We start from the raw sequence: 56,649 nt of genomic DNA, 5'->3' as shown, positions 1-56,649 counted from the left end.
ATACAGGGGCTTGGGAGGATTACGATAAACATCGTACAAGGCATACGCCAGCAGGATAGTCAGCACCAGCAGGCCTGCGACAATTTTCTGGATAAAGCGGTAGCGATCGAGATAAAACTCGGCGCGCGCCATATTCAGTTCAGGCTGCCCTGTGGTTTCCCTGGTATTGCCGCCTGCATGCGGCGTGTCAGCAGCATGCACAGGCGGCTTGGTTTCCGCCTTGGCTGGCAATTTTTGTTGAGCTATAGAGCCAGACATCTTGATCCTCTTACACGTTATGGATACGCTTATTCAACATTTACTGCTGCGCCTGCTGGCGCATTCGCAGCCTTGGCGGCCTTGGCAGACTTTACCTGGCCGACACTGTCAAATTGCCTCAATTTCACCAATAAACCGTTGCGCGTGGTGGCATACAAATCACGCTGGGGAAAACTGCTATAAACCAGGAACATTCCCACCACCAGGACTATGTCCAGACCAACCAGACCGATCGCCAAGACAGTCATGCGGCGGAAGTTATCCCTATAAAACTCAAAGCCATAACGCCTGGTCTTTTTGACCACAGGCTTCGGCGTTGGCTGTATGGATGTTGCAGGGTCTTTTTTCATGGAAAAATTTAGAATTCTTCAATTATCTTATCATGGCAATTTATGAAAACAAAGGCCAGATAAGGTTTTTTCGACATTTATTCCAAATTCTACCAGCTTTACAATTAAATTATTAAGACAATGATGGTAAAAAACATCTTGTTTGTAAAATGGCAGTGAAATACTGTCTGCTGGCACCCTAAAAGGGCATTTACGGAGGGAAATATTTCAGAAAAATTACATGAAGCGTGCCGCATCAATTTCATACACTGAGGAAATAATAGAGAAATGCCAAAGGAGTCTTCGTCAGCCATCATGGCTGCAAGAAACTTACTGCACATCGCGCGGCGCTACCAGCCCATTGGGCCTATTGACACCTGCGCAGCCACTCCGGCAATTACTCTGGAACGAGTGCGGCAACCGTCAGCAGCTACTCCTGCAGCATTTCCCTGATCATCGCGAGGCGATTCAAATACACGGCCTCGCCATTGGAGTCATCAGATATCGCAGGGGCAAAGTATTCATCTTTCATCTTGTCGAACAGGGTCTCCTGCACTGCCCTGACCGCCTTGTCTTCTGCGACAAACGGCAGCAGCGGCAAAGCCCGCCCGAAAGGGAAATTGGTCGCGCAGCGGTTCAATACTTGTATGACGCCATACAGGGCTTCCAGCGCTGCCGCCAGCTTTGCACCGCCATCTGCAGGCAAATCTGCAGCCATGGCGGGGCTGTTCTGCTGCAAATGTTGAAAGTATTCAGCGGCCAGGCCTGCTGGTGGCTGTATGGACTGGTATAGCAGCAGGGCACGTTCCACATGAGGTCTGTGCAAGTTGTGCAGAGCTTCGACTAATTGATCTATCAATGGCATGGCATGTATTCCAGGTGAACTATTTTGCGGTAGCTGATTGGCGGTAGCTTATTTAAGATAAATTACTCAGTCAGATTCACATTGCAGGTTTTCTTTTTTCCGCCCTGCGCCTTGGCTGCCTGATAGCGGATGTTGGCGGCCTGCCTGGATACATCCATCAGTGACTCCTTCATTTTCTCCACATCAAATTCTCGTGCAGGTGCGGGCTGAGCGCTGCCAATAACCATCTTTCCATCCTTGTTTTGCAGCACATCACTACCCGTAGTTTTGCTACTGACAGGCGCGCCATCGCAACTCATGATTTGCGGTTTTACCGTTGCTGATTTAGATTTCCCCAGCAAATCCACATTGACCAGCTTGATTCCACGCTCGGCAGCCAGCTCTTCACTCAGGGAACTACCCGCAAAGCAAGATTGCGCGACAGTTGCGAAACAAACCAGGAGATATAAATTTTTCACAAGCCCTTCTCCAACATTTTGACTTCATACGAAGGATCAATGATTTCACTACATTGCTTGATCACTGCCAGATATACCGGCTCATTTTTTTGCGCTTGTGCCTCAGCGATCAGGAAAAAGTTTTTTGACTCGCTAATAGATGACTTGAATCTGATATTGCGACCAGACGGACTGATTTTCTGCCCGGACCCTAACAGGTGGTACTTGAACATGCCAAACACATCCACCTCCATTTTTCCTGCATCCAGCTGGATGGGCCTGACAACAAAACTGACGTCTTCAAATAAGACCTGCTCGGCTATAGCCCCACTCTTCTTGAAGGCTACGGAAAAATATTTTCCCAGTATGAATTCGTAATTCGCCGACACTGCATATTGCTGCAAACGATTGACATTCATTCTGGCAAAGTCATTGTCAAATTCATCAAATTGCGATGAAAACGCATAGAAAGAATAAGGACCACTGACTTTTTTCTCACACTTGTGAGCAGCACCGCAAACCTGCCGCGCCACCTCACTACCGGCAGGCAGGCGATAAATGGCCAGCTCATATTCGTTATGGTGCTGGGGTACCTGACCTGGCAAGCTGGTTCTTGGCTTAGGCTCGGACTTCGTCCCGGCAACCGGTGCTGCCAGCACTGGCCACATGAGTGCAAGTGCACAAATGCCCAGGGAAATAGGTAGGCGCAACAAAGCTTTTTCCGTTCGTATTTAGCGATTGCGCCGGAACAGGCGGACAATTCCCTGACGCACAGCCTGCCCTGCTGTTACAAAGGCAAGTAAAAACACCATCAGGCAAAAACCATAGAATAACCAGGCCAGATAAGCCTTCAGTTGTGGGAACAGGGTATTGGCCAGCAGCCCGGTCAAAAAATATATACTTACCAGTAGCAAATGCAGCCGCCCGGTCGTCATTGATGGCAGGCGCAAGGCAAAGCACAGGGGCAATAAAAGCAATGCGCAGAAAATAATCAGGCTGAATACACGCTGCTCAAAATAGATACTGAGCATGCGGGTAAGGCCAATACCAAATAACAGGCAAATCACGGCACTGACAGCAAACAAGATTTGCATGACACTGCCAGACATGGCAGTTGACTTACTCGCAGTGGGGTTGGCGCTGATTGCGCCAAGTGTGCTAACTGTGCTCATGGTACTCACTCTTTACTTTCATCATGTACTTGTTTCCAGGCCGCAAACCGGGCCAGTTGCTGCATGAAAAAACTACGGTAAAAAAAATAACGTCCCAACTCATAGAAAATGACGCAGACAAAAGCACCAGGTATTGCCATGGCACCCGCGCCGGTAGCATTCAAAGCTGTGACCAGCAAAGCAAAAACAGCGATGGCACTGAGCATGCACAAGACCAGGAAAAACAGGGTCGTTGCCAGCCTACGAAATTTCTTGCGCAAGAATGATTGATACATCATGGCTTATTTACTTTTATTTGCTGTGATTTACTTACAGTTGACAAAGAGCTGGCAGGAACTGGCCTGTATCATTTTTTCGGCAATGCATTCGGTGAGACAAATTCCGTTTTTTCTTTCAGCTTCGGTGCTACACCGTCGTCAATGCAGATGCTGCGGAATGTAAAGCCCTGCGGCCGGCTGTCTTCATACGACTTCAACTCAGCTGGCTGCATCAAATCCTTGCGCTGGAACTCCAGAAGGTTCTTCTTGGCATAGGCATAGATCGCCTTATAGTCAGATACCTCGTATTTGGACGCATTCAATTGATCATAGGCGGAGAAAAAATTGCCCTGGACTGTTGTTGCCTCTTTGACGCACTCTTCCATTTGCTTTTTACGGATGGAGAAAAGCTCTTTTTGCTTTTCATTAAATGGTTCCAGACTGACATTAATTTCCAGCTCCTTGAGCTTGATCTGCCTGTCACTGGCAAAATGTCTGACAAACATCAGGTCAGTCGCGAGTACAATCAAGCGTTGCGAGCGCTTGTCATCAAGCGGCTCCCTGATCTCTGGAATTGTAATTTTTTTCTTGTCTTGAGCGTAAGCAATATTAGAAGTACTTAAAAATACCAAAGTGGCTAACAAAGACAGAGCGAGTTTATTCATTGACTTAACCGAATTTAAAAAAATACATACCCAGCAATAGTTTTTCATCAGAACTGCATAATTTCAAGGTCTCTGTATATTGCATCAAAATTGACACTTCCAGAGACAATTGCTAGCATTCGATGAGAAAAGTTTTTTTACCTTCATTTTTATAAAGGTATTTTGATGAGCTTAACAAATATTGCGGAAAAATACGAGAATGAAACTGAAAATTCTGTATTACCCGCATGGAAAAAAGAGTTTTTCCAGACCCTGAGCAAGAATCCGGCCGTAAAAACCATCTTTTTGCGCCTGGAAACCCAATATGTGCAAAAAAAGCAAGCTCACCACAGTCTGGTTCCTACCATTGCCTGGAAAGTGGAATTACCGTGCTTTCAGAGTAATTCTCCAGCGCAACTTGCCGAATTGCGGCGGGAACTGGTGGCTACGTTGAAAGTGAATGGAGTTCAGGTTGTCCACAAGACAGACGAATGGATGCGTCACTTGAAAGCCCATCATGAGGTAGGCATGTCTTACGCAAGACTGTGTGGCGTCGCCTGATGAAGAAGTTAATATGTGCGCTGACGGCCACTGTCTTGCTGGCCTCCTGCGGGAAAGTCTCTGCGCCAGCAGCAAGTGAAGGCATAGCCTCGCCCAACATGAAAGTGCCCCTGAGTCTGTTGCAACTGGAAATGGCCTGTGAAGACGTGGCTTCCATCATCATGGTGTCCATGTCCAACCGGCTCAGAAACGTTGATGTTTACAAGACACGCAGTTTTGCCCGCTCTGTTGCCGACTCTTTCGATACCCGCTTCCCGGAATTGCCTGCCGATATACGCCTGCAAACCCGGCGCATTTACATGCAAACAGTCAGTGATCAATATCTGGCTGAACAGGCCGTCATACAACAGCAGGTAGAAACTTTCCGTCAATATGGTGAAAATCAATTCAGGGATGGCGCGATCAAGGCTTGCAAACACGGCCTGGCGAATATCCCTCAGGGCGAGGCTTTGCCAGTATTGCAGTTAAGGAAATAAGACACTTTTGTTATCTTTGTTGGTACAGCAAATGCCCGGGACAGCATGTATCATCTTTGTTTGCCTGCTGTACAGCAGGCCAGTTCGCTATACGCAATCAATACGCACTCCCTCAGAAAAACAAAAATGAATACCCCGAACACGGTTAAATCAAAAATAAACAACATCCTCAATGAATTACCCCGTTTTGGCAGTTATGCGTTTGCCGACCTTGCTGCTGAAAAAGAGAGAATACGTGCCATCCTCGCAAAGATCCTGGAAAAACGCGAAGAAGAGCCACAACTGAGCGGCTTTGAAGAAAAAATACTGGCAAAGGCACTTAATGTCTATGAGCCTTATGTTGATGCCGCCATACAGCGCAAGCAGACGGGTGAAATCATTATCCGCCCGCTTCACACCATCGCCTCGATACAGCCGGAACAGATAGAGACAGGAACAGGTGAGAGATTATGGATCAAGTCTGTGCTCAAGACACGCTATGCGCTGGGCATGCCAGACGATTTGATACTGAAGCTCGAAAGCGTACGCGACTGTAATTTCCGCATCCGCATGGAAGAAGGCTTTACCAATCCTGATCTGCCAGACCTGAACGGACTGGCACACTCAGAACAATTCAGCCTGCTGCCTGAAGGCTATCTGAGCCGCGATGAAGATGGTGTGCCTTTACTGTATGCGACCGCCAGAAGCACCGTGCCTTTGTCGCTGGATATGCAGAACGTCGTCAAGATCGAATTCGCCAACCGCAACCATGGCGGTGAATTATGGCGTCACCCACGCTACCAGTTAAATGATGGCTGCTTTACCAGCCTCGACAGGCAAGGATTTTTATTGCGCTCCAGGCTGATGGCACATATCTCGAAATCTCAACAGCGTTATGAACTCAAGTTATATGACCATGGAAAACTGATTGCCGAGTCACGTAATTTTCAGACCAGGCATGCAAGACATGCGCTTGCCGAAAACGAAAACCTGCTCAGTAACGCCGTGTTGAAAGAAGCCATACTGAAACTGACACCCGGACCAGGCGACTTGCCCGAGGAAGGTTTTCTCGAAAAATTTGATGCCACGCAAAAGGATTGGTTTGCGTCAGCGCGTGCAAAAGAACTGGCTCAGATAGGTATGGATTTAAGTGCCTGAAGCCTGGGGCCTGGCCTGCAACTGACAAAGCAGGCTGCTTCAATATCAAATCAGCCTGCCAGCGAGACAGATGCAACTTTATTTCTGAAGCCTGATCAATCTTTGACCTGCAGCATGCCGCAGGCCCCGTCTTTTTTCCTGGCAGTATTGAAGTCCAGCTCCGTGTTTTGCAAGTTCATCACCATTCTTGCTGACCTTGCCTGATATTGCCTGACGAGGCTATGTTCAGTAGGGAAGTTTGCAAAACTGATGCTTGCCATGTCCAGCAAAGTGGCAAAATTGGCGCTGGTCATACTTGCCTTTTCCTGGTTCTTCAAGAGATTTTGCCACTTCGCGGCATGCTGTTCACGGTATGCCTGATTGGTCCAGACAAAATAAGGCACGCGCAAATTCTCTTCATTCAGGACGCCATGGCCTATGAATTTGCAAGCCTTGGTGGGTAATGATTCGCCATGGTCCGAACCATAGATCATGGCGGCATTACCCGGCAACAAAGCCAGTGCCTGCATGATTTCACCGAGTACATGATCGGTATATCGTATGCTGTTGTCGTAGGCATTCGAAGTCGCCTGCATGTCATCGATTTGTTGTGCATCTGCCTTGCCTGCGCTGCTGACAGGATATTTCTCAAATGCCCTGGGGTACCTGGCAGAATAAACTGCATGGCTGCCCATGGTGTGCAAGACGATAAGTTTCTTTGCTGATTTTTCTTGCAGGATATTTTTGAGCGGTCCCAGCAAGGCATCGTCATACACCAGACCCAGAGTTTCGTCTGATTCAAAATACTGCTGCACATCCGCTTCTGCCGCGAACAGGGTCGTGACATTGTTCAAAAAACTTTTCTTCACCTGTGTCGATAAAAAATAAGTCTTGAAACCGGCTTCCCTAAAAGCTGAAATCAGGGATTTCTGCCGCGCACCTTCCTGCATGATGTCGCGCCCGCTCAAATAGATGGGTATTGATCCCATCGTGAATGTGCGTGGGGTAATCATGTCACGCATGCTGACCAGTTCGCCGTTTTGCCTGGCTTTGAGCAGATTGGGAGAGGTATCGCGTTCATAGCCATTTATAGTCCAGCGGTCAAACCTGGCTGTCTCACCCAATACCAATACATAGGTTTCTTGTGTACCTGTGCTTGCTGCTGCAGTTACCGGCGCGGCGACCGTCGCACCAAAGCGGAACTGACTCAGCTTCTGTTCCATGCCGCGCATGATTTTTTCTTCGCGCCAGAACATCCATAACCTGACAGGCAAACCGTAAGGATAGGTATCCTTCACGGTAGAAAGCAAAGGCGGCAGATTGCCAACACCAAACAGTTTTTCTTTACCATCTTCGCTGATGGTCGGATAGCGGTTGGCATTTTTCTCTTTGAGGTAAGTACTGGCACTCATGGCACCGATATACCAGCCATATCCAGCGATGCAGAGCAGGCAAAGAATCAGGAAGCCACCAGGTTGATAAGCGCTGCGCCGGGCAAAATAGATGGCCAGTACTGTGCTGATTGCGCATAGCAAAAGCCACAGCATGACGGCCTGTATATGTTCCAGCAAATAATGGAAGGATTCGCTGCTGTCGCTGGTCGTGAGTATGGAATACAGGCTGGAGCCGGATACACCGCCGAACGCATAGGCAACATAAGCTTCTGCGCCAGCAAGTATGGCCAGCAAGGCTGTCAGCAGCCTGAGCACCCATGACTTCTTCCATAACTGGAAAAAAAGAAAGGAAACCGGTAATACAGACAGGATGATCTTGCCACCATACAGGGGCAGTGCTGCTGCCTTGGCAATGACGATGCCATTGGGGATGGCAAATGGTATCAGCAAGAAAAAGAAAGACAGCAACTCATGAGACAGACCGGTTTTAAGCTGATGCTTATCTTGACGTTGTTGCTGGCTTTCTTGCTGGCTTTGTTGTTGATTTTGCTGCTGATGCTGTAACTGTTCCATGCTGGCAGAAGTATTCATTGATTCTTGCAAGCGGGTACGGTGCACCAGCTATGACTCTATGATTGTTGCTGGTTATTGTGGTTTGGCAGCCGCAGGAGCAAGCATGCGCAGACGCATGACTGAGTTTTCATTCTTGAATTCGATACCATCCTGCGTCCAGGCACTAATCACACTGCGTGCCTTGTCCGACATAAGGCCAGTGTGCCCCTGTAAATTCTCGAAATAAATCACATTGCCTTTGATTCTATAGACACCGGACAATTGCTTACTCACATCTGGTGTAGTTTTGGCCCAGTCTTTTTTTGCTGCATATGAAGAAACACTGAATTGAAAGCTGCGGTTCTCTGCCAGACTCATTTTATATTCCAGCACCTGCTGTTTAGCGTCAACTACATTGACGAAAGTGCCTGGAATTATTTTTGCATCCAGCAATTTTTCTGCATTTTCCACCATCACCGCATATTCCGGCGTCTCTTTCAGAGGAGTATTGCCAACCGCATCAAGCTGATTTTTATTGCCCAAAAATTCAACAAGCAAGGCAACGCCTGCGACCAATACTGCCACCAGCACAAACTTGTTGATCAGACGCATGAAATTCTCTTTCCATTTATTAGCTAATGAAAGTAAAATTTCATCAGCATTGACGATAAAGGTAATGTTATCATTAGCTGACAAAAACTGGTCGAAAAACCGTCGTTTCAGGTTTTTTTGTGAACTCCAGACTGTATTGCACCAGAGAATCCGGGATTATGAACACCATACTTGTCGCCTTGCTGGCCAATATGATAGGCAATGAAATGCTGGCACCCAATCAGCCGCGGCCCAATGGCCTGCCGATACTGTACCGCTGTGAAGTGTATCCGCAAGCGAAAATCAATCCAGAAAATTTTGACATGGTAGTCACCCAGGGTCTGCGCAATTGCGTGGCCATGCGTGAAATGACTTTTCCCGAATACCTGGACTGGCGTGACGAACAGGCAAAGAAAAAACCGGCTGCGCCAACTTAGGCTCAGCTTAGCCTCTGCATTGACTTGATTTAATTGTTAGCAAGCCCGGGTTGCGCATACAATGCAAGGAGTCTTTCTGCAAAACAACAAATTATCAATCATCAGACATTTCATTAAAAAGGTCACTATTCGTGCTTTCTGAACATCTGAATGCCAGCATCTTTTCTGAAACAGAAATTAAAAAGCACTGTGCACGAATTATTATCGATGGCTATGCCATAGAGGCCAATGACGGCGTGGTCCCTACTGTTGCTGAATGCCTGCAGGCAGAAAATGGCCTGCGTATCATTGAGACTTATCTGGCCAGGGGCTATCCTCGCCAGTACTTCAGCCGTTGCGCCCTGCCGCGCGATAGCAATGATTTCTTGCGGGCATTTGCAATTTCAGACCGTTCAAAAATCAGGCTGTATGGCGACATACTGGGCTTCTCTGTTTTCTTTGGCAATTTGCCTATCACTGCACTCTTGCTTGAAAGTATGCACGACAGCCTGGGCAAAACCCATTTTGTCATGACAGAAGACAGCAGCCTGATCTCGGATGAAGAACTGAAGGCGCATATCAGCTACGACAATATTGCTGAGTATGCAGCCAATGAAAATGAACGCTGGACCATGCTGGAAGTAGCATTGGCAGCGCCAAATGGCGCTGTACTTGAATTGATAGAGAACCGCCTGAATACCGATACGCAAAAGATCATTTTGCGACAGCAACTGCGGCTGGAGAAAAACAGCCTGCAATCACCATTGTCGAAGATGGTGCGCTATTTTATCGACACCCAACGCATTGATAAAATCGCCATCATAGACCGCTTGCTGAAGGAGATAGGCAGCCCGGTCAGCTTTGCTGAACACTTTAGCGATATCGTGTTTGATGCGATACGCAAACGCTCTTTGCCACCGTCCAAGCTGGCATTGATACCAGGCTTGAACAAGAACATGGCTGACCGTAACCAGAATTCATGGTCGCTGTATCTGGATGCATTTATTTCAGACCAGGATCGCCAGGAATACGAAAAGCTGTTCGCCTGACAGGCTACAAAAAACTGGCAGGGAAGCCTGCCAGTTTTTATTCCACCCATTATCCACCATTAAATAGTTGCCGCCAGACGCGTACCCTGGTTGATAGCACGTTTGGCATCCAGCTCTGCCGCCACATCGGCACCACCAATCAAATGCACAGGCTTGCCAGCTGCTTCCAGCATGGCTTGCAGGTCACGCCTTGGTTCCTGCCCTGCACACAGAATCACATTATCAACTGGCAGCAATTTTTGTTCGCCACCGATGGTGACATGCAAACCCGCATCATCTATTTTTTCATAGCTGACACCGGCGATCATTTGTACTTCACGGTTTTTGAGACCTGTGCGGTGTATCCAGCCTGTGGTTTTACCTAGCCCATCGCCTACCTTGGAAGTCTTGCGTTGCAACAGGAAAATCAGGCGTTCTGATTTTTCCAGATGCGCAGGGCGCAAGCCGCCGACGTTTTTATAGTCAGTATCGATACCCCATTCTGCATAGAATTTTTCTGGGTCCAGGCTAGGGCTGGTGCCGCTATGACTCAGGTACTCGGCCACGTCGAAACCTATGCCACCTGCTCCGATAATCGCAACAGATTTGCCGACGGTTTTCTTGTCACGCAGGACATCAAGATAGCTCAGGACTTTGGCATGTTCTATACCTTCAATAGGCGGGACACGTGGGGTGATGCCAGTTGCCAAGACCACTTCATCAAAGTCTGCCAGGTCAGCCGCATCAACCTTGGTATTGAGCTTGAGCGTGACGCCAGTCAATTCGATTTGCTTGCCGAAATAACGCAGGGTTTCATAAAACTCTTCCTTGCCCGGCACTTGCTTGGCGATGTTGAACTGGCCGCCGATTTCAGAACCGGCATCAAACAGAGTCACGGCATGGCCGCGATTGGCTGCGGTCGTGGCAAAGCTCAGACCAGCAGGGCCAGCGCCAACTACGGCGATACGTTTGGCTTTCTCCAGAGGGGCATCGACCAGCTCAGTCTCATGGCAGGCGCGTGGATTAACTAGGCAAGAGGTGACCTTGCCACCAAAAGTATGATCAAGACAGGCCTGGTTACAACCTATACAAGTATTGATTTCATCTGCCCTGCCCTGCTCTGCCTTGCGCATGAACAACGGGTCTGCCAGCAAGGGGCGCGCCATTGACACCATGTCGCAATAATCTTCTGCCAGCAATTGCTCGGCAATTTCTGGAGTATTGATACGGTTGGTGGCGATCAGAGGGATATTCACCTGGCCTTTGAGCTTCTTGGTGACCCAGGCAAAAGCAGCGCGTGGCACCTTGGTGGCAATGGTAGGGATACGTGCCTCATGCCAGCCTATGCCGGTATTGATGATCGTCGCACCAGCCGCTTCTATGGCTTTTGCCAGTTGCGTGACTTCTTCCAGCGTTGAACCACCATCGACCAAGTCCAGCATGGACAGGCGGTAAATAATGATGAAGTTGGTGCCTACCTTTTCGCGTATGCGGCGCACGATTTCTATAGGGAAGCGGATACGGTTTTCATAAGCCCCGCCCCATTCATCATCGCGCTGGTTAGTACAGGCAGCGATGAATTCATTGAGTAGATAACCTTCTGAACCCATGACTTCGACACCATCATAGCCTGCTGATTGCGCCAGCGCGGCACAACGGACGAAGTCAGAAATGGTTTCTTCCACTTCTTCTGTAGTCAGTGCGTGCGGCTTGAATGGGTTGATCGGTGCCTTGATCGCGCTTGGCGCAACCAGGGTAGGCTGGTAAGAATAACGGCCAAAATGCAAAATCTGCATGGCAATCTTGCCACCAGCATCATGAACGGCCTTGGTGACTATCTTGTGGTGTTCTGCTTCTGACTCAGTGGTCAACATGGCGCCGCCATGCATGGGCCGCGCTCTTTCATTCGGGGCAATGCCGCCAGTCACAATGAGGCCAACACCACCACGGGCGCGCTCTGCATAAAATGCCGCCATGCGTTCAAAGCCATGATCGACCTCTTCCAGCCCTACGTGCATGGAACCCATTAACAGGCGATTAGGTAAAGTAGTGAAACCCAGATCGAGTGGCTTTGTCAGGTGAGGATAAAAAGACATGGCGTATTCCTAAATATAAAGGGTTCAATCAAGCCGCAGATGCTGAAAATACATATTACACAACTGAGTATGCAACTAAGTGCATAAGAGAATACCGAAACTGCTTTATTTATGCAACCAGTTGCATATAAAATGTCTAAAAACCACACCGACTATTTACTCTAAAACATGTCCCTGCCCCACGCCTTGCTAACCTCGATTGCCGAAAAGCCATGTTCGGGCTATGACCTGGCGCGGCGTTTTGACAAGTCCATAGGCTATTTCTGGCATGCAACCCACCAGCAAATCTACCGGGAACTGGGGCGCATGGAAAGCCAGGGCTGGGTTATCTCTAGCGAGGTTGAAGGCGGGCGCGCAGGCAAAAAGCTCATCGCAATTCTCCCGGCAGGCCGGGATGAATTACGACGCTGGGCCAGCGAAAGCAGTGCACCGATGCGACTGCGGGATGACATGATGGTCAAACTGCGGGCTGATGCTGCCATAGGCCCCTTGGGTCTGGCAGAAGAGTTTGAGCGCCGCCTGCAATTACATGAGCAGGAACTGGCAACTTACCTGGAGATAGAAAAGCGTGACTTCAGTGCCGCAAAGCTGTCACATGAACAGCAATTGCGCTACCTGATTTTAAAAGCAGGCATCACCTTTGAAGAAAGCCGTGTGCAGTGGACTAAAGAGGCTTTGCGCATCTTGAAGGATGGTGTAGAAGCGAAGTGAGCGAACTCCACTTCCTTATTTAGGTCGTGGCCGCTTCACATCTGCCTGCACCGCCTGCAAACGACCCGCACGCAATTCTGCGACCGCCTTGGCGACTGCAATCGCCACGTTGCGCGATTCCTGCTGGATGGCGACATCGGCATCCAGGGTTTCGTGGCTATTCGCATAGGGTTCGTAATAACCTATGTACCGTCCCAATCGCGCCTGCGTACCAGCATCGATGAAGCCCATCCAGTCCAGCCAGTCTGACAATGCGCGGCGCGAGTCTTCAACACCAGTCACATCACCATGCACGATCAGGCCATAGGCACGGCCTGCCAGATGCTGGGGGTAATTCCAGCCCGCCATTTCCAATTCCTTGGCCTTGGCGGCTTTTTTACCTGAGGTGGAAGTCGGGTCAGGGTTACCGCCATCGGCGCAGACCAGGCGGTCTATCATGAGCTTCAAGGGGCTGGGACTTTGGTACCAATAGACTGGCGTGACGATGATGACTGCGTGAGCGGCAGTCCAACGTTCATAAATTTCTGCCATCCAGTCATTGGTCTGGTTCAAGGCATGATTGGGGTAACAGCTGCAGGGCCAGTGACACAAGGGCATGGCAGTGGAAGCGCAGCCCTTGCACGGGAAAATATTCTTGCCATACTCCGAGGTCAGCAAACTCAGGTCTAGTACATCGGGCTCAATATTGGCTTGTTCCAATTCCTTTTTGGCGATTTGCAGCAGACGAAAACTCTTGGACATTTCACCAGGACAAGTACCGTCATTGCGAGCAGAGGCGCAGATCAGCAAGACACGCGATGGTGTCGATGCCTGACTCCACTTTGCCTGCGCGGCTTCCAGGCGGTCTTTGGTCGCCTGCCATTCCACTGACAGATCATAATCAGGGTCTGCATAGCCAGCGCCAGCTTTTTGCGTGAAAGGGGCTTTGCGCCCTTCATCATATGCATGCCAGGCAATTTCTTCCAGCCTGGCGATGGCAGACTCTTCTGCATCAAAAGCCGGATCAATAAAACTGGCCCGATAACGTTGCCCAAATTCTTCGCGGCTGAGCTGGGGTTTTACCTGGCCTAAGCGTATCTGTATCATGATGATGGTTTCCTGATGAAGTAAACGTGGTCAAGCGAGTCTGCCACAATCGTTGCAACGACTATTGCATCAAGATAGCAAATCTCTTCGTTACCCCTCTGTGTGTTAGCGAACAGATACGTTTGAAGCAGAGGGATAGTCTCTGTTAAGTCAGGTCGGGAAACGCTGAGGCGAAAGCCATGCTTTTGCACAATATTGGTCCTGGTCCTGGTCCATGTGAAGCAATCACTTAAAAGGAATGACCATGAGCGAAAAAACTGCAAGCGTACATTGGGAAGGTTCAGGCAAAACTGCTGTCGGCAATATCAGCACTGAAACCGGCGCGTTGAAAGAGTATCCCTATGGCTTTGCCAGCCGCTTTGAAGATGACAGACGCGGCAGCAATCCTGAAGAATTGCTGGGTGCAGCCCATGCAGCCTGTTTCACCATGGCGTTTTCATTTGCCTGCGAAAAAGCCGGTTTGAAAACGACTGATGTAGATACCAAGGCCAGCGTCAGGCTCTACAAACAGGGCGAAGGCTTTGTGATAGACCGTATTGCGCTGACGATGGAAGCCACAGTCGCAGGCATAGACGATGCACAATTCCAGGAAATTGCGGCGGGTGCAAAACGTGATTGTCCTCTGTCAAAAGCATTGGCCAGCGTTCCAGAAATAACATTGCAAGCAACTCTGCGTGTGGATACCACGCCATAAGCACAGCATAAGCACACCATAATTGCGGCGGATAGTTATACAAACTATCGAACTATCCGTCGTTCCCTGGTTCAGTACACAGCTCATACTTTACAGGAAGATGATTCCCGTTTCAGTGCGGAGCTGGAAGTAAGGGCGACCAGCCTGGATGAAGGTGTATCAGCCACAAGCAGCAAACCTGCTACATCATCGCCGGGCTTTTTGTCGGCCTTGTTTTTTTGTTCCGCATGATCCAGATGCACCTTCCCCTCATTGATATTGAGCTGGTATTTTGGATCAATTGCGGTAGCAATGGACAGATTTACTTCGCCCTTGGCAAGGCTGGTGCCGCGGTAAGCACAGCCTTCAAACAAACTCTTTGAGCCGACTTTTTCAGCAATCTTTTTCTCGCTGCCATCGGCATTCACGTGGGTCGATGCCTTGACTTCCATATTGCGCATCAAGTCATGAGAAGAAGCAGCTACGGCTTTGAAAACCTCGGTTAATGAGCCGGTTTTTTCATAGATCGTCTCAAATACTGCCTTGGGTTTGCCATTGATATGGGTGACCTCAGGGTTTTTCAATATGGTCGGCAGTTCCACCAGACCGAGGGTACGGTCGGCGCCGGCATAGCCACTGAGCGTCATGACCTCGCCCTTGGTGGCCGCAGCAAAGCGTGCCGAGGCATCAGCCCAGCGGCCATCCGTTGCCGCAAACATGAACTGGTTGGCCGGATGATCGCGCTTGCTCAGGACTTCATCGACTGACTTGCAGTTATGCGCTTTCGCGACCGCCTCAAGATAGTCTTCCGATTGCAGAAAAGCCGCTACCGGTGTCTTGTTGATCGCCCGTATATCCTCTTTATTGGCGACCATGAGTTCTACCAGGTCATTACTGGAAATGTCTTTGTGCACCATGCCGCCATACAACAGGGTGACTTGTCCATCAGAATAGATGGATACCTGGTTGGCGAGATCTTTCAATGAATCCGGCGTGCGGTAATCTTCGGGATGATCCTGCAGCAGTGCCATGGCTTGCTGATGACTGAGACCTGACATAAGCCCTCCGTCTAAAAGTCGAATTCTGCAACGTGTGCAGCATAGACAGGCGACAAGGAACCGTCGCGATAGGCCCGCAAGGCATCTTTGAGATCTGCCATGAAAGCTGTGCGGTTCGCGTCAAACTCTGTCTTGGCGTCTGCTTCAGGTTCATGCATGCCCAGCCAGCTCCAGCTGGTTTTCCACTTATCGTCAGGCAGGTCATGCCCTTCGCTGCTCAGGCGCAGGCTATACAGATTGCCGTTCCAGAAGTAGCTGAAGTTTTTGTGTGATGGCTGTTCACGGTCATAGGTCATATAGCGCAGATAGATATTACGCTCGCGGTCTATCACCCACCTCGACGCTGTCGCCATGGGAAACTGTTTGTCAATTTCGCGCAAATCAAAAGCCACGATATCCGCTTCAGGGATTCTCTCATAGACAAAGGCCACTGCCGGTTCTCCTGATGTTTCAGTTAAGCAAATAAATAAAAATGCGTGCCAGCGCTATCACGATTTAGCGACTATTTTCACAGATAAGCTAATAACAAAATCCTGAGCATGATGCAAATCTGCTTACACATTGTTGCGCTTTAATATAAAACATACAATTACTTGATTGACACGCTTACACCTGTCATGCACCATCCATTTACTTTCATGCATCATGCGCCCAGATACGACACCCTATTTGGGAACAGGCATAGCTTGACCAATTTCAACCACCTTCATCCAGCGACCACATGAAAAGCTCATCTTCCCTGAAAACCCTCAGCCTGCTCACCGTCAGTCTCGCATGTATTACAGCCCCTGCTATGGCTGCAGACTACAGTCCTTTTCCCAAAGCCGGTGTCTATGATGCCAGCGACAATGGCTTTGAACGTCTGTTGACGGTGAAGCCTGATGGCAAATTCACGCTGGAAGTGGCAGAAAAGGGCAAGCCCGGTAATTTGCGCAGCGGTGCGGGCGAAGGAAAACTGACGGATGCCCCGGGTGGCTGGAGCTACGCTGAAGGCCGTTGCAATATGACTCTGAAACGCGCTGCGGGCGGAATGCAATTGCATGTAGAAACCTGTGCCAGTGCCTGGGGTGATGTGCCATTCGACGGCAAATATAAATACCAGGGTGATGAAGTTGCCGCAGCACCCGTCAAGGCTGCACCTGTAGCAGTTGCCGCACCAGTTGCTACACCTAAAGCCGTTGCGCCTGCTGCCGCAGTTGCGCCTGTGGCGGCAGTTCCAGCTGCTGCCCCGACAGGCAATGGCTTGCCATCGCGCAAGGAGCTTAAGGACATCTGGTCTGGAATAAGTGTAGCTAATATTGGCAACAAACACATACTCGTCGCCGTTAAATCCATAGAAAATAAATCCGGTGTCCCAAATCCTATTGAGCAATTTTCCAGGGCTGCGTTTGTTATCGATACAAATATCCGGTATGAAGAAATGTCAGCCGCAGAGCTGGCAAAATTTCCCTTGCAGTTGATAGACATCCCACTGCCTGCTGTCGGTCCCAAAGAAGGTTTGGAATTTAAAAGCGATTGCGTCTATGGCAAATCCGATAAAGTGATCGTCATCAGCAGGACCGGCCATCCGACCATCAAACGCCTGGCTGCCTGGATGATGGATAATAATTTGAAGGTAGTAGAAATCAAGCAAATCAACAAGGTTAACTGCGCTTCTCCGTTCTACTGAAATTCCAGTCAGAAACTAGGGTCAGGCATATTTTGGCATAAGCCTTGTCAACCCGGCCCAATCTGTCAGCGTAATAAAGTCACAGTCAGAGCGCATGCCCGCTCATCAAACCTGCCGGTGGTGATCATTCAGCATCGGCACCCTGGTGATTTCATTTTTCCTTACTTGTTTTGCTAGCCCTGACAGCAGGTTTAGCCGTTGGCTTGGTGACTGCCTTGCTACCTGCCTTGGTCAACGTCTGGCCAGTTGCGGCAGTCTTGGTTTTACTTGCTGGTTTCGCTGCCGCTGGCCTCGACGCAGACTTGGCTGCTGGCTTGCTGCCAGTTTTCTTTGCCACTGTCTTTTTTTCTGGCACTTCTACTGTTGCGCCTGCCACCTCAGCCTGTTGCCCTTCCATTGCCTTGCTGACTGCTTGCTTGAACTGCTCTTGCAGTAGCCCCCACCAGGCCGCCGGGTTGACGAAAGGTGCATTGGTGTCTGTCGCTTCTGGAGCAGTTGTCGCTTTGGCAGAACCGGTAGAATTGGCAGATTGCATATCCTCTGCCACAGGCACCTCAGCCTGCACAGGGCTTGCTCCAGCTTCTGGTGGCATGTCTGCGCTATCTTCGTCCACTTCTTCATCGGGATCAGGTTCTGCGACTTTTGCCCTGGCGGCATGTGGATGCATGGGCCAGTCGGCATTGCTATTGCCTTTACTGTTGCCCGAATTGCTGGCTGTTGAACTTGTCGTTGCCTGCTCTGCCATCGCACCAGCCTGTTGTGCATGCTGTGCGAAACTTTCGCCCAATGATTGCAAGGCAGCCAGGGTAGCGCGCTGTACTTCCAGTGCCTGTATGGTGCCTCGCAGCATGTTCATGTTGACGGTCAGCCAGGATTCCACCGTCTTCAAATCCTGAATTTTTTTGTCCAGCTCATCCACGGACATGGGTGGAGCCACCATACCAGGTACCTGCATATTGCCCCAGAGTTTTTTGACGAAAGACAGGGTATCGCCCATGGCATTCATGCCGGGGATCTCAGAACCAGAAAACGGATTGCTCATACGACTTCTCCTTCATATTTTCAAGGTTGCTTTTATTTAATCTTAAGCATCTTGCATGAGCTGGGCAAGGCCGTCAATCGCGCATCAAAATATCGCTCGGTTTTAAAACCATAGCCACTGCCTTCATTATCAAAACGCACGCCACTCTCGCCCTTTTTTTGCATGACCGAGACATATAAGGGCTGTATCAGTTGATGGTCTTCTGCACGCATGATGGCGTCATGGAAGGCATTCTTGTAATGCGCGCCTTCCATGGCGTGGGCCACGGCTGCTGCTTCGGTCGTCCTGGCTTTTTCTATGGCGGTAACCAGCATCTCCACCATGAGCTGCATGCGCAGATGCACATAATCGTCGCGCGGGTCGGGATAGCGCTGACGGAATTGCTGATAGAAGGCGTCGCTGTCGGCACCGCCAGCATTGGGGTGCCATTCCGCCACCGCACGCACCCTGTCTATGCCTGCATCGCCCAGTGCCGCCGGTGCACCCAAGCCATTGCCATAGAAGGTATAGAACTTGGTCACCATGCCCGCCTCCTTGGCGGCCTTGACCAGCAGGGTCAGGTCATTGCCCCAGTTACCGGTGATGACCGCATCGGCACCGCTGGCCTTGATCTTGGCCATATACGGAGCAAAGTCCTTGATCTTGCCTATGGGATGCAGGTCTTCGCCAACAATCGCAATATCCGGTCTTTTCTCTGCCAGCATGGTACGTGCTGATTTATTGACCTGGCGGCCAAAGCTATAGTCCTGGCCTATCAGGTAAATCTTTTTGGCGCGGCTGTCAGCCTTGATGACTTCTGTCAGCGCATGCATGCGCATGTCGGCATGGGCATCGAAACGGAAATGCCAGTAACTGCATTTTTCATTGGTCAGTGCCGGATCGACCGCAGAGTAATTAAGAAAGAGCAGGCGATTATCAGGTGTACGCTGATTATGCTTGTTGATGGCATCCACCAGAGCCAGGGCAACGGCAGAGCTATTGCCTTGCACAACAAAGGGAATATGCTGGTCGGTTACATGCTTGAGCGCAGTCAGGGAATCTTCTACCCCCTGTTTGTTATCAAAGCTGCTTAATTGCAGAAGATGTAGGCCATCAGGCAGGCGTACACCGCCACGGGCATTGACTCTTTCTATGGCAATCTGCAAATTCCTTTGCACTGCCTCACCGGCATTGCTGAAAGCACCGCTGAGGCCGTCTATCATGCCTATGCGTATTGGGCTGAGGCTAGAGCTGGAGTTCGAATTGGAATTGAGGCGTACAGGATTTTGCGGCGTCACCGCCTGAACATTCTGCAGCAGACATAGTGTCAGCAGTACGGGAGAATATCGTTTCAAACAGCTAATTATTGTCATCGGCATCAGATTAATCCTGGCATGTCCAGCATGATTGCTGCAAAAAATGCCATTTTACTCCCTGACAAAATACCTCAGGTCATCCAAAATTTATCTACTGCGTTTACACTAGCAGGATGAATGCTACCACCCCTCACTTTGATACCATGTTGTTGACCCGCCAGAATATGCTGTTTTTGACGCTGGCGGTATTGCTGCACCTGTTTGTCTTGTATGGCCTGGACAGGGACGTGATGCCAGACAAGCCACGCTTGCAGGAAAGCCCCATCGCAGTGCAATTCAGGGATATCCCCGAACAGACGGAGCAAAAAACTGTCAGCCCCACCCCGAAACCAGGTCCACAAGCAGCGCCTGAAGCAACGCCACCCGCTGGGGTGAAAAAGACGGTGACACCTCTGCTTAGCCCTGAGCCGGAACCCGCCCCCGCGCCCGACCCGACTCCCGTAGCACCTGTTGAAGTGAAGGACAATACGCCTGTACTGGCAGCCGAGACCAAGCCTGAAGTCAAGGCCGAGGAGGCCAGCGGCACGCCTGGCCAGGACAGCAGCAATACCGAGGGACCGCAAACCTATCCTGTGCGTGCGCCCCAAACTGGCACGATCAGCATGCGCATCGTGCGTACGGAACCTAACCGCAGCCCGGTCTATGGCGATGGCGAAATTAACTGGGAGTTCAAGACTGGCCGCTACAAGATGAGCATCATTGCCACGCTGGATTTGTTGCTGACCTCCATCAACCTGTACCAGATGCACAGCGAGGGCCTGATTGATACGTATGGCATCACCCCTGCGACCAGTTCAGAAAAGCGGCGTAACCGCAGTGAGACGGCGACTCATTTTGACCATCAGAAAAAATCTGTCAGTTTTTCTTCCTCAAATAAAACGGCAGAAATAAAAGATGGCGCCCAGGACAAGGCCAGTTTCCTCATGCAACTGGCTGGCATAGGCTATGCCGATCCCGAGAAATTTCAGCCTGGCCGTGAAATCCGGTTGCAAGTCGCTGAAGAAAGGGATGTCACCACCTTTGTCTTTATTGTGACCGCGTATGAAGAAGTCGAGACCAAGGCAGGCAAGTTCATGGCCTGGCATATAGTGCGCCCGCCCTTGCCTGGTTCTTACAATTCCAAGCTCGAAGTCTGGCTGTCACCTGACCAGCACTGGTATCCGGTGCAAATACGCAATACGGAAAGTAATGGTGCCGTGACTACCCAGACCGCGACCAAAATCATCAGCATCACCAATATGGAAAGATAATAATGCGCACCGCAAGAGCCCCGCTTTTCACCCTATTTCTTACCCTGCTGCTGGCATCGGGCCTGAACAGCCCTGTCATGGCGCAGGGACATGAGACTGCCACCAAATATGCGACGAAGCTGCCACCTTCGGTTGAGCTGCAATACAGCATCAAGGCAAAACAAAGCGGCTTGCCGCTGAGTGGTTCAGCCTCAGTCAAATGGCAAACCGGCGACCAGAAATACAGCATCATCACAGAAACCCATGCCATGCTGGTCGGCAAAATACTCGATGCGAGCAGCGTGGGGAATATCGATGATTTTGGCCTGGCACCCGACAAGTTTGTCGAAAAACGCTTTCGCAAACCCGCCACCACGACCAGTTTTGAGCGTGACAGCAAGACCCTGCGCTTTAGTGCATCTGCTGAAACCTATGTACTTAAAGGGGGAGAGCAAGACAGGACCAGCGCCAGCTGGCAGTTGATTGCCATCGCCCGCGCCGCTGGAGATGCTTTCAAGGCAGGCACGGAATGGAAAATGCTGGTGGCTGGTCGCCGCGATGCCGACCCCTGGGCTTTCAAAGTCGTTGGGCCAGAAAACATCAAGACCCCGATGGGCGACATGCTCGCCATTCATGTCAGCAAGGCACCGCCTGCTGATTCCAAAGACCAGCAACTGGATTTATGGCTGGCACCCAGCCTGGAATGGTATCCGGTAAGACTGAAGTTCAGCGATGCGGATGGGGATTATGTCGATCAGGTGCTGGAAAGCCTGAAAAAATAAGTCCGAGCTGCACATCTACTTTTCATGTGCCTTGACAACCGTGACCGTGCATTCTGCCTCGGCCACGACCTGGGCAGAAACACTGCCCAGATAACGGCGCAAGGCAGAACTGCCACGTGAACCTATGATGATGTGATCGACCCGGTTGCTATGGGCATAATCGATGATCGCACTGGCCGGATCGGATGCCTCCAGCACATGAAAGGTAATCTTGTCGGGATTCAGGTTCAAGGGCCTGGCCCAGTGCTTGAGATCAACCAGTTGTTTGACATGGATGTTCTCACCCTGCTGTATCAGGCTCTCATCCATACCTATGCGGCTGACCTTGCGTATGGTCAGACAAGCCAGGCGCGCACCAGGTTCGGTTTGCAACATGCGTCGTGCAATATTGCGCAGGCTGGCTGCCAGAGCTTCTGAACCACCGGTCAAATCCAGCGCAGCGACGATGATGGGCGCGCGGGATAATTGATCTGCTGCGCTTTGCAACAAGGCTGGCTCTGCCCCGGCTGCCTGAAAACGCCGTTTGAGTACGGACAGATAACCATCCTGGCCCTGCTTGTCAGCACGCGCCGTTAATTGCAACTGATCTGGATGCTGTAATAAAAAAGCCAGTTGCGCAGCCGTATCAAAGCGCGCTTGTGGCTCCACTTCCAGGCAGCGCAAGATAATTTCCTGCAACCATGGCGGTATCTCACTGCGATGGCTGCGCGGTGGCAGGGGATCACGGTACAGACGTTTTTTTAAACCGGACACCGAAGTCGGATGACCAAAGGGCCGCTGCCCGGTTGCCAGGTGATACAGCAAGACCCCCAGCGAAAACAGATCGCTGCGCGGTTCATTGCGCACACCCATGACCTGCTCAGGTGAAATATACGGGCCTGTACCCATGGGCAGACGAAATTCTTCATCCAGCAGATCAGGCAACCTGTCATGCCGCGACAGGCCAAAATCGATGAGCACCGCCGTGCCATCGGGGCGGAACATGATATTGCTGGGCTTGATATCGAGGTGAATGACATGCTGCTTGTGCAGATCCTGCAACGCATGCGCAACCCTGATACCAATATCGACCACTTCGGCCAGCGGTAAAGGCGCGTCTTCAAAACGGCTGCGCAAGGATGTACCGGCAATCTGCTCCATGACAATATAGGGCTGGGCATCAAAATCACCAGCCCCAAAATAACGCGGCACATGTCTGCCCTTAAGCTTGGGCATGATCATTTGCTCGACTTCAAAGGCGACGATGGCGGTTGGGTCATCTGTTGAAAACAGCAGGGGCACTTTCATGATCAGCGGGCTTTGCTCTGCCTCACCCTGTGTCGATGCATGACGATTACGCAGGTCAGTGACGCGCCACAAGGCTGCCATACCACCGGTATGCAATTTTTCTTCAAGGCGGTAGCCGTCGAATTCCATGCCACTTTGCAGCTTTTGATGTGGGTGAGTGCTCATATCCAACCTGGCTCAATTCCCATGCAGCAGTCTGTGCCCCAGGGCCGGTGGCAGACCGGCAGCAATGATTTTCTGGCAGGCAGTTTCTGTATCGTAGGGAACGCGGTAATAAGTCAGTTCCTGGTCTTCAGTATCAAAAGTCGCGTAACAGGCGGCAGGGTTGCCATCACGCGGCTGGCCTGCCGAACCAGGGATGACCAGCCAGCGCCGCTGCCTGCTCAACGGTATGCCTTCTTCAGGTACGGGAGTGAATTCACCGGTCTTGCCAGTCAGGCTGATATGGAACAGGGTAGGCATATGCACATGCCCGCAAAAAGTGATACTTGCCTTGGTTGCATGCATGCTGCGTGTGGCTTCCATGACACCATCTATGTATTCCCATTTCTCCGGTGCCCAGGCATTCGCGTGGACGAACAGCAGGTCTTCCCACTCTATGCGGTAAGGCAGTTTGGCGATGAAATCGAGTTGTACGGCATTGAGCTGGGCGCGTGTCCAGTCGACCACTTTCCTGGCAGTCGGGTTCATGCCCTGGCGGTCTCCCTGCAACAGACCGGCATCATGGTTACCTATCAGCGCCCATGCCCCCTGGCTGACATATTCCATCACTTTATCCAGTACCCAGCATGGGTCAGCGCCGTAACCGACCAGGTCGCCGAGGAAAGCGTAGCGCGCCACATTGCGCTGTTGCGCATGTGCCAGGCAAGCTTCCAGTGCTTCACGGTTGGCATGCAGGTCGGTGATGATGGCAATCAGCATTGATGAGCTTCATTCATGGTGTGTGCGCTTATTCTAGTCCGGCAAGTTAACGGCAAGCTTACAAAGCTGACATTACAAATCAAAGTTACTGCTGCGGTAAAATTCATAACCACGGGCACGTAGAGCACAGGCCGGGCAAGTACCGCAACCATGGCCCCATGGGTGCATGTCGCCACGCTGCCCCAGGTAACAGGTGTGCGTGTCTTCGCGTATCAGATCAACCAAAGCATTGCCACCGAGTTGTTCTGCCAGTTGCCAGGTCTGTGCCTTGTTAATCCACATCAGCGGGGTTTCCAGCTTCAGGCGGGTATTCATGCCGAGATTCAGCGCCACTTGCAGGGCTTTCATGGTGTCATCGCGGCAATCAGGGTAGCCGGAAAAATCGGTTTCGCACATACCACCGACCAGTACATTCAAGCCACGGCGATAAGCCAGTGTGGCTGCGGTCATCATGAACATCAGGTTGCGGCCAGGCACAAAAGTATTCGGCAAGCCATTCTCTTGCATTTCTATGGCGATGTCTTCTGTCATCGCTGTATGCGAAAGCTGGGAAATCAGGCCCAGGTCTATCATATGATCTTCACCGAGGCGGCTTTGCCATTCAGGTGAAAACTGGCGCATTTTTTCTATCAGCACCGGCCTGACACTGAGTTCTATGGCATGACGCTGACCATAGTCAAAGCCTATAGTCTCAACGTGGGAATAGTGGGACAGTGCCCAGGCGAGGCAGGTGGCAGAATCCTGGCCACCACTGAACAACACCAGTGCCCGGTCTTTAGTGGTTAAATTATTCATAAATGACGAAAAATAAGGGTAAAGCTATTGTAAAAGAATGAAATACTTTGTGTATCAGCCAGTCTTGATGTTATGTTTCTGTTGCAAAATATGCTGAGGTCAGCCCACGCACTGCAATCCCGCATCATAAGCCAGGACTCTCTCGTGCAAGCTCATGAGTTTTTATAAAAAATTTCTTTCTTCTTCCATATTATCGGTCATCGATCAGGGCATGCTGAGTGCACTGAATTTTCTCATTGGCATTTTACTCATTAAATTGGTAACGAAAGATGACTATGGGTTATATGGGCAATTGTACGCTGGTGGTTTACTGGTTGGTCTGATTGTGGACTCCTGGATTACCGGTCCGCTGACCACAGTCGCGCCATCGGTACAAGGTGACACCCGCAAAGCCCTGTTGCGCCACTACTGGTATAAACAGGTGTCCTGGACACTGGCCATGGGTTCACTGGCCTTTGTGATAGTAGAATTCATCCCGGCGGCAACGCATTATAGTAATAAAAGTTGGATACTTGGCGCGGTGTTTGCCGCCTATCTGTTTGGCAATGGCATACGCGAATACGGCCGTACTGTAGGTTTTATACAGTCCGACATTACCTCCGTCTTGCGACAAGATTTTCTATATGTGGGTCTGGTCGGCATAGGCCTGGCTTCGCTGTATTTTAGTGAGCAATTTGACCTTGTCACAGTGTTTGTGCTGCTGGCTGCCTCGTCTTTCCTGTGCACGCTGGCCAGCCGCCAGCATTTCCTCGCGCACACATCCACCAATGTCAAAGCGCATGCAGAAGAAGAAATACGCCAGGCCATCAACGACCATCAGGAAACCATCTCGGGGCACGGACGCTGGGCAGTGTCTGGCGTCATCGTCGGCTGGCTGTCGAATTATAGCTACGTATATTTGTCCGGTGCATGGCTAGGAGTGGCGGCAATTGCCGACCTGAATGCTTCTCGCCTGATGCTCATGCCCATACCACTGGCAGTGGCTGCCTGGTCAAGGGTAGCCAGACCTGAAGCCAGCCGCCTGATGGCAGAAAAAGACTGGTATGGCCTGAAACGCCTGACCCTGTTTTCTATTGCTGGCGTAGAACTGGTCGTGCTGGCCTATGTCTCCCTGTTACTATTATCTTTACCATGGCTGGAAAGCCACTACATCGGTGACAAGTACAGCGGGCTTGATCCTCTGGTCATGATGTGGGGCGCTTATTTCGCTATCAATGCGGCACGCTGGGTGGGTACCTCCTGGTTATCAAGTGGTGGCGCCTACAAGCAAATGTTTTTCCTCGGCAGCGTGACACTCAGCATGGTGCTACTCATCACCGCCTACAGTATCCCGCGCATGGGGGCACAAGGCGCTATCCTGGCGCTGATCGTGGTCGAAATATTTGAACTGATCGTGGTCTGGCGTTTTATTCTGCCACGTCTGCAGAAACAGGCTTAGCCTGGTGGTCTGAACTGGCAATGGCATCAAAACGCTGCTGCGTGGATGCGGGCGTGGCGATGGCTGTCATGGCATCCTGCTGGCGATAACTGTAGCGATGCAGCAAATGCCTGCCGATGAAATCGACCAGGGCCAGCTGTGACCAGCGTGGTGTGAAGGTGTGGTCAGCCCCGCTAAAAAATTTCAGACTGATGCGCTCACTTTGTCCCAGTAATTTTGCATGCCTGCCAAATTGTTCAGTCATGACATCCACTGCCGTATCACTGGCTTCATAAATCAGTAGCAACTCCGTACCACGGGCTTCGAGATTCTTGAAATTACGCGCCACCTGGCCAAGAAAGAGATTGCTGTGCATCAGGCGGGTGCCCAATGATTGCCATTGCGTGCGCAAACGCTTGCCTATGCGGCGTAATAAATTGCCAGTGATCTGACGAAAATCCACCTGTCCTTTGAGTACGCGCTTCCAGGTATCCCCTCTGGCCATGGCATGCACATAATAATGGGTAGATTTGATGGTGGCTTTCTTGCGTGCCTCTATGGTATCGCCTGCACGCCACCGATAGGTCAGCTGGTTCATGAGTACCAGACCGCTGACACGCTCATCCATGAGCCCACTCAGATAAGCCATATAGGCGCCAGAGCATAAACCTGTCAGCACAAAAGACGGACTATGGTATTTGCCCTGCATGAAATACATGGCGCTACTGAGATCATCGACACTGGATGCGGCATGGACGTCGTTTTCCTGATCGTCCGGCGTAGTCTTGCTATAGCCTATACCAGACTTGTCAAAGCGCAGGACATAAAACCCCTGACTGGCCAGACTACGCGCCAGTGTGACATACAGGCGATGATTGCCGACCCGGTGGTTGGCACCGATATTGCACAGGATCACGGCTGGTAAGGCAAACGTATCTGCGCCTGTCTGGTGGCTGACTATGCCTGTCATGCCTTCAAACTCGACCAGTTCTTCTTCGACGATAGTATTGGCAATACGCAGGCTGGCGATATCATTCGACACGAGGACATCCCTGCTGGCAATCTCATGCAAGGGGAAGTAGCGCGCCAACCAGGCCTGCATCTCTTGCCAGATCGCATGTGGCACTTCAGTATCATGCGCGTCTTCACGCATCATCGCGGCATAGCCCGGCAATTCTGACAATTGCAGAGCATGGTCATGATGGTGCCAGGCCTGTACCAGCTTGGCCTCCTGGCCTGTAATATCATCACGTTGCTGCAAAAAGACCGGCATGGCTGGCGCTGGCAGCTTGCTCAAGTCCAGCTTGCCCAGGCTGCTGCGGGTGGCTGCGCTGAACTCATACCCGGTCAGCTCATCATCCGTCACCACATGATTGGGATCTATGGTTTGCTCGGTTTCCACGTCTTTTTGCAGTGAACTCATGCTGCGCAAGACCAGCATTTCACGCGCATAGGCGCGACCTGAGGTGACCGGTGCCATCAACATGAGTGCCTTGGCATCGATACTGGCTGCGACAGTCGCTGCCAGCAAGCCACCCAGGCGCAAACCAAACAGGGAGATATGCTCTACACCCGCCATCTGGCGCAATTGAGTCGCAGCCTGGCGTATATTGTTTTGCCACAGCTCTATGCGCTCGCCCCCGGTATCAGCAACATCAGCAGCATCACCGGTATTGTTATAGTCAAAAAAACAGACATCAAAACCGGCTTTTGCCAGATGCGTGGCGAGGTGCTTGTAAGCCAGATAAGACACCATATACTCATGCCCGAAGGGCGGGCAAAGCACCACACCACAACGGCGGCTGCCACCCGCATCGCGTATGCGGGCAGGATGGTACCAGCCCAGCATGGGGGTAGCGGCATCACCAAACCAGAAGGCTTGTGGCGTATATAAAATATCTTTGCTGGGATACTGTTGTGTTGCCAAATCTGCCCCGCTAAGTAACTACACTACTTGCTGCACTAATCGTACTATTTTCCAAAACCACCCTGACGCTCGTCAGCGCATTCTGTGCCTGCACCTGCCCAGCTTTGACAGACTTGCCGTCAATGGCAGCCAGACGCACTTGCCTGATGCTGCCAGGTGCCATATGAAAATAATTATCTTCAGGCAGCATGCCAGGGATTTGTATGGATACTGCCTGCGCCAGTTTTTGCGCACTAAGATGCAGAACATGATTACCGTCCGCATCCAAACTACAATGTGCACGCAAACCCACATCGGCCTGCACGGCAAATTGATGACCCTGCGGGAAATGGAAGTCATTGGCGATGATCTGCTCGCTGTCATACAAAGCAGCCTCCACCACATCATGCCCTGCGGGCCCGAAGCGATAGGCATAACTGGTATCGACAAAATGTGGCAATAGCGCATAGTCCCGCACTTTGATTGCACTATGTGCCGCCACTTGCACGGCAATGCGGCCATGGGCAACACGGCTTTCTGCATGACGGTAGAGATTCAGCTCCAGTTCACCCTCGAATGCCTGCGGCCCGTCATTGATGACGTGCAGGCAAATCCCATTCAAACCTTCGTCAGTGATGAGCACGGTCAGCGCTGCCATGGCGCGCTTCAGATAATAATAGGCCGCCTTGGGTTTGCCATGCGCATCAATGACACCCCAGCCTGCGCCTCGCCGCAGGTCACGCCAAAACCAGACCAAGGCGCCATGACAGGTCGAACCATTGCGACGCCATTCAGCGATGGTTTTCGCCATAACTTCGCCGGTCGTGGTACGTGCCAATGACAGATAGCGTTCACGTTCGGCATAACGCAGGCTGGCTGGATTTACCTTATACAGCTCTGCCATATAGTGATCGCGCACATCTTCAAAATCCCAGCCTGTGCCATTGTCACGTGGTACACCCAATTTCCATGCTGGATGCGGGCCTGGTGTCTCGCCATTGTTGAGCATGCTGTCGATCAGATCGTCGTCGGGCATATTCGAAAAACCCAGGCATTCCGAGGTAAAGCGCATTGCACTGCGGCGTGCATCATCAAGTGGCCGCAGATAAGCACCAACACCAAAGTAATGAGCAACGCCAGTATCAAGCTGGAAAGGCATGACACCACCGCTGGGGCTGGAAGGCCAGTACTGCACATCGGGCCTGTATTGTTCACACAGCGCAGGCAGGGTCTCTGCAAAAAATGCATTGCGCCAGAGTTCTGCAGGCTGGCCCAGCATGGCTGCCTGCTGCTCCACTTCACTATTGCCACATACCACGGCGATACAGGGAGAACCCTGCGTACGCTGCAGGAATTGCTGCACTTCGCTTGTGATGCTGGCGGCAAAAGCCTCGTCATTCGCTGGGTAATCCATATTCGCAAACATGCAGTCTTGCCAGACCAGGATGCCAAGCTCATCACAAAGTTTATAAAACGCTGTGGTCTCATACACCATGGTGCCGACCACGCGCAGCATATTCATCCCTGCATCGCGCGCCAGCGTCAGCATGTGACGTAAATCAGTGCGCTCATTTTGCAGGGAGATAATATCGACAGGCGTCCAGCAGGCACCACGACAAAATACAGAAACCTGATTCACATGCAAATTAAAGTCGCCGTCGCGCTGATCAACCTCTATCTGGCGAAAGCCGGTGTGACCAAGATCAAAAATCCGCTTTTCAGCCGTGCAGGAAACATGCAGTTCCAATGCATACAGTGCCGCATCACCATGCGTATGCGGCCACCATTTTTTGACTTCATCTATCTTGCATTGACCATGAATGCGGTACAGGTTTTTATCCAGCTGTTCACAATCCAGGATAAATTCATGTTCGCCAATGTTGATGGCACAGGCAGATACTGCCTGCTGGCTCTGCACGGTCAATTCAATATCCAGCACAGCATCAGCACCATCAATTCTGCTACTGATGTTTTTACCCGTGATGCTTACTGGGCTTTGCAGTTCCAGCAGGATAGGCCGGTATGGGCCGACTGGCGCAACCGGTGGTGACCAGCCTGGCATGCGCCCCAACAGGCTGGTACGCATCCAGCGCAATTGCTGTTGTTCGACCAGCCGGGTTTTCCAGCGCGGGCGCGGGCGGCGTTGCGCCAATTGGGTATTCATGGCCAGGAAGCGCAGGCTCAAACGACCTTTGCCACTGATGGCAAGCACAGCCAGATCAAGGCTGTGGGCGATGAACATATTCTCGCAGCGCAAAATGAGATCATCATTCCAGTAAACTTCCACATGCGTAGCCAGGCCTTCAAAATGCAGGCGGGCAGCATTGTCAGGCAAATCCAGCTCACAGAAATACCAGACATCGACTTCATCGAAATTGTCTTTGCCGTATTCAAATTTTCCTGCAGCACGCAGTGCACTGGCGATAGTACCTGGCACCTGCGCCGGTATTTGATCCGGTATTTGCGCAGGCAATGTGGATGGCGACACTGGATTATCAACAGCAACTTGTACAGCATGCCAGCCAGCAGAAATCGGAATGAATATTTTGTCTGTCATGTATGAATTCATCCGCCAGCCAGACTGCTATCCAGCGCGGCCATGCCCTGCTGCCAATGCACCGCCAGTTGTTCTACCAGCGGCACCAGATCAACGGCCTTTTTACTCATGACGGCTCTGGCGGTTTTCAACAATAAGGTCTTGGTAACTTCGGAGATGGCATCAAATTCCGTGGCTGCTGCCTCGAATTGCAAAGCCTGGTGCTGTTGCAACCAGCGCAGGTAATGTGCACCCAGACTAAAGCCTGCGCCGAGTTGACGCAGGCAAGCAAAAGCATAGGCATGATAAGCCGCCATGCCCTCTTCTTTTAATTGTTCTACATCACGGATAAAGACCGGCAGGAACAGACTGACAGGGTTATTACGCGGACGCCTGGCCAGATATTTGCGGAGGAGTGGCAAAGAAATCGCAGCCTGTTCTGCATCTGTTTTATTCTGTACCTGATCAAGGCGCACGAATTCGGCAAACAGCGGCATGAATGTCGCATCATGCGGCTTGCCTATCCTGAAGGTTTCTACGAAATCTTCGCCCTGCAATTCATGATAGCTGCTGTTGTGGAAGTAACCGAGCTTTTGCTGTTCAAGATCGATTTCCTGTATCGCTATCGTGGTCTTGACGTGATTCGTGCGGTAGTCCGTACCTGCCGTGTCGGGCAGGTAAAATGAATCTGTCTCCGTCAGCACCAGGCGGCCACGGCCCAGTTGTACTGTGGCGTTATTCAGCAAGCCGCGCCATACATTGAGTTCCTGCACATCGATGCCATACAGGGCAAACAAGTCTTCATGCGGTGGTTTGTAAAACGTCCACTGATCACCATCAAAATCATTGGCAAACACCATCGGCAAACATGCCAGCGGATTTAGACCTTGTGCATGCAAGACTTCTATCCAGACATCGATATAGCAATTGGTTTCTGCCCAGGCACGATCAACACCATGCAGGGCATGGGGCCGATAGTCACTGGCGTTAATCAAAGCTAAAGCGTGAAGACTCATGGGCAGATCATGACCACAATATGTCGCGGGCAGTCTGAGGCCAGTTCTCTGGCTGCATACCGTGCGTCTTGAACAAGGCCATGACTATGCGTTCCAGGCCAAAACCCAGGCAGGCAGTATGGGCCAGTTCACCATTTTGCTGATAAATCTCAAACAGCTTGCCGAAATGATCCTGGTGATAATTGAAGGAACATACCGCGGTCGGTTTGGCTTCGGAGATCACAGGCACCAGCACTTCAAACTTCAATTGCTGTTCACGCTGGTTTGCTGCCAGCATGCGGCCACCACGGCCAAAAAAAGGATCAGAGGCGACATCTGAATGCGCAGGCAAACCCAAGGATTTTAGAATATCCAGGCCACGCTGCAACCAGATATCCCGCCAGGCTACGACCATGTCCGGCGTGCCGACACGGACAAATTCACGCACGCGGAAAGACTGCATGCGCGTTGGCTCAGGCGAAGGCTCATTCCTGAATACCCAGTTTTGCATATCCACAAGACGGCCTTCTGCCGGAATAGTGCCGGTGAAGCTGGGATACACCGGGTAGCAGGCAGCAGGCGTCAAACACACTGCGGTCATGGTTTGCAGATGCGTCCAGGGGCGGCCTTCATGGACGTTTTCCATCAGTTCGTTGTGCTGGGCTTCATTACCAGTAAAGCTGAAGATGGTGCCAGCCAGTTGCGGGAAAGAATCCAGGTATTCACTACGTTCCAGCACCTTGCGGTCCAGGCAGGGCGGGAAAGACATCTTGACCGCACCATCATTGGCAGCCACGCGACTGACATAATCATCAAAACGGCGCAGCACATCTTCAAACACCGGGCCACGGCCAAAAATGCCTTGTACGCCGACGGGAATGATATGCCCGGCAGCGACCAGGTCGTCGGTCAGGCCTTCAGGAGAAAAATCGATAGACATGTCAGCCTTTCCTAATCGTCTTTAAGTACCAGCAGCAAATTGGCATTGGTGGCCAGGATGCGGTCATTGCCGACCATGATGGCGGCTGAATGGGCATCGCGCAGGTGGCGGCTCATGCTGAACTTGCTATCATTTTTATAGCCGAGGATGCCGCAGATGGACAAGGCCTTGGTGACGATTTGCGGCAGTGCCTGGGTGGCATCTATTTTCAGGTTATTCATTTTTAGCGAATAGCCCATGGAAGTCAGCACACCAACCGCCGCATCATCTGCCACAGCCAAAGCTTCATATTCAGTCAGGCAGGCTTGCACGGACGTGCGCAGGCTTTGCATCATGCTGACCAGCTCAGCCAGGCGCAGAGCTGTCGGCGGTACGGTACCGGGATTGGCACGGGCCTGGCCACGTACAAAGGCCCTGGCTTTATTGACGGCCGCTGCCGCACAACCCATCCAGCAACCACCCCACAGCAGATGCGATACCGGCACCACGGTTTGTGCTGACATGTCGCCAAAGGGGACATCGATAATTTGCGCCACATCGCCAACAGAACTCATGAGGAAGGGCGGGCTACAGGTACCGCGCATGCCCATGGTGTCCCAGCCACCTTTTTGCTCCAGCGTGTAATCTGCCTTACGTACCAGAATTAATGACTGATCACTGTGGGCAGCATCAGGATTGCGTCTCGCCGTCACCAGTAAATCATCGGCCTGGGCACCATAAGAAATCGTGGTCGCATCCTTGACCAACTTGAAGCGCTGGCCATCCACCTCAACCGCACAATGACTGCGGCGCATTTCACCACCGACACCGACTTCTGAAGTCACTGAAGCAATCAGATACTGGTGCTGCACCAGTTCGCGCAAATAATTCTGGTACCAGGGCTTGTCGAGCGCATGACGGACTATGCTGATCACCTGTATCTGGTGCATGGCATAGATCATTGCAGTGGCAGCACATTCGCGCGCCAGTATTTCTACGATCTGTACCAGTTCAGTCAGGCCAACACCTGCACCACCAAGCTCTGCAGGCACGTAGGCACTCAGCAATTTCTCACGCTTGAGTGCAGTCACGGCTTCGATGGGGAAGCGCGCTTCCTGATCTACGGCATGAGCATGAGGAGCGGCAAATTCTTTGGCGACCAGCCTGGCCGCCAATATCATGGGAGTGGCCGGGGTATCCATATCATGCCATCAATTCTTGTATCGCTGCATCGATGGCATTGATGCTTTCAAACACGCTGCGTTTGAGCATGCGGTCAGGGAATTCCAGATCAAAAGCATCTTCCAGAGCCAGCATGACATTCACGCTCGCATGTGATGTCATACCTGCTTCATACAGGTCAGCATTATCTGCAAGGCTATCAATATCGGCGGAAAATTTGCCATGCTCTTTTAATACCTGACGTATCTGTTCTTTGCTCATGGTGACCTTTCTTATCTTTTTTTAGCGAACAAATTTTTTTCGAAATTAATTCGCAAATAATTCGCAAACGCAATTGAATGGCACACCTGTCACAGGAAAAGAACTGAAGGAAAAATTCTAATCCATGGTTGCAATGAGACAACAGCGGGCATGCCTTAAAGTTAACAGGATAGCCGAATGCCTATACAACCGAAGTTAAATTTGGTTACGTTTTACTTGCCGCAAAGAAAGAGAGAATACAGAAAAATCTGCACTGAAAATTGCCCGCCCCACCTGCACCTGCAGAGGGCGGACAAAGAAAACCTGAAGTCGGTATGTAGAATAAAACAGCAGGAAAAACGGCTTATTTGGTACGCAGGATCAGGCTGTTATTCGCATCTTCCTTGTATGCATACGAGACCTTGCCACGCCTGATTTCTCCTATGAAAAGCATGTTCCTGGCGACTGCTTCATGGTCGTTTTTCGAGAAGGGTTTTTTATAGCGTGAGATGACTGTGGAAGTAGTGTCGTACTTCATGTCTTCGAGTGCCAATTTGATCTTGTCACCATCCGTAGAATTTGCCTGCATGAGTGCCAGCGTCAGCATTCTCAGGGCGTCGTAAGTCTGTGCGGCTGATACAGCAGACGGGATGGATTTAACATTATTTATACGGAAGTAGTTGAGCACGAATTCATTACTACGGCTGCTAGCGTCATTTTCTATGAAGGTCACCGGCATGCGCGCACCCTCGGCATTATTCCCTGCGAGTTCAACAAAGCTGCGTTGCGACAGGGTCCAGGAACCTGTCAACGGCACATTGAACTTGATCTTGCTCATGCCATTGGCAACCATGGCAGCCTCCGAACTCAGGCAGTACAGCATGACCACTTGCGCACCAGCCTGCTTGGCCTTGGCCAGTTGTGCGCTCATGTCCTGGTCACCAACCTTGAAGCTCTCAACCGCGACGGGTGTGATTTTACGATTCTGCAATTCAGCCATCAGGTTTTCCTTGCCAAAACTGCCGTAAGGGCTGTCATCATGCAGGATGGCGATCTGGGTCAGCTTGCGCTTGTCGATGACGTCTGCCAGTATTACTGATGGCTGCAGACTATCACTGCCAGCGAGACGGAATACATAACTGTCAGGGATGGCTGGTGGCATGAATTGCTTGGTCACGGCAGCACCGGTGGCGGCGCTGATGATGAGCGGCTTTTTACTTTCCTGGAAAACCTTGGCCGCCTGCAGCACCACGCCGGTATTGGCATAGCCGACGACGGCGACGACCTTTTCCTTGTCTATAAGTTCTTTTGCCATGGCGGCACCGATTTCAGGCTTGGCTTGGTCATCACGCTCGACCAGTTCTATGCGCCGCCCCATGACACCACCTATCTGGTTGATGTCTTGCAAGAACACCCTGGCACCACCGCGTATGCTTTCACCCATATCGGTAGAAGACTTACCGGTAAACGGGCCTATGATACCTATGCGTATAGGCGCTTCTTCAGCATAGGAAGTCGCTGGCAAGGCCAGTGTCAAAAAAAGTCCGGCTATGAGTGCAGAAGTAATACGCATACCTGAGTCTCCAAAATAATTGTCTGTTTGCAATAGTTTGCATCAACTTGGCCTGTTAAGTATCAGATTTTCATGCTTGCTTACAATTTTCAGACAGACTTGCCTGAAATTAAGAGAAATGGCACATTACGCAGGCAGGCCAGGTTTATTTATACTTTTTATGACCTATCTGTTAAGGCATTCTAAAACTCACGATCTGAAACTTAGGATCTGAAACTTAGTATCTGAAACTTACTAAAGCGCTTCATCATGCATCCAGCCAATCTGATACATCAGGCAGCAGAGCTCATCACCCAGGCAGACAGCCTGGTGATTGCGGCTGGTGCAGGCATGGGTGTCGATTCCGGTCTGCCTGATTTTCGTGGCAGCGAAGGCTTCTGGAAGGCCTATCCGGCGCTGGGTCAGGAAGCCATCCCCTTCTATGAAATTGCCAACCCGGCAGCTTTTCGCCGCCGCCCCCTGCAAGCCTGGGGATTTTATGGACACAGGCTGGCGCTCTACCGTGAGACCCGTCCCCATGCGGGTTTTGACCTGCTCAGGCAATGGGGAGCCAGCAAACCCCATGGACTAAGCGTATATACCAGCAATGTAGATGGGCATTTCCAGCAAGCGGGCATGGAAGCCGCGCTGATCCATGAATGCCATGGCTCCATCCATTATCTGCAATGCCTGCTACCTTGCCGTGACAGCATCTGGCAAGTGGATCAGTTTATGCCAGAAGTCGATGAAGTCAATTGCCAGCTCATAAATACTGCACCGGTCTGCCCACATTGTGGCGGCATGGCGAGGCCAAATATCCTGATGTTTGATGATGCTGACTGGAATTCACAAAGGCAGCAGCAACAGGCAGAGCGGCAATCAAACTGGCTGAGCAAGGTCAAACGTCCTCTGGTCATAGAAATCGGGGCAGGCACGGCTGTGCCCAGCGTACGCAATTTCAGCCAGCGCATGCAAGCCCATTTTGGCTGTCGCCTGCTGCGCATCAACCTGCGCGAGCCACAAGTGCAGTATGCCCAGGATGCAGGCCTCGCCATGGGTGCGCTGGAAGCACTCAATGCGATACAGGCGGTGCTGGAGCAATAAACTCAGACGATCTGCCTGCCGTCACGCCATGCTGCGATGACAACAGGCAAGTTATCCAGCATGCGCACGCGGATAAAATCTGCCTTCAACCCCACTGCGATCTCGCCCCTGTCATGCAAGCCCAGTGCCCGTGCAGGGGCACGGCTGACGGTGGCAATTGCCTTGGGTAAAGCATAGCCATCTTCCTGCAACATGAATGCTGCCTGCAGCAGACTGGCCGGTACATAGTCAGAAGACAGAATGTCGAGCAAATCATACCTGGCCAGTTCGCTAGCCGAGACATTGCCTGAATGCGATCCACCGCGCACGCGGTTGGGTGCGCCCATGACGATGGCCAAACCTTGCTGCCGCGCCATTTGCGCAGCCAGCAGGCTGGTCGGGAATTCTGAAATACTGACGCCGTCAGCCACGCCTTCATGCACGTGTTCTGCAGTCGTATCATCATGAGAAGCCAGCGGGATGGGGTGTGCATGTTGCTGGCATCGTTGGATGACGAGCTGGCGGTTTTCAGCCACATGCCGTTGCTGGCGTTCCAGCAATATGCCCAACATCTTATCGACTTTCTGTTCACTCCAGCCGCGCTTGCCAGTGACATAAGTACGGTAATGCGTGAGATCTGTCCATTGACGCTGGCCGGGCGTATGGTCCATCAGCGATACCAGTTTAAGCCTGTCATCCTGCAGGAAGGGAGAGAAAAGGTGTAACAGATCCGGCTCTGCCAGTTCGAGGCGCATATGCAGGAAATGTTCGGCACGCAATAAACCCGCCTGCTCCGCAAGCCGCAAGCCTTCTACACAGGGTTTCAGGGTTTGCATGCGCACACTGTCGGGATCGATATCACCTACCGCTATCGCGTCGAGCACGGTAGTAATGCCAGAGGCTGCAATTTGTGCATCATGCGCGAGTATCGCGGGCATCACAGGCCAGTGCACCTTGGGGCGTGGCATCAGGTGCTTTTCCATATTATCGGTATGTACTTCAACCAGGCCGGGCAACAGATAATCACCCTGCCAGTCTTCACCTGCAAGACCAGCTACACCATCAGCCAGTTCGCTGATCTTGCCATGGCTGACGAGCATGGAACCACTAAACATGCGATCAGAGGTGACGATGCGCGCGTTGCGTATTGTTAACATTGCGGTAGAAATGGAACTGGAATCAGTTGAAGAATTCATGGTGATAATGTGCTGTCAGTATGCCGTCACCTTAGCATGATTTTGCCCATGAGCCAGCAAGGTCAGACATCATCACGGGTGGCTCAGCAATCCATATCAAGAAAACATCTTGTTAGCCGAATCATCACATTTAAGCAATATAATTTTACCTTTTTTACTAAATCTTGTTTAGCTGATGCGCCTCAATTTCATACTTTGTCTTGTACCATGACTGTTACAGTCGACTTGCAAGATGCGTAAACTCTCGATGTTGATCACATAATAACGGGTGGAAAATATGATGCGAAAAGCAATTGGTGGCATGACCGCCATGATGTGCCTGGCCCTGCCCCTGCTGGCACAAGCAGGCGATACGATAGGCAAAATACGCAAAACCCAGACCCTGGTGATAGGTATTCGTGAAACCGCACCATTTTCTTATACGGATGAAAACAAGCAACCTCTCGGTTATTCGGTAGATCTGTGTCTGAAGGTGGCAGAAGCCATCAAAAAAGAACTCAAGATGCCAGCGATGAAGATACAGTTTTACTCTGTAGATTCAACCACCCGCTTCAGCGCCCTGCTGGAAGACAAGATAGACCTGGAGTGCGGCAGCACCACCAATAATGCAGAGCGACGCAAAAAAGTCGCATTCACGATTCCGCATTTCTTTTCCAGCGTACGCGCACTGGTCAAAGCCGATAGCGGCATCAAAAACTGGCCGCAACTGCGTAACCGCACTGTAGTCACTACCAAGAGCACCACCACCGTCAAACTGCTCAATGACAGGAATGACACCAGCTCGCTGAACATCAAACTGGTAGAAGGCAATAGCGACCAGGATTCTTTCAAGATGGTCGAAGAAGGCAAGGCAGACGCCTTCCCTATGGATGATGTCTTGCTGTACAGCCTGCGCGCTGAATCCAAGGCGCCGGCATCTTTCGCTATCGTTGGCGATCCTTTGTCGATAGAACCCTACTCCATCATGATGCGCAAAGATGATCCTGCTTTCAAGAAGATCGTTGATAGCGAAATGCTGCGCCTCATCCATGACAATGAAATCTACCGCATCTATGAAAAATGGTTTACCAAACCGATACCACCGAAGAACATCAACATGAATATGTCCATGGGCTTCTTGCTCAGGGATTCTTTGCGCTTCCCTACGGATCAGGTTGCTGACTGATTTACGGTAAAAACAGGCATGACAAGATATGCCCTGTATTTTGCCCCGGAAGGCAGATGGTGGCAGCAAGGCAGTAACTGGCTGGGGCGCGATGCCGCCAGCGGCCAGTTACTGGCCCAGCCCACTATTGCCGGCCTGGATGCCGGCTTGCAGAGACAACTGAGCAGCGACGCCCGTCGCTATGGTTTTCATGCCACGCTGAAAGCACCTTTCCAGCTTGCTGATGATATGAGCGAGGCGGACTTGCGCCGCGCCCTGCAAGAAGTTTGCGCGCAGCAAAGCCTCATCCAGATACACGCGCCACAGGTGCAATGGATGGGTAAATTCCTGGCCTTGCGAGCTACTGGCGACCAGACTGCCCTGAACGATTTTGCCTTTGCCTGCGTGCGCCACTTCGATCATTTTCGTGCGCCCATGAGTGAGGTTGAACTGGCGCGCCGTCAGAAGATGCCATTGACCGCCCGACAAAATGAATTGCTGCTGGAATGGGGCTATCCGTATACGGCAGAAGAATTCCGCTTCCATATGACGCTGACTGACCGGCTGGATGCAGGGGCAGTTGCAGACCGTCTGCATGCTGCCGCCATCCAGCATTTCAGTCTGTCAGAATCCTTGGTCATTGATGGCATTGCCCTGTTTATAGAGCCTGAAGCTGGCGCAGATTTTGAGCTGCTGGCGCGCTTTCCATTTGGCTGAATCGCGTCTATCCCCCTCACATTGCGTATCTGGCGACATGCTCAGCCAATAAAGCCAGCGCATGGCGCACCTTGGCAGGCTGCTCATCACGACGTGGCGTAATCGCATGCATCACCAGGTCAGGCAATTTCCAGTCCGGCAAAACCGCTACCAGGCTGCCATTCGCCAAAGCCTGGTGGTCATCTTCACTGACTGCAATGCTGATCCCCCAGCCAGCTACACATAGCGCATGCAAGGCAGTGACCTGGGTAGCCCTGATCCTGACTGGCAGCTTCATTTCAATGTTGGCCCTGTCTGGGCCTGACAACTGCAAATGGCGGATAGATGCGCCACCGAGCCAGACATGTTGCTCCAGGTCCTGAGGATGCTGCGGCCAGCCATGTTCATTCAAATAAGCAGGCGCTGCGCATAACTGGGCAGACATGTTGCCCAGCTTGCGTGCCACCAGATTGGAATCCGGGAGATTGCCTACCCGCAGCGCAATGTCTATACGCTCATCAATCAGATCGACTACCGCATCATCGACCAGCAGACACAAACTCAGCCTGGGGTATTTTTGCAGCGGTGCCAGCGCTTGCGCCAGCATGCCGCCAAAACCTATTGGTGCGGCGATACGCAATTCCCCCTGCGGCTCATCCCTGTGACGGGCCAGGGCCTGTTCGGCAGAACGGGCAGCAGCCACCATGGCGGCGCAGCCTTCAAAGTAGCGTGCACCTGCTTCTGTCAGCGTCAGTTTGCGGGTTGAACGATGTAATAACGACAAACCAAGTTCAGTTTCCAGCGCCCGCAAATGCTGGCTGACTGCAGACGGCGTCATACCCAGCTTGCGGGCTGCACTCGTCAGCGAACCCGCGGTAACCACTTCGGCAAACAAGGCCATGCGTTTGTACTGTTCCATCTTTACTCCCAGACAGGCCATCATTAAGCCATCGATTTATTAGCACAGCTTCACAGTGTTATTGATTTTTACTATCTATTCAAGAAATCATTAAGTATTCAAACTATGCATCACAAACTAAGCATACACACAAAGGAGTTTCAAATGAAAATCGCATTAATTGGCGGCACTGGTTTTGTAGGCACACCCGTTTTGGCCGAATTGTTGAGCCGCGGCCATGCAGTCACCCTGCTGGCACGTAACCCATCCAAAGTAGCCGCGCAAGCCGGTCTTACTGTGGTAAAGGCAGATGTACTCGATGCAGCACAGGTAGCACAGGCAGTAGCGGGGCAAGATGCCGTGGTCAGCGCCTATAACCCTGGCTGGGGCGAAGCGCAAATCCATGACCTGTTCTTGCAAGGTACAAAAGCCATCTTTACCGGCATCAAACAGGCAGGCGTGAAGCGTTTGCTGGTGGTTGGTGGTGCAGGCAGCCTCTTCGTCGCACCTGGCGTGCAACTGGTGGATACACCTGGATTCCCGGCGGAATATAAACAAGGCGCACTGGCCGCTCGAGAAGCCCTGAACCTCATCAAGAAAGAAGATTCACTGGAATGGAGCTTCCTGTCGCCACCGATAGGCCTGGCCCCTGGCGAGCGTAGCGGCCAATACCGGATAGGCGCAGACAATCTGCTGCCCGGTGTTGCTGATGCACCTGCGGGTATTTCCGTGCAAGACCTGGCTGTCGCTATCGTGGATGAACTGGAAACGCCGAAACACATTCAGAAGCGCTTCACCGTCGCCAATTAATTTTCTTCTGATTACCTATCATGCCCAATGCAATTTCGACTACACCAGCATCAGTGAGTGCCAAAGCTGATGAAAATACTCAGCGCAAATTTTTATATGCCGTCACTGCACTGGGTTTGGGTGCATTTGCGATAGGCACAGGTGAATTCGCCATGATGGGCTTGCTGCCTGAAGTGGCTAAAGACCTGGCAGTCTCCATACCAGAGGCTGGCCATGTCGTCAGTGCCTATGCCTTTGGTGTGGTCATCGGCGCCCCCATGTTTGCCGTACTGACAGCCAGTTGGCCACGCAGGACTTTACTGATCGCGCTCATATTGCTATTCGCTGCCGGTAATTTTGCAGGGACAGTGACTACCGATTTCCTCTCACTGAATATCGTGCGCTTTATCGCTGGCCTGCCGCACGGTGCCTACTTTGGTGTCGCTACGCTAGTTGCTGCCAATATGGTAGCACCACACAAACGCGCCACGGCGGTGGGACTGGTCATCCTGGGCCTGACCAGTTCTACCCTGCTTGGCGTACCTGCCGCAACCTGGCTGGGGCAGGCATGGGGCTGGCAGGCTGCTTATATTTTTGTCGCCACGCTGGCGGTAATCAGTAGTGTCGCAGTGTATTTCGCCGTACCAGATGTGCCAGCAGCAAAAAAAGCGAATCCCAGAAGTGAACTTGCTGCACTGGCCAACAAGCAGGTCTGGTTGACTCTCGGCATAGGTGCAGTCGGATTTGGTGGCATGTTTGCCGTATTCAGCTACATCAAACCGATACTTACGGAAGTTACCCACATGTCGGCCAGCGTCATACCTTTGATACTGTCACTGTTTGGAGTAGGCATGGTGGTGGGCAGCATGCTGGGTGCGCGTCTGGCAGACAAAAATCTGTTGCGTGCCATTGCTGGCCTGTTGCTGTGGAATGCTGTGGTTTTAGGTGGCGTCTCTTTCGCGATGGCATACACAATATCAGCAATCATCTGGGTATTTCTACTCGGTACCCTGGTCGCTATCGGCCCAGCCTTGCAGATACGATTGATGGACGTGGCAGGTGATGCGCAAACCCTGGCCGCTGCCCTGAATCACTCTGCTTTCAATGTCGCCAACGCACTCGGTGCCTGGCTGGGTGGCGTGGTCATCACGATGGGATATGGCTGGACTTCAACCGGATGGCTGGGAGCATTGCTGGCACTGGGTGGGCTGGCTGTCTTTGGATTGTCGATCAAAAAATGAGATGACAAAATAAGTGCAGTATTCAGCCATCTCAAAAGCAGGCTAGAATGAGAACAGGGAAATGGCATAAAGTCAGGTTCACTATTTTCAGAGGTGCACATGTCCATCACACCAGAACAACTGCAAGAACTGATGAAAGAAGTAGAGCATGAAGACCCGATAGATTTTGCTGACCTGCCCTTCGAAGAAGATGAGCTGCGCGCCATCACTGCCCAGCACCTGTGCGACATGGCCGATGCGATGGAAAATTTCAGCAATGAAGACAGGCAGGTCACCTTGCTGGCAGTTGCGGCAAAGCTGGTGCTGGAAAACCTGGTTTTGCATGTGCAGTTGTTGCGCCAGCATGACATCCCACTGAGTCAGCAAGTCAGCAGTCTTTTGCAAAACATCAAAAAGAAATAAATCATCCATCATTAAACCGCATGCCAGAATCCACACTCGCTGATACCAGACCAGCACGACAGTTCCTGCTCATCCCCGGCTTCATGTGTGATGCCAGTTTATGGAAGTTCATGTTGCCCGGACTGGAGCAACTGGGACAAGTGCATTTCGCCGATTTGAATGAGGGAAGCAGCATAGAGGATATGGCGACACGCCTGCTCCCGGTATTGCCAGACAAGGCCATTATCATCGGTTTTTCTCTGGGTGGTTATGTAGCGCGCCATCTGGCCTGGTTGGCGCTTAAGCAAGGCAAAGCAATAAATGGCCTGGTTTTGCTGAACACATCAGCCCGCGCCAGCACAGCAGACGAAGACAATAAAAACCGTCAGCAAATCAAACTGCTGGAACACTATCCCTACAAGGGCCAGACCATGACAGCCCTGCGCCGCGCCCTGCATCCTCAGCGTCAGGATGATGCTGTCATGCTGACACATTTGCAGGCCATGTCACTGGCGCTTAGCAAGCAGGTCTTTTTGCAGCAACTGTCCATAGCTCGTGCAGATGGTCATTATGAGCTCACTGAAATTGCCTGTCCTGCGCTCGTTGTCGCCAGCAGGAATGACCAGATGCGCAGCCTTGCGGAATCAGAAAAACTAGCAAACGGATTGCCTCATTCCACACTGCATATCATCGAAGATTGCGGTCATATGTCGCCATTGGAAAAAGCACCAGAACTCATCACCACATTGCATGAATGGTTGTAGCAGCATGCAATTTGAGTCTCAATTATGGCAGCCAGACTGGTTCATGTTGTCCAAGCGTAGGTGAAGGTAATGCAAAATGCGCGGGTGTCAGGCTCATTTTTTCTACCGGCGCAATCGCCTGCACTTCTCCAAAACCTGAGCTTGATGTCTGCAAAAAACTGGCGATTTCATCTTCTCGCAATTCTGCAGCATTTTCATGCAAGCCACGTCTGGGCATGGCTTGCAGCCAGCGCCCTGTCTGTGCCAGAGATACCCTGACTTGCCAGCTACCACCTTCAACAGCTCGTTTTTTCAGAGCCAGCATGGTCGCATACGCCAGCAAATGACCAGTTGCGTGATCGAGTGCCTGAAAGGGCAGCTTGCCTGGCGCTGCATTGCCTGCCGCCCGCCCTTCTGCATCGGCAATGCCACTGGCCGACTGCACGAGGCTGTCAAAGCCACGCCGGTTTGCCCAGTGGCCGACATGGCCATACGCCGACAGGCTGACGTGTATCAAGCCCGGATGCAATGCACATAATTCTTCCGCAGAGTAACCGAGACCAGCGATAGCGCCGGGACGGTAAGCCTGCATGAATACATCAGCGCCACGTATCAGTTCATGTAGTTTTTGCCGTGCTTCAGCGTTTCGCAAATCCAGTTGTGATGAACGCTTACCGCGGCCAGTATCCAGCACCAGCGGCATGATATTGGGCAGATGTGCTGCGCTGATCGCCAATACATCAGCACCATGTTGTGCCAGTGTACGCGCACCTACGGGTGCTGCAATCACTCTCGACAAGTCCAGCACACGCACACCACTCAGAGGGCGCTGCCCGCCTTGCTGACTTATAGGTACAACGGGGCCATCAGCTATCTTCCTGACTTCAAATAATGGCAATTCAGCGATAGCCTGCGCCTGTGGATGTGCCTGCCATTCCTGCTCTGTACGTATCATGGCGGCACACATGTCTGCATCAGCAAGTACCTGTTCCAGCTCAGCCGCTTTCCAGCCTGCAATGGCTTTGGCGACTGCGGCGCGGTCTTCGGCACATTCCAGGATCGCCAGTACACCGTCCCGATGATGTGGGAAGTTGGTATGCAATTGTATCCAGTGGCCATCTCCGGCCTGGTAATAACCAGCAATCTTGCTCCATGGGTCATCAGCAGGTTTGCCATTGATGCTGAGATAGCGGTCGCTCTTGAACATGGCCAGAGCATGGCGTCTGTCAATCTCGATTTTCTGTGTAGCGCCACCGCGTGCCTGCCATAGTTGCGCAGCCATCAGGGCTTGTACGGCTATACTGGCAGCGGACACATCACCGACCGGAAAAGTTGATGGCAGTTGCGCGCCATCGCCGCTGAATGTTACCTGCTGCAAAGCCTCAGGCTCACCACCGCCCATTTCCCACAAGGATGCCAATAATGCTGCTGCCGACATGATGCTCTCCCCCAATAAAATCAAATTAGCGCACAATGCGATAAACCGTCCATGCAGGCAGTCTAGGATCTGTGTGTGGACATGGTCAATCTTGATTCTGCCTATCAATATAAATTAATCGTGGATAACACTCTTACTGCCAGACAAGCCGCCGAGTTACTCGGCATCAGCCTGCCGACCTTGTATTCCTATGTCAGCCGCGGCTTGCTGCAATCGCACCAATCCCAGGGACAAAGAGCGAAACGTTATCTGAAGGAAGAAGTATTGCGTCTCCTGGCCCGCACCTCTGATAGCAAGCGGGCAGGTGGTGCTGCAGAATCAGCGATAGACTGGGGAGTACCAGTACTGGAATCCCGGATCACACAGGTAACAAATGGCAGGCTGTATTACAGGGGGCATGCCGTCACTGAACTCGCAGGCACACATACGCTGGAACAAGTCGCACTGATTTTGTGGGACAGCAACATCCGCCCCGATCTCCCTCAAACTTGTTTGAATGATCTGACTACGCTATGGCCCAAACTGCTGGACATGACGTCGCACCTTCCACCCTACGAAAGAGCCATCTGCATCTTGCCCCTGCTGACTAAAACAGTAGAGGACATACCAGACATACATACTCACCAAAAGGCCATGTTATGGATGCACCTGACCGCAGCAGCACTATTGGGTATCGCACCTGACTTTCAGGCATTTCATCAAAAACTGGCAGCAGCGTGGCAGTTGAATGAGGAACAAACAGAACTGGTACGCGCAGCCCTGATCGTCAGTGCTGATCATGAATTGAATGTATCGACGTTTACCGTGCGTTGCGTTGCCTCTGCGGGTGCAAACATGGGCATGGCATTAGTGGCAGGGCTGGCGGCGCTCTCTGGCCCCAAACACGGGGGTGAAAGCCTGCGCGTCAGCCGCATGTTGCGTGCAGCGATGGCTACACCACCAAATGACATAAGCAGCTTCTTGTCAAAACGCCTGCGTAAGCATGATGCGCATGAGCATTTCTCACCCAGGCTACCGGGTTTTTCTCATCCGCTTTACCCTGATGGCGATCCACGCGGTGCCCTGCTGATGAACATGCTGGACAGGAACAAGCATGCAGGCTTGTTTGGCGTTGCAGACATGGCAGAAGACCTGACAGGGCAAAAACTGAATATAGACTTTGGCCTGGTCGCAGTTGAAATTGCCTGCCAGTTACCACCGGGTGCCGCGCAAATCCTGTTTGCACTGGGCCGCACGGCAGGCTGGATAGCGCACGCGATGGAGCAGGTAGAAACCGGCCAACTGATACGCCCGCGTGCCAGGTATGTGGGCAAGTTTCCTGACACTGGTGCCGTATAGATCAGGTTTCTGTAGCAGGCAGATTGGGCTCATCTGGCGTATACGCCAGGATATCGCCAGGCTGGCATGCCAGCACTTCACAGATTTTTTCCAGGGTATCAAAGCGTATCGCCTTGGCTTTACCGGTTTTTAAGACGGACAGGTTTTGTGGCGTAATATCGACGAGCTCAGCCAGGGTATTCAAACGCATCTTGCGCTGTGCGAGGACGACATCCAGATTAACAGTAATAGGCATCGCGTCCTCAGATGGTCAGTTCAGCTTCTTCATTGAGATCGACGCCTATTTCCAGCGACCACAGCAAGAGCAGGCAGGCACCCAGCCAGATGAGCTGGTCAAATGATTTACCAAAAAAATGAGCAAAGCTGCCAGTGGCTTCGTGCCCAGGATAAACGTAGCTCAATGCAATTGCCATCAACTCCACCACAAACATGATACCAACCAGTATCAGGTTAATGTTGAACGCTCTTTTTGCATGAAATACAGCCTTCTTGTTGAAGATTTCTCCTTCATGAAAACAGGTCAACAATTGCTTGATGTGGACCATTACCAGTTCTATCATGCCAAAGAAAAACAGCGAAGCAAGCACGGCTATCACTTTTAACTCAGTACTCAAACCCTCCCGCAGCAAGGAGAAAAAACCATCTTCGATGGTGACTGCTTTGGCAAGGTAAGCCATCACCGTCAAATCACCGGCAGGTGCCATCATGACGATGACAGGCAAGGCTATCGCCCCTATCGCGACGATGATCATGGTAAGTATGGTCAGAAACAGAAAATACCTGCTCAACTTGCGAATATTGCTAATCCTGGCATGTTTCTGCACTTGCATTTTGAACTCCCGATTGAATTGATGATGTGAATTTTACGTCATAAATTTCGAAATGCAATATTTATTTATCGTTTATCAATAAATAAATGCCGAAATATAATAAATCACAAGGATCAGAGAGAAAAAGAAAAAGGGCTGCATGAGGCAGCCCTTAACAAAAACCCAGTTCAAATCACATCATTACCAGGCGTAAGCAGCCTTCGCATAGTAGTAACGACCATTGAAGCCATAAGGCGAGAATGTGCTGTAAGGCAGCGTTCCGCCAGAATTCAAATTACCTGCCGATGTCACCTGGTCAGGATATTTGTCAGTCAGGTTATCGACACCGGCACTGATAGTCCATTTACCCAGTTTGACGCTGGCAGCCAGGTCCAGCACGGTATTGGCGCTGTAAGTCTGGTCCAGAGTTACATTGTTTTGCGGTGAGACAAAGCTGCCATAGCGAGTTGCCAGTCCATGGATATTCCAGTTGGCAAAGGCATAGTCAGCAGAGATGCTGAATTTGTCTTTTGGTGTTGCCTCGGTTGCGCGGTTGATGGTTTGCCTGTCTATCAGCAAGAGATTGTTTTGCGTCAAAATTGCAGGGTTGGCGGCGACATTTTTGACTGTTGTGTCATTGTGATTGTAGGCCACGGTAAAGCCCAGCTTGTCTGTGCCAGACAAGGGGATCTGGTAAGAACCAACGACATCAACGCCACGGGTCTTGGTATCAAGCGCATTGGTGAAATAACGTGCCGCACCAACCAGTACACCTTGCTGCGCCAGTACACTTTGCAAAGAGGCAGGCAAGACCAGATTACCTGAATACAGGATGCGATTATCAATATCGATCTGGTAAGCATCTATGCTCAGGGTGGCATTCTTGCTTGGCTGCAGGACTGCACCCAGACTGTAGTTACGTGATTTTTCTGCTTGCAGCGGTACTGCACCCAGGGCCCTGGCGGCAGCCGTGGAAACGCCAAATGTACCGGTATCCACCAATTGCGATGTACCGTTGATGGTGAGCAGATTAGTCGTCGAAATGGTGTAATTCTGTTGCGCCAGCGAAGGTGCGCGGAAACCATTTGATGCCGCAGCACGCAAGGCAAACTCTTTGGTGAACTCAAAACGTCCAGACAATTTGCCAGAAGTAACACTGCCAAAATCACTGTAGTTTTCATGACGCAAGGCCAGAGAAGCACTCAGTTGCTTGCTCAGTTCAGCTTCGATATTGGCATAGATGGATGCGCTGTGACGGCTGAAACTGCCTGCATTCGAAGGCTGGAAACCAGAGAAACCCTGGGCACCACTACCGAAATAAGAATTCGCTTCACCCGCACCAATTTCATATTGGTCGCGGCGGCATTCTGCACCAACGGCCAGCGTCAGCGGATTCGCCAGACCGGCAAATTCAAATTCTTTCGCTGCATCAAAGTTGGCCAGGGTCTGGGTATTTTTCAACTTACCGGCATAAAATTTCGTCGGGCTGGTGGCACCCAGACTCAGGTTGACGGTATTGTTGACGTCAAGGCTGAATTCGCTGGAACCATAATTGACACTGGCATCCCAGCGCCAGCCATCGGTACGGCCCTTGATACCGCCGACGACAGACACATCAGTATTCGTACCAGCCTCATTCGGCAAGAAGCCATTTGGATACAGCGTGGTGCGCAAAGTCGTGCCTGTGGTGTAGGCCGTGCGCCAGGTCGCTGCAGCATCGGTACTGCGACGGCTATAGTTGGCAAAGCCATACAATTCCAAGTCTGTCGCCAGTGCCAGCGAGGCATTGGCACCCAGATTGGTTTGTTGCAGTTTGGGGTCACCCTGTACCTGGTTGACCCTGCCATATAGAGGTTCTAGCGGATTACGGAAATCAGCACCGGCGCGGTTGGTTTCATTCTGGTTGCGCTGTTCTGCGGTAAAACGCGCCCAGCCCTTGTCGCCCAATGCCGTGCCAAAGTTGGCACTCAAACTGGCTTGTGTGCCATCTCGTTTGCTGTACTGACCGCCGCCAAACTGCACTTCGCCACCATTCGCCCCTTTTTTGAGGATGATGTTGATGACACCAGCAATCGCGTCTGAACCATATTGCGCCGCTGCACCATCACGCAAGACTTCTATCTTTTCAATCGAACTGATAGGGATAGTATTCAAATCAGCCGGTGAAGAACCGCGCCCTGCCGTGCCATTTACATTCACCACAGCCGAGGTATGCCAGCGCTTGCCATTCACCAGCACCAGAGTCTGGTCAGGCGACAAGCCGCGCAATTGCGCCGGGCGGCTAGCGGATGTACCGTCTGCCACTGCAGGACGCGGGAAGTTCAGGGAAGGCAGCAAACGGCTCAATACCGCTGCCAGCTCACCCGAACCTGTGGATTGCAAATCTTTGGAAGTTAATATATCAACTGGTGCTTCAGAGTCAGACACGGTACGTTTGATGCTGCGCGTGCCAGTCACAATCACGGTGTCTGATTGTGGCGGGATAATTTCTTGTGCCTGTGCAGAAAAGGCAGCCAGCAAGGCTGTTACCAGTAAAGCATTACGCCTTTTTGGTAAAAGTGAAGATGGTGTGGAATATGATGCTGTACTCATGCGGTATCTCTTTCTATGCTAATGAACTTTAGGTTGAACCGATATTACTTCCTTGTGCATAGACGACAAACGATTGTTTTCAGCTTAAAGCATGAAAAAATCATATAAGAGAAAAACCACTTATTTCCTTTCTTTCTCCTAAATGCCTTCAGGCAAAACGCACAGGTATCCTTTCTAGCAAACCACTGCCATATACTTCATACGATTGCATGGCATCCAGATGAATGTAACCTATGTGGCAGTGGCAAGTCGCTTTGCTACAAGCTTCTCGCTTGAGCATGCTTGCCAGCGGGTCTGTAAAGATATTGCCTTTGCGGGTCTTGATGAAATGGCAGCGGAACAGGTCACCATTACCTTGTATGGACACCACCTCACTGCCAGCCTTGCAGTCTTTGCCCATGCTTTCATACCAGGGCAGGTTGAATCTGAACAGGTAATCGATGTCTTCCAGGAAAGCGATTTCTTCTTCCGAGTAGTAATCCACTTCACGCTTGTAGGCATTGATCCACATATACACATCCTGCGGCAGGCGCTGGCGCAGAGAAGTAATTTGTGGGAAGTGTTGTTTTAGTCCCACTACACCGACGCTATGGCGTATCTGCAAGGCAGCCAGTTCATTACATTTCCCGATGAATTTTTCTTCGGTCACAAAATCGGGGTGATAGGTAGTCCATAAAGCCGTGGTCTGTTTATTGCAACGTGACAGCCATTGCGTATTCCAGGCCAGATTGGTTTGCGCCGCCACCTTGCTGACATGCGGCAGATGCGACAAACGTATCACTGCTTCCTGATACCATTTACGCACCAGGGCTTCACCGTAGGGTGTAATAAACACTTCCATGGGCTGGTCTGCACTGCTGTTTTGCTCTACCCAATCGACAAATCTGTCCAGGTCTTTTTTATCCAGCGCCTGCAGTTCACGGCTGTTTTTTTCTTTGGCAAAGGGACAGTATTCGCAACTGTAATTGCAATCTGTCAGGTGGCCGCGATAAATAATTTTCAGGCTCATTTGCTGACGTACTCCTGCATCTTTTGTTTGACGGCTGGCGAAATAAACCAGTGACCGATAAGATCAGAATAAGCCATGCCCTCACCATGCAACTGCATGCGCCCTGCACTCTCTTGCGCCAGCTTCATTTCCAGCAGGGTCTGTAGTTCAGGAAAATCCGCATACACATCCGTACCATAAATACCTTGGTAATGCGCAGCATCCAGCCCTTGCGCTTTCAATAGAGACTTGATCAGATAACGCCGTTTCCTGTCATCTTCTGAAAGACGTATACCATAATTTGCCGTCAAGAAGTCGGCACGTTCTTTGGCGACATAGTCATCGATGATCGCTGCAACATTGGGTTTGGATACGGCATATTCTGTCGAGTAATGCACATCTGTCGTGTAAGACCTCGCATTCGTACCCAGGCCTATCATGCCATCTTCCTGGCATGAATATTCTGAACTCTCACGCAGGCCAGCTACTGGCTTGCGGAACAGGCGCATCGAATCCTGCACATAACCGTTGGCCTGCAAAAAGTCACGCCCTATGCGGTATAGCGTGCTGCGTATGTCTTGGTTTTGTATACTGATATGCTTCTTGAATAGCGAAGTCAGGGGGCGCACATACAAGGGGTACAGGAAAATTTCAGTTGGTTGAAACTGTACTGCTTTTTGCAGCGATGCCAGCCAGGTTTCTGGCGTTTGCCCTGGTATGCCATAAATCAAATCCAGATTAAATACCGGGAACTGGTAGCTGCTTATTTTTTCGAGCAGCGGTTCCATCACAGTCTCTGGCTGCACCCGCCCTACCGAACGCGCTTCAGCTTCGATGAAACTTTGTATGCCTATGCTGATTCTTTGCACACCATGCTGCGACAGAAAAGTCAGCTTTTCATCATTGATGGTATCAGGTGAAATCTCGAAGGAACCTGGTGTGTTTTTCAGATCCACACCCAGCGTATTGGTGTACACCGAGAATAGCTGTTCCAGTTGCTTGGAATCCAGATGACTGGGTGTACCACCACCGATGGCATAACCGGCAAAGTTGAAATCACCGAGGCTATCCCTTACGACTTCAGCTTCCAGCTGTATCTTTTTAAGGTATAGATTAACCAGATCTTCCTTGGGATGCGACACCGTAAACAAATTACAGAATGAGCATTTCATGCGGCAAAAAGGAATGTGCGTGTAGAGATACAGCGCATGTTTTTTCTCTGTTGCCCACAATTCTTTCAAATCCAGTTTTTCTTCAAACGTCCTGTACGCTGTCTTGTGCGGGTATGAATACAGATAACTTTGAAAACGATTGGTTTCTTCCAGATAACGACGAAATGCATGAGCTATCTCTGTCATGCCAGGCTCCCTCGCATCAAATGAAAATCTGCATAGGGGATAGTCCAGACCTTTTCATGCCCCAGTCTATGGCCTGTATAACCATCTTCACCATAGGTAGTGCCGTGATCAGAACTGATAATCACGAAGGTATCACCCATATGATTGAGCGCCTGGAACAAGGGGGGCAACTGGCTGTCTATATAACGCAATGCCGCAGCATGACTGGCCAGGCTGTCGCCAACTGAACCGGGCAGGTAATGACAATTGGGTTGGTGTAGTGCAGATAAATTCATAAATAAAAAAAATTTTTGATCAGGTTTTTGTTCCAGCAACTCTATGGAAAATTCAACTTGATGCCTGCTTGATTCAGGATTGGTCACACCAAACTCTGGCTGCCAGTAACTTTCCTGGAACAGATTGGGCAGGACACAGGACAAGGGATTTTGTTTTTTGAAAAAGCCGACTCCGCCTATGCAGATAGTGCGGTAACCGATGTCAGCAAAGCCGCTGACTATGTCTGGCGTATCGAAACAATAGCTGGATGTACCGGTGGTTTCACTGCCCGCGAACTTCAATGAAAATAAACGCTCATGAAGACCCGGCCTGGCAGGCGTGGGGAGAAAACCGGCGAAGAAAGCGCAGTGCGATGCATAAGTAAAAGAGCCGGGCGCATGACGCTCTTCCCAGCCTGCAGGCAATACACTCGCAAGAAAAGGCGTGCGACCTGCTGCAAGCTCTTGTTCGGCAACGTCATAGCGAAGGGTGTCCAGAGTAATGAAGAGGACATTGCTCTTGCCTACGATCTGGTTCATATCATGCATGCCAGAACCTCCTCAAGATCATGGATATTGGATAACTCATGATCTGGCCTGATAGCGACGGTTTCGTTTTCAGGATTGATAAAAACTGTTTTCAATTGCATGGCCATGGCAGGCTGCATATCATTGATGTAGTCGTCACCTATCATGACTACACTGGCATGGTGACAATGGTTTAAGGCATGTGAAAACAAGCGAGTATCAGGTTTGGCATAACCCACCTCAGCAGAAATAAAGATATGCTCAAAATAATCTGTCAGACCTGCACGCTGTAATTTGCGACGTTGCATACTTGCAGAACCGTTGGAAATAATCATGAGTTGATAATCAGCAGATAAGCGCTCCAGCATCTCACTAAGCACACTATCTGGCTTCACAAAATCTGGCAGCGACATGTGATCTTCCCACAAACTTTCTGCGGTGTAAGTAAGACCAGGGAAACGCTGCAATAATTCCTGACAAAAGAGTTTACGGTCTTTTCTGCCATGGCAGTCCAGTGCAATCATTTCTGTTTGTAGCAACGACATATCTTCGCCAGAAAATGCAACCTGATTCCTGCTGATGAAATTCTGTATGTAAGCATCGAAGGCCGCGTCCCTGTTCACCAAGGTATTGTCGATATCAAAAAGCAGGCTGGCTTTGTTTGCACTAAGCATGAGCCAGCCTCTGCCTTTCCAGGACAGCATTGATTTCTGCCAGATAGGTATTCTCACCATTGTGCAACAAGTTAGGCAGTAAATCGCCAAAGGCATTGGCTTCCAGCAGCACGGGGGATTTATCATTTCTGGGTAACAGGATATCCAGTCCGGCATACATGGAGCGAGGAAATGCCTGCATGGTTTTTGCTACCAGGGTATCGATCTCTTGCCAGGTCGATGACGACAACTCCAGCTCATCAACAGCACAGCGCTGGTTGCCCAGATGTAGATTGGTCATGGGGCCACGACTGAGTCTGGCAATGGCATGCCGCCGCTGACCGGCGATACCTACTACCCGCAAATCATAAGAGCTGTCTTCATGCCGGGCCTTGGGTATCCAGCTTTCTAACATGGCACCCTGGGCGAACAAGAAATCGAGAATGTTCTGTATCTTGTCTCGCGCAGTATATTTTTTGATTTTCAGTGAATTGTAATAACGGTCGCCATCCAGGCCGTGCACGATCTCTACCGTAGAGTAAGCCTGCTCTTTGCCGTTTCTTTTATTGTATTCATAAGCGACGATGCCAGACGCCGAAGAACTGGAATTCAGTTTGATAAAAAACCGGCTGTATGCCTGCTTTTCTGCATAAGCAAAGAATTCATCGTAGCTGGAAAAAACCGGCAGGCCGGGTAGCGTATGGTCAGCCAATATTTGCTTGCATAAGGGCTTGTTAAACATGCTGACGATGTCGTCAGGGTGATTGAACCAGCTCAGCCCCACTATCTGCTGTGCTATTGTTTCCATCAATTGAGAAAATCCCCGGAACCATAGTCGCGGATGATAAATCCTGCCACGTTCATCTTCCAGTCCGCTAGCATTTTCCAGACCACCGAGGGCGAGTACTTTCTTTTCTACGGAAAAATTTTCACCGGGCGATTCTATCCTTACCGTGTCGCCATCCCTGAGTACATCAGGCAGTTTGCGCTCACCATTCAAGATGCTCAGGTAGGGGATGACCAGGGCAGTATCCTGCCCTGCTTGTTGCAATGCTTCCTGAAAAAAATGCACGCGCCGGTTTTCAGGATTGCCTATCAGTACAAAACGGGATTTCTGTTGCATCTGTCTTATTCTGTGACCGCTGGATAACGCCATTCATCTTCAGTGTCTTGCTGGTCAGTGACATCCACCAGAATAGACAATTTTTTGAATTCCTTGATCATGTCATTCGACAAATAATGGTAGTGCAAGTCCAGCTTTTTAAGCCCGGCTATCTTGCTGCTGTCCAGCAAGGCGCGACCACCGTCGTCGCTGAGTGTGCCCATGGACAGGTCCAGGGTCTCCAGTTGCTCCAGCACGGATGCCTGGGCAATTTCAATCGCTATCTCATTGGCGATTTCACTATCCACCAGGCCCAGGTGTTTCAGTTTGGGGAACAGGTCTTTTTGCATGAAGGGACGCAGGTCGTCAATCTTGCCATCAAAGCCGTATTCATCAACGCCGATATACAGTTGCAGGTATTCGAGATTAGGTAAATGGGCAGCCGCAATTTTTGCTATGACTTCTTTGGGCAAGCCACCGCACTCTATGGTTAGTGCTTTGAGATGTTCATGCTTTAGGGGCTGGGAAGACAAAACCAGATCTTTGGAACCCTTGATATGCAAGCGTTCCAGCGCGGGGAAGGCTGCAAACAGTTGGGTGTAATCAGCCTGGGTGATCCAGGATATTTCGCACTCTTCAGAATCCATGTCGCCGACAAACAATTCTTTCAATTGCGGTAGTTTGCCTGGATGGGCGATCAACAGGTCCAGGGATGCTTGCGGCCCTTCTTCATAAGCTTCTTCCCAGGCGGCGATCACCAGTGACTCAACTTCTGTTGCCTGGCTACTGTCCAGAAAAGCGGTGACTTTTTCCAGCAAGGTCTTGCCTTCTTCTGCCTCATCGTAACTGACGCCTATACGTCGCGCTATTTTCTTTGCGCTGGCACCGGTTTTTTCTACATAGCCTTTCTTGCTTTTTTCACTGATCAGCTTTTCCATTTCTTTTTGTGCTTTTTCTGGTGTATCAAAGCTGCTGATTTTTTCCTGGCCTGCGGTGCCTATCTTGCCGTACTTCACATTCAAGGTATTCGCTTCAATTTCTATCTGCCAAAACTTGTAAGACTTGGAATCCTGGTATTCAAAATAATGTTTCATTGCCTGACGCCTTTAAAATGTGCGGTTGGTTTCACGAAAGAATGATCAGCAACTCATTTTTCGCGTTGGTAACTGCAAAATATCTTGTCTTTCACACCAGATAATCGGGTTCACATTGCGCCTTGTCAAGCAAGAAAATCAATTGTTACATTGCATGTTTTGAGCATTTGTTTTCCTGTGAAGATGAGTCAATTTCTGAGACACAAGCGCCTGCCGAGACTGCTTTATTCAAGCTGTAGTGACAAAGTAATTAGTTGCCGCTGTTCACTACCCATTAAAAATATTTTAAAAAAAATTAGGCACTTCCAAAGTAAACGTGTATATTTCGTCCTGTACTTGCATCAAGTCCTTAATTTGTTGGTCCCAATTCCGCATAGCTTTATCTCTCTGGCTGTTCTGTCTTTTTTCCACTGGTTTTATCACTTGCTTACAAGTCCATATCGGGCGATTTTGCCTATGGTTTTATCAAAAGGAAAAAAACATGAGTACTCAAACAGGTATAGTTAAATGGTTCAACGATGCCAAGGGCTTCGGCTTTATCGCTCCTGATGCAGGTGGTGCGGATTTGTTCGCCCACTTCCAGGACATACAGTCCAGCGGCTTCAAAAGCCTGAGCGAAAACCAGCGTGTGTCTTTCGAGCGCACAGCCGGTCCTAAAGGCGACAAAGCCAGCAACATCCAAGTTCTGTCCTAATATCAGACCAAGGTCTTTATTGACCTTGTCGGGCGAATTGAATTTGCCCGGTCGCAGCGCTTTTGACTAGTTTAGTAATACCG

The 56,649-nt window shown here is 50.9% G+C and carries 58 protein-coding genes (1 of these 58 only partly in view); 20 read left to right on the top strand and 38 right to left on the bottom strand.

Going from position 1 to position 56,649, the window contains the following annotated elements; all coding sequences use genetic code 11:
• From ACO0LN_RS19305 to ACO0LN_RS19270, 8 genes are all read right to left on the bottom strand, one after another.
• Positions 1–258, bottom strand: the beginning of a protein-coding gene (locus ACO0LN_RS19305; protein WP_422976539.1) for a DotI/IcmL/TraM family protein. 468 nt of this gene lie to the left of the window's left edge; the window shows 258 of its 726 coding nt (coding positions 1–258); the start codon lies at positions 256–258; the stop codon falls past the left edge of the window.
• A 29-nt stretch (positions 259–287) separates the two neighbouring features.
• A complete protein-coding gene (locus ACO0LN_RS19300) occupies positions 288–608 on the bottom strand; it encodes a hypothetical protein (protein ID WP_422976537.1) in 321 nt (106 codons plus the stop codon).
• A 409-nt stretch (positions 609–1,017) separates the two neighbouring features.
• A complete protein-coding gene (locus ACO0LN_RS19295) occupies positions 1,018–1,452 on the bottom strand; it encodes a hypothetical protein (RefSeq protein ID WP_422976535.1) in 435 nt (144 codons plus the stop codon).
• Positions 1,453–1,514: 62 nt separating this feature from the next.
• Positions 1,515–1,910, bottom strand: a complete 396-nt coding sequence (locus ACO0LN_RS19290) for a hypothetical protein (protein WP_422976533.1) — start codon at positions 1,908–1,910, stop codon at positions 1,515–1,517.
• Positions 1,907–2,602: a hypothetical protein gene (locus tag ACO0LN_RS19285; RefSeq protein ID WP_422976531.1), complete on the bottom strand. Its 696-nt coding sequence runs from the start codon at positions 2,600–2,602 to the stop codon at positions 1,907–1,909. The genes ACO0LN_RS19290 and ACO0LN_RS19285 overlap by 4 nt, the downstream gene beginning before the upstream one ends.
• An 18-nt stretch (positions 2,603–2,620) precedes the next feature.
• Complete coding sequence (locus ACO0LN_RS19280; RefSeq protein WP_422976529.1) at positions 2,621–3,061, bottom strand: hypothetical protein; 441 nt, start codon at positions 3,059–3,061, stop codon at positions 2,621–2,623.
• Between the two features lie 5 nt (positions 3,062–3,066).
• Entirely contained in the window at positions 3,067–3,339 is a 273-nt protein-coding gene (locus ACO0LN_RS19275; RefSeq protein ID WP_422976527.1) for a hypothetical protein, read from the bottom strand.
• Between the two features lie 68 nt (positions 3,340–3,407).
• Positions 3,408–4,031: a hypothetical protein gene (locus ACO0LN_RS19270; protein WP_422976525.1), complete on the bottom strand. Its 624-nt coding sequence runs from the start codon at positions 4,029–4,031 to the stop codon at positions 3,408–3,410.
• Between the two features lie 117 nt (positions 4,032–4,148).
• On the opposite strand from ACO0LN_RS19270, the gene ACO0LN_RS19265 reads away from it, so the two are divergent.
• From ACO0LN_RS19265 to ACO0LN_RS19255, 3 genes are all read left to right on the top strand, one after another.
• Complete coding sequence (locus tag ACO0LN_RS19265) at positions 4,149–4,523, top strand: hypothetical protein (protein ID WP_422976523.1); 375 nt, start codon at positions 4,149–4,151, stop codon at positions 4,521–4,523.
• A complete protein-coding gene (locus tag ACO0LN_RS19260; protein WP_422976521.1) occupies positions 4,523–4,999 on the top strand; it encodes a hypothetical protein in 477 nt (158 codons plus the stop codon). Before ACO0LN_RS19265 ends, ACO0LN_RS19260 begins: the two co-directional genes overlap by 1 nt.
• A 126-nt stretch (positions 5,000–5,125) precedes the next feature.
• On the top strand, positions 5,126–6,136 hold the full coding sequence (locus ACO0LN_RS19255) for a hypothetical protein (RefSeq protein ID WP_422976519.1): 1,011 nt from the start codon (positions 5,126–5,128) through the stop codon (positions 6,134–6,136).
• Between the two features lie 95 nt (positions 6,137–6,231).
• On the opposite strand, the gene ACO0LN_RS19250 is transcribed toward ACO0LN_RS19255, so the two are convergent.
• The gene (locus tag ACO0LN_RS19250) at positions 6,232–8,100 is read right to left on the bottom strand and encodes a phosphoethanolamine transferase (protein WP_422976517.1); all 1,869 of its coding nucleotides are present in this window, start codon (positions 8,098–8,100) and stop codon (positions 6,232–6,234) included.
• Positions 8,101–8,154: 54 nt separating this feature from the next.
• On the bottom strand, positions 8,155–8,673 hold the full coding sequence (locus ACO0LN_RS19245) for a hypothetical protein (RefSeq protein WP_422976515.1): 519 nt from the start codon (positions 8,671–8,673) through the stop codon (positions 8,155–8,157).
• 158 nt (positions 8,674–8,831) lie between these two features.
• Between ACO0LN_RS19245 and ACO0LN_RS19240 the strand changes: the two genes are divergently transcribed.
• A complete protein-coding gene (locus tag ACO0LN_RS19240; RefSeq protein WP_162043646.1) occupies positions 8,832–9,089 on the top strand; it encodes a hypothetical protein in 258 nt (85 codons plus the stop codon).
• A gap of 131 nt (positions 9,090–9,220) precedes the next feature.
• A complete protein-coding gene (locus tag ACO0LN_RS19235; RefSeq protein ID WP_422976513.1) occupies positions 9,221–10,117 on the top strand; it encodes a hypothetical protein in 897 nt (298 codons plus the stop codon).
• 59 nt (positions 10,118–10,176) lie between these two features.
• On the opposite strand, the gene ACO0LN_RS19230 is transcribed toward ACO0LN_RS19235, so the two are convergent.
• Entirely contained in the window at positions 10,177–12,192 is a 2,016-nt protein-coding gene (locus tag ACO0LN_RS19230) for an FAD-dependent oxidoreductase (protein WP_422976511.1), read from the bottom strand.
• Between the two features lie 168 nt (positions 12,193–12,360).
• Between ACO0LN_RS19230 and ACO0LN_RS19225 the strand changes: the two genes are divergently transcribed.
• Positions 12,361–12,903: a PadR family transcriptional regulator gene (locus ACO0LN_RS19225; RefSeq protein ID WP_422976509.1), complete on the top strand. Its 543-nt coding sequence runs from the start codon at positions 12,361–12,363 to the stop codon at positions 12,901–12,903.
• 15 nt (positions 12,904–12,918) lie between these two features.
• On the opposite strand, the gene ACO0LN_RS19220 is transcribed toward ACO0LN_RS19225, so the two are convergent.
• Positions 12,919–13,989, bottom strand: coding sequence for a flavodoxin family protein (locus ACO0LN_RS19220; protein ID WP_422976507.1), 1,071 nt, complete (start codon positions 13,987–13,989; stop codon positions 12,919–12,921).
• 244 nt (positions 13,990–14,233) lie between these two features.
• On the opposite strand from ACO0LN_RS19220, the gene ACO0LN_RS19215 reads away from it, so the two are divergent.
• Complete coding sequence (locus ACO0LN_RS19215) at positions 14,234–14,683, top strand: OsmC family protein (protein ID WP_422976505.1); 450 nt, start codon at positions 14,234–14,236, stop codon at positions 14,681–14,683.
• An 83-nt stretch (positions 14,684–14,766) separates the two neighbouring features.
• On the opposite strand, the gene ACO0LN_RS19210 is transcribed toward ACO0LN_RS19215, so the two are convergent.
• Together ACO0LN_RS19210 and ACO0LN_RS19205 are read right to left on the bottom strand one after the other, a co-directional pair.
• Entirely contained in the window at positions 14,767–15,720 is a 954-nt protein-coding gene (locus tag ACO0LN_RS19210) for a hypothetical protein (RefSeq protein ID WP_422976503.1), read from the bottom strand.
• 11 nt (positions 15,721–15,731) lie between these two features.
• Entirely contained in the window at positions 15,732–16,151 is a 420-nt protein-coding gene (locus tag ACO0LN_RS19205; RefSeq protein WP_422976501.1) for a hypothetical protein, read from the bottom strand.
• A 290-nt stretch (positions 16,152–16,441) separates the two neighbouring features.
• Between ACO0LN_RS19205 and ACO0LN_RS19200 the strand changes: the two genes are divergently transcribed.
• Positions 16,442–17,389 (top strand): hypothetical protein, encoded by a 948-nt coding sequence (locus tag ACO0LN_RS19200; protein WP_422976499.1) that lies wholly within the window; start codon positions 16,442–16,444, stop codon positions 17,387–17,389.
• A 151-nt stretch (positions 17,390–17,540) separates the two neighbouring features.
• Here ACO0LN_RS19200 and ACO0LN_RS19195 read toward each other — a convergent pair whose 3' ends face one another.
• Together ACO0LN_RS19195 and ACO0LN_RS19190 are read right to left on the bottom strand one after the other, a co-directional pair.
• Positions 17,541–18,431, bottom strand: a complete 891-nt coding sequence (locus ACO0LN_RS19195; RefSeq protein WP_422976497.1) for a PhaM family polyhydroxyalkanoate granule multifunctional regulatory protein — start codon at positions 18,429–18,431, stop codon at positions 17,541–17,543.
• Positions 18,432–18,463: 32 nt separating this feature from the next.
• A complete protein-coding gene (locus ACO0LN_RS19190) occupies positions 18,464–19,789 on the bottom strand; it encodes a branched-chain amino acid ABC transporter substrate-binding protein (protein ID WP_422976495.1) in 1,326 nt (441 codons plus the stop codon).
• A 110-nt stretch (positions 19,790–19,899) separates the two neighbouring features.
• On the opposite strand from ACO0LN_RS19190, the gene ACO0LN_RS19185 reads away from it, so the two are divergent.
• Positions 19,900–21,036: a DUF3108 domain-containing protein gene (locus tag ACO0LN_RS19185; protein ID WP_422976493.1), complete on the top strand. Its 1,137-nt coding sequence runs from the start codon at positions 19,900–19,902 to the stop codon at positions 21,034–21,036.
• A 2-nt stretch (positions 21,037–21,038) separates the two neighbouring features.
• Positions 21,039–21,797 (top strand): DUF3108 domain-containing protein, encoded by a 759-nt coding sequence (locus ACO0LN_RS19180; protein ID WP_422976492.1) that lies wholly within the window; start codon positions 21,039–21,041, stop codon positions 21,795–21,797.
• Between the two features lie 15 nt (positions 21,798–21,812).
• Here ACO0LN_RS19180 and ACO0LN_RS19175 read toward each other — a convergent pair whose 3' ends face one another.
• The 3 genes from ACO0LN_RS19175 to queC all read right to left on the bottom strand — a co-directional run bounded on the left by ACO0LN_RS19175 (position 21,813) and on the right by queC (position 24,800).
• Complete coding sequence (locus ACO0LN_RS19175) at positions 21,813–23,249, bottom strand: protein kinase domain-containing protein (protein WP_422976490.1); 1,437 nt, start codon at positions 23,247–23,249, stop codon at positions 21,813–21,815.
• A 12-nt stretch (positions 23,250–23,261) separates the two neighbouring features.
• The gene (locus ACO0LN_RS19170; RefSeq protein ID WP_422976488.1) at positions 23,262–24,005 is read right to left on the bottom strand and encodes a metallophosphoesterase family protein; all 744 of its coding nucleotides are present in this window, start codon (positions 24,003–24,005) and stop codon (positions 23,262–23,264) included.
• A gap of 72 nt (positions 24,006–24,077) precedes the next feature.
• Complete coding sequence (gene queC, locus ACO0LN_RS19165; protein WP_422976486.1) at positions 24,078–24,800, bottom strand: 7-cyano-7-deazaguanine synthase QueC; 723 nt, start codon at positions 24,798–24,800, stop codon at positions 24,078–24,080.
• Positions 24,801–24,954: 154 nt separating this feature from the next.
• Between queC and ACO0LN_RS19160 the strand changes: the two genes are divergently transcribed.
• Positions 24,955–26,238 (top strand): lipopolysaccharide biosynthesis protein, encoded by a 1,284-nt coding sequence (locus tag ACO0LN_RS19160; protein WP_422976484.1) that lies wholly within the window; start codon positions 24,955–24,957, stop codon positions 26,236–26,238.
• On the opposite strand, the gene ACO0LN_RS19155 is transcribed toward ACO0LN_RS19160, so the two are convergent.
• The 7 genes from ACO0LN_RS19155 to ACO0LN_RS19125 form a co-directional block, all read right to left on the bottom strand.
• Complete coding sequence (locus ACO0LN_RS19155; protein WP_422976482.1) at positions 26,207–28,144, bottom strand: serine aminopeptidase domain-containing protein; 1,938 nt, start codon at positions 28,142–28,144, stop codon at positions 26,207–26,209. The two genes, ACO0LN_RS19160 and ACO0LN_RS19155, sit on opposite strands and share 32 nt — an antisense overlap.
• A 10-nt stretch (positions 28,145–28,154) precedes the next feature.
• Entirely contained in the window at positions 28,155–30,680 is a 2,526-nt protein-coding gene (locus tag ACO0LN_RS19150; RefSeq protein ID WP_422976480.1) for a glycosyl hydrolase 2 galactose-binding domain-containing protein, read from the bottom strand.
• Between the two features lie 8 nt (positions 30,681–30,688).
• Positions 30,689–31,675 (bottom strand): DUF1839 family protein, encoded by a 987-nt coding sequence (locus ACO0LN_RS19145; RefSeq protein ID WP_422976478.1) that lies wholly within the window; start codon positions 31,673–31,675, stop codon positions 30,689–30,691.
• A gap of 7 nt (positions 31,676–31,682) precedes the next feature.
• Complete coding sequence (locus tag ACO0LN_RS19140; protein WP_422976476.1) at positions 31,683–32,594, bottom strand: amino acid--[acyl-carrier-protein] ligase; 912 nt, start codon at positions 32,592–32,594, stop codon at positions 31,683–31,685.
• Between the two features lie 11 nt (positions 32,595–32,605).
• Positions 32,606–33,775, bottom strand: coding sequence for an acyl-CoA dehydrogenase family protein (locus tag ACO0LN_RS19135; RefSeq protein ID WP_422976474.1), 1,170 nt, complete (start codon positions 33,773–33,775; stop codon positions 32,606–32,608).
• 1 nt (position 33,776) lies between these two features.
• Positions 33,777–34,016, bottom strand: a complete 240-nt coding sequence (locus tag ACO0LN_RS19130) for an acyl carrier protein (RefSeq protein ID WP_422976472.1) — start codon at positions 34,014–34,016, stop codon at positions 33,777–33,779.
• 343 nt (positions 34,017–34,359) lie between these two features.
• Positions 34,360–35,568 (bottom strand): ABC transporter substrate-binding protein, encoded by a 1,209-nt coding sequence (locus ACO0LN_RS19125; RefSeq protein ID WP_422976470.1) that lies wholly within the window; start codon positions 35,566–35,568, stop codon positions 34,360–34,362.
• Positions 35,569–35,817: 249 nt separating this feature from the next.
• On the opposite strand from ACO0LN_RS19125, the gene ACO0LN_RS19120 reads away from it, so the two are divergent.
• Positions 35,818–36,651: an SIR2 family NAD-dependent protein deacylase gene (locus ACO0LN_RS19120; RefSeq protein WP_422976468.1), complete on the top strand. Its 834-nt coding sequence runs from the start codon at positions 35,818–35,820 to the stop codon at positions 36,649–36,651.
• A gap of 2 nt (positions 36,652–36,653) precedes the next feature.
• On the opposite strand, the gene ACO0LN_RS19115 is transcribed toward ACO0LN_RS19120, so the two are convergent.
• Entirely contained in the window at positions 36,654–37,826 is a 1,173-nt protein-coding gene (locus tag ACO0LN_RS19115; protein ID WP_422976466.1) for an alpha-D-ribose 1-methylphosphonate 5-triphosphate diphosphatase, read from the bottom strand.
• A gap of 280 nt (positions 37,827–38,106) precedes the next feature.
• Between ACO0LN_RS19115 and ACO0LN_RS19110 the strand changes: the two genes are divergently transcribed.
• Positions 38,107–38,991 (top strand): amino acid ABC transporter substrate-binding protein, encoded by an 885-nt coding sequence (locus tag ACO0LN_RS19110; protein WP_422976464.1) that lies wholly within the window; start codon positions 38,107–38,109, stop codon positions 38,989–38,991.
• An 18-nt stretch (positions 38,992–39,009) separates the two neighbouring features.
• The gene (locus tag ACO0LN_RS19105; protein ID WP_422976462.1) at positions 39,010–39,687 is read left to right on the top strand and encodes a DUF1045 domain-containing protein; all 678 of its coding nucleotides are present in this window, start codon (positions 39,010–39,012) and stop codon (positions 39,685–39,687) included.
• Positions 39,688–39,703: 16 nt separating this feature from the next.
• Here the strand turns inward: ACO0LN_RS19105 and ACO0LN_RS19100 are convergent, their stop codons facing one another.
• The gene (locus tag ACO0LN_RS19100; protein ID WP_422976460.1) at positions 39,704–40,585 is read right to left on the bottom strand and encodes a LysR family transcriptional regulator; all 882 of its coding nucleotides are present in this window, start codon (positions 40,583–40,585) and stop codon (positions 39,704–39,706) included.
• 144 nt (positions 40,586–40,729) lie between these two features.
• On the opposite strand from ACO0LN_RS19100, the gene ACO0LN_RS19095 reads away from it, so the two are divergent.
• The 4 genes from ACO0LN_RS19095 (at position 40,730) to ACO0LN_RS19080 (ending at position 43,739) form a co-directional block, all read left to right on the top strand.
• A complete protein-coding gene (locus tag ACO0LN_RS19095) occupies positions 40,730–41,374 on the top strand; it encodes an NAD(P)-dependent oxidoreductase (protein ID WP_422976458.1) in 645 nt (214 codons plus the stop codon).
• A 20-nt stretch (positions 41,375–41,394) separates the two neighbouring features.
• Complete coding sequence (locus ACO0LN_RS19090) at positions 41,395–42,594, top strand: MFS transporter (protein WP_422976456.1); 1,200 nt, start codon at positions 41,395–41,397, stop codon at positions 42,592–42,594.
• A gap of 99 nt (positions 42,595–42,693) precedes the next feature.
• On the top strand, positions 42,694–42,996 hold the full coding sequence (locus ACO0LN_RS19085; protein ID WP_422976454.1) for a hypothetical protein: 303 nt from the start codon (positions 42,694–42,696) through the stop codon (positions 42,994–42,996).
• Between the two features lie 20 nt (positions 42,997–43,016).
• On the top strand, positions 43,017–43,739 hold the full coding sequence (locus ACO0LN_RS19080; protein ID WP_422976452.1) for an alpha/beta fold hydrolase: 723 nt from the start codon (positions 43,017–43,019) through the stop codon (positions 43,737–43,739).
• 22 nt (positions 43,740–43,761) lie between these two features.
• Here ACO0LN_RS19080 and ACO0LN_RS19075 read toward each other — a convergent pair whose 3' ends face one another.
• Positions 43,762–45,156, bottom strand: a complete 1,395-nt coding sequence (locus ACO0LN_RS19075; protein ID WP_422976450.1) for a CoA transferase — start codon at positions 45,154–45,156, stop codon at positions 43,762–43,764.
• Between the two features lie 120 nt (positions 45,157–45,276).
• Here ACO0LN_RS19075 and ACO0LN_RS19070 point away from each other — a divergent pair, with 120 nt between their 5' ends.
• A complete protein-coding gene (locus ACO0LN_RS19070; protein WP_422976448.1) occupies positions 45,277–46,494 on the top strand; it encodes a citrate synthase family protein in 1,218 nt (405 codons plus the stop codon).
• Between the two features lies 1 nt (position 46,495).
• On the opposite strand, the gene ACO0LN_RS19065 is transcribed toward ACO0LN_RS19070, so the two are convergent.
• The 9 genes from ACO0LN_RS19065 to ACO0LN_RS19025 form a co-directional block, all read right to left on the bottom strand.
• Entirely contained in the window at positions 46,496–46,729 is a 234-nt protein-coding gene (locus ACO0LN_RS19065; RefSeq protein WP_422976446.1) for a helix-turn-helix domain-containing protein, read from the bottom strand.
• 7 nt (positions 46,730–46,736) lie between these two features.
• Entirely contained in the window at positions 46,737–47,324 is a 588-nt protein-coding gene (locus tag ACO0LN_RS19060) for a DUF2975 domain-containing protein (protein ID WP_422976444.1), read from the bottom strand.
• A gap of 180 nt (positions 47,325–47,504) precedes the next feature.
• The gene (locus tag ACO0LN_RS19055) at positions 47,505–49,895 is read right to left on the bottom strand and encodes a TonB-dependent receptor plug domain-containing protein (RefSeq protein ID WP_422976442.1); all 2,391 of its coding nucleotides are present in this window, start codon (positions 49,893–49,895) and stop codon (positions 47,505–47,507) included.
• 148 nt (positions 49,896–50,043) lie between these two features.
• Positions 50,044–50,904 (bottom strand): STM4011 family radical SAM protein, encoded by an 861-nt coding sequence (locus tag ACO0LN_RS19050; RefSeq protein ID WP_422976440.1) that lies wholly within the window; start codon positions 50,902–50,904, stop codon positions 50,044–50,046.
• On the bottom strand, positions 50,901–52,241 hold the full coding sequence (locus ACO0LN_RS19045) for an STM4012 family radical SAM protein (RefSeq protein WP_422976438.1): 1,341 nt from the start codon (positions 52,239–52,241) through the stop codon (positions 50,901–50,903). The genes ACO0LN_RS19050 and ACO0LN_RS19045 overlap by 4 nt, the downstream gene beginning before the upstream one ends.
• Entirely contained in the window at positions 52,238–53,044 is an 807-nt protein-coding gene (locus tag ACO0LN_RS19040) for an STM4013/SEN3800 family hydrolase (RefSeq protein ID WP_422976436.1), read from the bottom strand. Before ACO0LN_RS19040 ends, ACO0LN_RS19045 begins: the two co-directional genes overlap by 4 nt.
• Entirely contained in the window at positions 53,032–53,697 is a 666-nt protein-coding gene (locus tag ACO0LN_RS19035; protein WP_422976434.1) for an HAD family hydrolase, read from the bottom strand. Before ACO0LN_RS19035 ends, ACO0LN_RS19040 begins: the two co-directional genes overlap by 13 nt.
• The gene (locus tag ACO0LN_RS19030) at positions 53,690–54,799 is read right to left on the bottom strand and encodes an STM4014 family protein (protein ID WP_422976432.1); all 1,110 of its coding nucleotides are present in this window, start codon (positions 54,797–54,799) and stop codon (positions 53,690–53,692) included. The genes ACO0LN_RS19035 and ACO0LN_RS19030 overlap by 8 nt, the downstream gene beginning before the upstream one ends.
• A 5-nt stretch (positions 54,800–54,804) precedes the next feature.
• Positions 54,805–55,872, bottom strand: a complete 1,068-nt coding sequence (locus ACO0LN_RS19025) for an STM4015 family protein (RefSeq protein WP_422976430.1) — start codon at positions 55,870–55,872, stop codon at positions 54,805–54,807.
• A 481-nt stretch (positions 55,873–56,353) separates the two neighbouring features.
• Here ACO0LN_RS19025 and ACO0LN_RS19020 point away from each other — a divergent pair, with 481 nt between their 5' ends.
• Positions 56,354–56,566 carry a cold-shock protein gene (locus ACO0LN_RS19020; protein WP_162043691.1) on the top strand — a complete coding sequence of 71 codons (213 nt, stop codon included), beginning with the start codon at positions 56,354–56,356 and terminating at the stop codon, positions 56,564–56,566.
• Positions 56,567–56,649: the final 83 nt, after the last annotated feature.

The sequence above is a fragment of the Undibacterium sp. TC9W genome, assembly GCF_049339865.1.
Classification (GTDB): domain Bacteria; phylum Pseudomonadota; class Gammaproteobacteria; order Burkholderiales; family Burkholderiaceae_D; genus Undibacterium.
Note: the sequence above shows the minus strand (reverse complement) of the source record. Positions and strands in the feature narration are given on the sequence as shown.

Excerpts from the sequence above, each read along its gene's own strand:
- ACO0LN_RS19130 (WP_422976472.1), bottom strand. The coding sequence starts at position 34,016 with ATGAGCAAAGAACAGATACGTCAGGTATTAAAAGAGCATGGCAAATTT.
- ACO0LN_RS19120 (WP_422976468.1), top strand. The coding sequence starts at position 35,818 with ATGCATCCAGCCAATCTGATACATCAGGCAGCAGAGCTCATCACCCAG.
- ACO0LN_RS19045 (WP_422976438.1), bottom strand. The coding sequence starts at position 52,241 with ATGACAGAGATAGCTCATGCATTTCGTCGTTATCTGGAAGAAACCAAT.
- ACO0LN_RS19170 (WP_422976488.1), bottom strand. The coding sequence starts at position 24,005 with ATGCTGATTGCCATCATCACCGACCTGCATGCCAACCGTGAAGCACTG.
- ACO0LN_RS19180 (WP_422976492.1), top strand. The coding sequence starts at position 21,039 with ATGCGCACCGCAAGAGCCCCGCTTTTCACCCTATTTCTTACCCTGCTG.
- ACO0LN_RS19265 (WP_422976523.1), top strand. The coding sequence starts at position 4,149 with ATGAGCTTAACAAATATTGCGGAAAAATACGAGAATGAAACTGAAAAT.
- ACO0LN_RS19215 (WP_422976505.1), top strand. The coding sequence starts at position 14,234 with ATGAGCGAAAAAACTGCAAGCGTACATTGGGAAGGTTCAGGCAAAACT.
- ACO0LN_RS19020 (WP_162043691.1), top strand. The coding sequence starts at position 56,354 with ATGAGTACTCAAACAGGTATAGTTAAATGGTTCAACGATGCCAAGGGC.
- ACO0LN_RS19175 (WP_422976490.1), bottom strand. The coding sequence starts at position 23,249 with ATGAGCACTCACCCACATCAAAAGCTGCAAAGTGGCATGGAATTCGAC.
- ACO0LN_RS19110 (WP_422976464.1), top strand. The coding sequence starts at position 38,107 with ATGCGAAAAGCAATTGGTGGCATGACCGCCATGATGTGCCTGGCCCTG.
- ACO0LN_RS19220 (WP_422976507.1), bottom strand. The coding sequence starts at position 13,989 with ATGATACAGATACGCTTAGGCCAGGTAAAACCCCAGCTCAGCCGCGAA.
- ACO0LN_RS19090 (WP_422976456.1), top strand. The coding sequence starts at position 41,395 with ATGCCCAATGCAATTTCGACTACACCAGCATCAGTGAGTGCCAAAGCT.
- ACO0LN_RS19095 (WP_422976458.1), top strand. The coding sequence starts at position 40,730 with ATGAAAATCGCATTAATTGGCGGCACTGGTTTTGTAGGCACACCCGTT.
- queC (WP_422976486.1), bottom strand. The coding sequence starts at position 24,800 with ATGAATAATTTAACCACTAAAGACCGGGCACTGGTGTTGTTCAGTGGT.
- ACO0LN_RS19260 (WP_422976521.1), top strand. The coding sequence starts at position 4,523 with ATGAAGAAGTTAATATGTGCGCTGACGGCCACTGTCTTGCTGGCCTCC.
- ACO0LN_RS19300 (WP_422976537.1), bottom strand. The coding sequence starts at position 608 with ATGAAAAAAGACCCTGCAACATCCATACAGCCAACGCCGAAGCCTGTG.
- ACO0LN_RS19140 (WP_422976476.1), bottom strand. The coding sequence starts at position 32,594 with ATGTCTATCGATTTTTCTCCTGAAGGCCTGACCGACGACCTGGTCGCT.
- ACO0LN_RS19075 (WP_422976450.1), bottom strand. The coding sequence starts at position 45,156 with ATGTCGGCAGCAGCATTATTGGCATCCTTGTGGGAAATGGGCGGTGGT.
- ACO0LN_RS19060 (WP_422976444.1), bottom strand. The coding sequence starts at position 47,324 with ATGCAAGTGCAGAAACATGCCAGGATTAGCAATATTCGCAAGTTGAGC.
- ACO0LN_RS19035 (WP_422976434.1), bottom strand. The coding sequence starts at position 53,697 with ATGCTTAGTGCAAACAAAGCCAGCCTGCTTTTTGATATCGACAATACC.
- ACO0LN_RS19125 (WP_422976470.1), bottom strand. The coding sequence starts at position 35,568 with ATGCGTATTACTTCTGCACTCATAGCCGGACTTTTTTTGACACTGGCC.
- ACO0LN_RS19085 (WP_422976454.1), top strand. The coding sequence starts at position 42,694 with ATGTCCATCACACCAGAACAACTGCAAGAACTGATGAAAGAAGTAGAG.
- ACO0LN_RS19030 (WP_422976432.1), bottom strand. The coding sequence starts at position 54,799 with ATGCAACAGAAATCCCGTTTTGTACTGATAGGCAATCCTGAAAACCGG.
- ACO0LN_RS19195 (WP_422976497.1), bottom strand. The coding sequence starts at position 18,431 with ATGAGCAATCCGTTTTCTGGTTCTGAGATCCCCGGCATGAATGCCATG.
- ACO0LN_RS19115 (WP_422976466.1), bottom strand. The coding sequence starts at position 37,826 with ATGAATTCTTCAACTGATTCCAGTTCCATTTCTACCGCAATGTTAACA.
- ACO0LN_RS19270 (WP_422976525.1), bottom strand. The coding sequence starts at position 4,031 with ATGAAAAACTATTGCTGGGTATGTATTTTTTTAAATTCGGTTAAGTCA.
- ACO0LN_RS19230 (WP_422976511.1), bottom strand. The coding sequence starts at position 12,192 with ATGTCTTTTTATCCTCACCTGACAAAGCCACTCGATCTGGGTTTCACT.
- ACO0LN_RS19050 (WP_422976440.1), bottom strand. The coding sequence starts at position 50,904 with ATGAGCCTGAAAATTATTTATCGCGGCCACCTGACAGATTGCAATTAC.
- ACO0LN_RS19225 (WP_422976509.1), top strand. The coding sequence starts at position 12,361 with ATGTCCCTGCCCCACGCCTTGCTAACCTCGATTGCCGAAAAGCCATGT.
- ACO0LN_RS19190 (WP_422976495.1), bottom strand. The coding sequence starts at position 19,789 with ATGCCGATGACAATAATTAGCTGTTTGAAACGATATTCTCCCGTACTG.
- ACO0LN_RS19210 (WP_422976503.1), bottom strand. The coding sequence starts at position 15,720 with ATGTCAGGTCTCAGTCATCAGCAAGCCATGGCACTGCTGCAGGATCAT.
- ACO0LN_RS19280 (WP_422976529.1), bottom strand. The coding sequence starts at position 3,061 with ATGAGCACAGTTAGCACACTTGGCGCAATCAGCGCCAACCCCACTGCG.
- ACO0LN_RS19160 (WP_422976484.1), top strand. The coding sequence starts at position 24,955 with ATGAGTTTTTATAAAAAATTTCTTTCTTCTTCCATATTATCGGTCATC.
- ACO0LN_RS19055 (WP_422976442.1), bottom strand. The coding sequence starts at position 49,895 with ATGAGTACAGCATCATATTCCACACCATCTTCACTTTTACCAAAAAGG.
- ACO0LN_RS19135 (WP_422976474.1), bottom strand. The coding sequence starts at position 33,775 with ATGGATACCCCGGCCACTCCCATGATATTGGCGGCCAGGCTGGTCGCC.
- ACO0LN_RS19105 (WP_422976462.1), top strand. The coding sequence starts at position 39,010 with ATGACAAGATATGCCCTGTATTTTGCCCCGGAAGGCAGATGGTGGCAG.
- ACO0LN_RS19250 (WP_422976517.1), bottom strand. The coding sequence starts at position 8,100 with ATGAATACTTCTGCCAGCATGGAACAGTTACAGCATCAGCAGCAAAAT.
- ACO0LN_RS19065 (WP_422976446.1), bottom strand. The coding sequence starts at position 46,729 with ATGCCTATTACTGTTAATCTGGATGTCGTCCTCGCACAGCGCAAGATG.
- ACO0LN_RS19245 (WP_422976515.1), bottom strand. The coding sequence starts at position 8,673 with ATGCGTCTGATCAACAAGTTTGTGCTGGTGGCAGTATTGGTCGCAGGC.
- ACO0LN_RS19100 (WP_422976460.1), bottom strand. The coding sequence starts at position 40,585 with ATGGAACAGTACAAACGCATGGCCTTGTTTGCCGAAGTGGTTACCGCG.
- ACO0LN_RS19150 (WP_422976480.1), bottom strand. The coding sequence starts at position 30,680 with ATGACAGACAAAATATTCATTCCGATTTCTGCTGGCTGGCATGCTGTA.
- ACO0LN_RS19240 (WP_162043646.1), top strand. The coding sequence starts at position 8,832 with ATGAACACCATACTTGTCGCCTTGCTGGCCAATATGATAGGCAATGAA.
- ACO0LN_RS19145 (WP_422976478.1), bottom strand. The coding sequence starts at position 31,675 with ATGAGTCTTCACGCTTTAGCTTTGATTAACGCCAGTGACTATCGGCCC.
- ACO0LN_RS19275 (WP_422976527.1), bottom strand. The coding sequence starts at position 3,339 with ATGATGTATCAATCATTCTTGCGCAAGAAATTTCGTAGGCTGGCAACG.
- ACO0LN_RS19200 (WP_422976499.1), top strand. The coding sequence starts at position 16,442 with ATGAAAAGCTCATCTTCCCTGAAAACCCTCAGCCTGCTCACCGTCAGT.
- ACO0LN_RS19295 (WP_422976535.1), bottom strand. The coding sequence starts at position 1,452 with ATGCCATTGATAGATCAATTAGTCGAAGCTCTGCACAACTTGCACAGA.
- ACO0LN_RS19025 (WP_422976430.1), bottom strand. The coding sequence starts at position 55,872 with ATGAAACATTATTTTGAATACCAGGATTCCAAGTCTTACAAGTTTTGG.
- ACO0LN_RS19185 (WP_422976493.1), top strand. The coding sequence starts at position 19,900 with ATGAATGCTACCACCCCTCACTTTGATACCATGTTGTTGACCCGCCAG.
- ACO0LN_RS19255 (WP_422976519.1), top strand. The coding sequence starts at position 5,126 with ATGAATACCCCGAACACGGTTAAATCAAAAATAAACAACATCCTCAAT.
- ACO0LN_RS19040 (WP_422976436.1), bottom strand. The coding sequence starts at position 53,044 with ATGCATGATATGAACCAGATCGTAGGCAAGAGCAATGTCCTCTTCATT.
- ACO0LN_RS19080 (WP_422976452.1), top strand. The coding sequence starts at position 43,017 with ATGCCAGAATCCACACTCGCTGATACCAGACCAGCACGACAGTTCCTG.